Source organism: Paracidovorax oryzae ATCC 19882, assembly GCF_000687165.1.
GTDB lineage: Bacteria > Pseudomonadota > Gammaproteobacteria > Burkholderiales > Burkholderiaceae_C > Paracidovorax > Paracidovorax oryzae.
This window is the reverse complement of sequence record NZ_JMKU01000001.1, coordinates 57,672-114,656: the sequence shown is the minus strand read 5'-3', so window position 1 is coordinate 114,656 and position 56,985 is coordinate 57,672. Positions and strand designations below refer to the sequence as shown.

Genomic DNA, 56,985 nt, shown 5'->3' with positions numbered 1-56,985 from the left:
CGCCGCTGGAAGCGGCGCAGAAGCAGAGCCTGGCGCGCCGCCACGCCATGATCGACGAGGCCGTGGCGCTGGGCGCCGCACCGGCGCTGCGCATCGATGCCGTGAAAGCGCTGCAGCAGCGCTGGCAGGCCGAGGCCCAGTCCGTGCCGCTGGACCGCAAGCAGGAGCAGAAGCTCTGGGATGCGTTCCGCAAGCCCATCGACGAGGCCTTCAACCGCAAGACGGCCGATCGCCAGAAGGCCGCGGGCGAGATGAGCGCCCATGACCGAGCGGTTCTGGATGCGTCCAAGGCGGTGGAGGAGGCCAATGCCTCCGGCGACGCCCAGCAGATCCGCACGGCGCTGGCCGCGCTGGAAGCGGCCATCCGGGGCCAGCAGCAGGCAGCGGCCGATTCCACCGCTGCACAGGCTGCGACTCCCGAGGCTGCCCCTGCCGAAGGCACGGAGGCGGCTGGCGATGCCGGCGCTGCGCCCGCCGCGGCGCCGAAGCCCGCTCGCCCCGTGGTGGCGGTGCGTGGCGATGACCGCCCGGGCGCCAAGCGCGATGTTCCCGCTCCGGCAGGCCGCCCGGGACGACCCGGCGAGCGGGACCGCAGGGACGGCCGCCCTGGACGTGATGGTCGCGACGGCCGGGATGGTGGTGACCGCGGAGGCCGCTTCGGCGACCGTGACCGCATGGCGCAGGCCCGCGGGCCGCGCCTGGGTGACGCCGCGTTCCGCGCCCAGCGCGAGGCACAGGAGCACGCCCAGGCGGCGCTGCGCAGGCTGGCCGCGCAGGCGCATGGCGAAGCGCTGACCCAGCTGCTCTCGGCATGGGAAAAACGCGATGCATCGCAGCTGCCGTCCGCACAGGAACTGGGATCGCAGGTGCCTGCCGGCGTGCGCAGCACCTGGGCGCAGGCAGTGTCGTCGGGACCTGCAGGCGATGCGTCCGAGGCATTGCTGAGGCTGGAGATGGCGGCCGAGGTGCCCACGCCCGCGGAGCAGTTGCCCGCGCGCCGCGCCCTACAGCTGCAACTGCTGACGCGCCGCAACGATCCGCCGCCGGCCCAGACCTGGGCGCAGGACGCCGCGCGCGTGCTTGCCAGCGCGAGCGAGCCCGGCAATGCGCGGCGCTTCCAGCAGGCGCTCAAGGCACTGCTCAAGGGCTGACCATCCCTCTGGCTGCCGGGGGGCGGCTCCGTCCATCCTCCGGCATGCCCTGCGCTCAGTGGTCCGGGCGCATTCTGTTGGCTCTCATAGCCCGCACGGCATGCACCGCACAATGCATGCATCCAGTCCCTTGCCGTGGGAGGCATGGCTGCGCGCGCCTGCCAGCGGCCCGCGCGCTACGTATCTCATTGGAATGGGGAACGGATGCATGGGCAGTGCCCAGGGGCAGCCATGGTCACGCTGCAGCATGGCTGCCCCTGGATATGAAGACGACAGGGCAGGCTGGTGCCGGACAATTCGCACGCTTTGCGGGCACGCCGCCACGCCGGGGACTTGCCGCAAGCGAAAAAGAAAAAAGCCGCTGGTTTAGCAGCGGCTTTTGAATTTTGGTGCCCAGGAGAGGACTCGAACCTCCACGATGTTACTCGCTAGTACCTGAAACTAGTGCGTCTACCAATTCCGCCACCTGGGCATCTCAGGAATCCTTGAATTCTAGCGTCTTTTTTTGCCGTTCCGGACAAGTTGACGATTTTTTTGAAAAAACTTCGGAGCCACTGTTTCGGAGACCACCAGATCCGGAGCGGCAGTCCAGCGGCGCCTCCACCAACAAAAAAGCCGCTTCACAAGGAAGCGGCTCGATTGCCGAAAAACCGGTCTGGTTCTCGTTAAACTTGGTGCCCAGGAGAGGACTCGAACCTCCACGATGTTACTCGCTAGTACCTGAAACTAGTGCGTCTACCAATTCCGCCACCTGGGCATTTCAGGAAAGACTCAGATTGTATATCAAAAAAACGAAAGCCGTTGCAAACATCGCTCACTCCGATGACGAAATCGAAGGCAGCGTGCAGGGCCACCGCGACGGCCATGGATTCGTGCAGCGCGACGACGGCGAAGCCGACATCTACATTCCCGCCAACGAGATGCGGGCGGTGCTCCACAAGGACCGCGTGCGCGTGCGCATCGCGCGCCACGACCGGCGCGGCCGGCCCGAGGGGCGCATCGTCGAGATCATCGAGCGCCCCCAGCACCCGATCATCGGTCGCCTGCTGCAGGAAAGCGGCGTATGGCTGGTGGCGCCGGAAGACAAGCGCTACGGCCAGGATGTGCTGATCCCCAAGGGTGCGACCGGCTCGGCCAAGACCGGGCAGGTCGTGGTGGTGGAGTTGACGGAGCCGCCCGCGCTGTTCGGGCAGCCCGTGGGCCGCGTCACGGAAGTGCTGGGCGAGGTGGACGACCCCGGCATGGAGATCGAGATCGCCGTGCGCAAGTACGGCGTTCCGCACGAGTTCTCGCAGGAGGCGCTGGCGCAGGCCAAGGGCCTGCCCGACAAGGTGCGCGCGCAGGACAAGCGCCACCGCATCGACCTGACCGACGTGCCCCTGGTGACCATCGACGGCGAAGATGCCCGCGACTTCGACGATGCCGTGTATTGCGAGCCGGCGCGCGTCGGGCGCACCAAGGGCTGGCGCCTGCTGGTCGCGATCGCCGACGTGAGCCACTATGTGGAGACGGGTAGCCCCATCGACGTGGACGCCTATGACCGGGCCACCAGCGTCTATTTCCCGCGCCGCGTCATCCCGATGCTGCCCGAGAAGCTGTCCAACGGGCTGTGCTCGCTCAATCCGGAGGTGGAGCGCCTGTGCATGGTGTGCGACATGCTGGTCACTGCCAAGGGCGAGGTGCATGCCTACCAGTTCTATCCGGCCGTGATGTTCAGCCATGCGCGCTTCACCTATACGGAAGTGGCCGCGATCCTCGCGAACACGCGGGGACCGGAGGCGACGAAGCGCCGCGCGCGCGTGCAGGACCTGCTGAACCTGCACGACGTGTACCGCGCGCTGCTGTCGTCGCGGCACGCGCGCGGGGCCGTGGATTTCGAGACCACCGAGACGCAGATCGTCTGCGACGACAACGGCCGCATCGAGAAGATCGTGCCGCGCACGCGCAACGACGCCCACCGCCTGATCGAGGAGGCCATGCTCGCGGCCAACGTGTGCAGCGCGGACTTCATCGCGCAGGGCGGGCAGCCGGGGCTCTACCGCGTGCACGAGGGGCCCACGCCGGAGAAGCAGGAGATCCTGCGCGGCTACCTGAAGGCGATGGGCGTGGGCATGACGATCGGCGACGATCCGAAGCCCGGAGACTTCCAGGCCATCGCGGAGGCCACGAAGGACCGCCCGGATGCGCAGCAGATCCACTCGATGTTGCTGCGGTCCATGCAGCAGGCCATCTACACGCCCGTGAACAGCGGCCATTTCGGGCTGGCGTACGAGGCCTACACGCACTTCACCAGTCCCATCCGCCGGTATCCGGACCTGCTGGTGCACCGCGTGATCAAGGCCATCCTGGGCCAGACCAAGTACCGGCTGCCGGCACTGCCGGTGCCGGGGGAAGCCCATGCCAAGCTGGCCAAGCGCCTTGCCGCGCGTGTGCCGGCGCCGACGCAGCAGCCGCGCAAGCCGCTGTCCGCCGCCGCGGTCCGCGAGGTGCAGGCCTGGGAGGCCGCCGGCCTGCACTGCAGTGCCAACGAGCGCCGCGCCGACGAGGCCAGCCGCGATGTCGAGGCGTGGCTGAAGTGCAAGTACATGCGCGAGCACCTGGGCGAGGAGTTCAGCGGCCTGGTCACCGCCGCGACCAGCTTCGGCATCTTCGTGACGCTGGACGCGATGTACGTCGAGGGGCTGGTGCACATCACGGAGCTGGGCGGCGAGTATTTCAAGTTCGACGAGGCGCGCCAGGAGCTGCGCGGCGAGCGCACGGGCATCCGCTATGCCATCGGCACGCGGGTGCGCGTGCAGGTCAGCCGCGTGGACCTGGATGGGCGCCGCATCGACTTCCGGCTGGTGCGCGAGGGCGAGGAGTCGCCGGCGCCCGCGCGCGCTTCCCGTGGCCGCGGAGGTCGCGAGCCGGCGGAGCCGATGCTTCCGGCATCCGCCGATGGAGCGGGGGCGGAGCGCAGCCGCAACAAGGCCCGCAAGGGCGATTCCAGGCCCGCCCGTTCGCAGGACGCCCCGGCGGCACCGCGCAAGGCGGCGGCCAAGGGCTCCGGACGGCGTTCCGGGGCGGCCAAGCGGGGCAAGTCGCGCCGCTGAGCCCTGGCGGGGCGCCGGGATGGCAGGAGCGTCCCGGCCCCACCCTGGGGTGACCTGCATCCAGCAAGAGGACGAGGACAATGAAGGTTTCGAACGGAACGCCGCGCATCGCGGTGGTGACGGGGGCCGGCTCGGGCATCGGCAAGGCGGCGGCGCTGGCCCTGCTGGGCGCCGGCTGGTCGGTGGTACTGGCCGGGCGCCGCGAAGCGCTGCTGCAAGCCGTGGTGGAAGAGGGCGGTGCGCCCGATCGCGCGTTGGCCGTGCCGACGGACGTGGCGGACCCGCAGGCCGTGGAGCAGCTGTTCGCGCAGGCCGTGGAGCGGTTCGGCCGCGTGGACCTGCTGTTCAACAACGCCGGGGTGGGCGCGCCTGCCGTGCCGCTGGAAGAGCTGCCGATCGATGAATGGAAGCGCGTGGTGGACATCAACCTGAACGGGATGTTCTATTGCCTGCGCGAGGCCTTCCGCGTGATGAAGTCGCAGAGCCCGCGTGGCGGCCGGATCATCAACAACGGTTCTATCTCGGCGCATGCCCCGAGGCCGAACTCCATTGCCTACACGGCCACCAAGCACGCGGTGATGGGGCTGACCAAGACCGCCTCGCTGGATGGGCGCAAGTACGACATTGCGGTGGGGCAGATCGACGTGGGCAATGCGGGCACGGAACTGGCGCAGCGCATGACGCAGGGCGTGCCCCAGGCCAACGGCCAGGTCGCGGCCGAGCCGCTGATGGACGTGGGCATCGTCGCCAAGTCGGTGCTCTACATGGCGGAGCTGCCGCTGGAGGCCAATGTCCTGTTCCACACGGTGATGGCCACCAAGATGCCCTTCGTGGGCAGGGGATGAACTGTCCCGCCTTGCGACGGGTGGCGGAGCCTGGCGCTTGCCCGGAACGGCAGGCTTGGAGCCCCGCCGGAATCGCCGGAACGGCGGGGCTTCAGCCTGCTCAGGCAGACGCCTGCGACGGGCTGCTTTGGGAAACAGGGCTGCCCATCATGGCGGCATGTGCGGGCCGGATGCGGGACCTTGCATCGGCGTAAGCCGCCGGGAGGGTGGACGACGTGTCGGCAGGCTCGGCCGATGCCGGCGCCACGGTGTCGCCGATGTCGTCACGCTCCTGATACGACGACAGGAAAGGCCAGGGTTTGCGGATCATGTCGGGCTCCTAGAGAACGCGGGGAGCGCCGGTGTTTGCCGGCGTGGCATCAGTATTCCGCCGCGGGCCGGGGCTCCCTGTAGGACAAGGCTGAGGCCGTTTGCGGGCGGGTTTCCGCACGGTTACGTGCGGCGCCATAGGCCTGGAGGTACGTCCGGGCCGAGGCGGTCCATCCGAAATCGCGTTGCATGCCGTTGCGCTGCAGGTGGCGCCAGGCGTCGGGGGCGGTTTTCCAGAGGTGCAGGGCGCGTCCGACGGCCTGGTCGAACGCGGCCTGGCTGGACCCGCGCAGGATGAAGCCCGTGCCGTTGCCCGCCGGGTCGTCGGCATCCACGACCGAATCGGCGAGGCCGCCGGTGGGCGTGACCACGGGTGGTGTGCCGTAGGCCTGGCTGTACATCTGGTTCAGGCCGCAGGGTTCGAAGCGGGACGGCATGAGGAAGCTGTCGCTGCCTGCCTCGATGGCGTGGGCGAGGCTTTCGTCGAAGCCCACGGTGACGTGCATGTGGCGGGGATGGCGCTTCGCCAGTGCGCGCAGGGCGCTTTCCAGTGCCGGGTCGCCGCTGCCCAGGATGGCGAGCTGCCCGCCCTGGCGCAACAGGCGTTCGGCGCCGCCGATCACCCAGTCGATGCCTTTTTGTTCGGTCATCCGGCCGACCAGGCCGAACAGCATGCGGTCATCGTCCTGCGCGAGTCCCAGCCTGCGGCGCAGTGCGGCCTTGCAGGCAGCCTTGCCCTCGAGGCGGTCGGCGGAGAAGTGCGCCGGGATCTGCGGATCCTGCGACGGATTCCACAGCGCAGTGTCGATGCCGTTGAGGATGCCCTGCAGCCGGTCCGCACGGGCGCGGAGCACGCCGTCCAGGCCGAAGCCGAGTTCGGACGTCTGGATCTCGCGTGCGTAGGTGGGGCTGACCGTGGTGATGGCGTCCGCGTACTGCAGGCCGGCCTTGAGCATGGAGAGCTGGCCCCAGAATTCGGCGCCCTCGATCCCCAGGTGCCTGTCCTCGATGCCGAGGCGCTGCGCCCAGTCCATGGGGAACACGCCCTGGAAAGCCAGGTTGTGCACCGTGACCATGCTGCGCGCCACGGTATCCCCCCGGGGGCCGGCCGCGTCGCGGAACTGCCGCAGGTAGAGCGGCGCCAGTGCGGTGGGCCAGTCGTTGGCGTGGACGATGTCCGCGGTCCAGCCGCAGGGCGATTGCGGGGTGCCGATGCGCGCGGCGACGTGGGCGAGCAGGCCGAAGCGCAGGGCGTTGTCCGGATGTTCCCCCTGCGCGCCGGCATAGGGCGATCCCGGGCGTGCGTAGAGCTGCGGGCACGAGAGCAGCAGCAGGGGTACCTCGTTTCTGCCGCGGTCCACGCGCAGCAGCTGAGCGGCGGGCCACGGGCCTTCGGCGGGCAGCGAATGCCAGCCCGTGATCTGCCCCTGCAGCGGCATGTCCGCGTAGGCTGGCATGAGCAGCACCACCTCATGGCCGAGGGCCGCGATGGCGGGGGGCAGTGCGGCGCTGACGTCGCCCAGGCCGCCGGTCTTGACCAGCGGGGCGCATTCCGATGTGGCGAAGAGAATCTTCATGCGCCGGATTCTCCGCCCACGAGCACCGCGAACGGCAGGCCGGGACGGTCCGGAAGCACTTCCCCGAGGATTTCCTCCACGCTCCATCCTTTGCCGGTGTCCGGGCCGATGCGCCGGCCCGTCATCCATTCCTGCCAGCCCTCTGCCTTGGCCAGCAAGGGGTGCACGGAGGCGACCGAGATCCGGGTGCCGCGCCACCCCGCAGCCGCCAGGCCGTAGAGCAGGCGCGCGCAGACCACCACGATGGCCCGGCCGTCCCGGATGCGCGCGAAGGCGAACGCGTGCTCGGCACCATGCCCTTCCAGCGTGAGCGGCAGGTAGGTGGACTGGCGGAACAGGTCGGGCAGGGCCTGCCGCAACTGCAGCAGGCGCCAGGTGACCAGCTGCTTGGCATCGGGGCCCGGCACCGGGGCCATGAGGCGCTCCCAGTCCGCAGGCGACGGATAGGCGCCCTGGCCGTAGAGCGCCTGTACCTGCTGCAGTGCCTGTGCCATGGCGCCGAAATCCACGGGGCGGCGGTTGTCCGGGTCCACGAGGCTGAAGTTCCACTGCTCGCAGCCCTGGTAGATGTCCGGCACGCCGGGCACTGTCAGCTTGAGCGCGAGCTGGCAGAGGCTGTTGCGGAAGCCATAGGGCGCGATGGACTGCACGAACCTCTCCAGCTCGCGCACGAAGCGTTCGGTCGAGAGCGCGCCGTCGATGTAGCGCGCCACTGCACCTTCATAGGCCTCGTCCGGGAACAGCCAGTTGGTCTGCTGCTTGGCCTCGCGCATGGCCTTGACCATGTACTGCTGGATGCGTTCGCGCAGTTCCTGGCGCTCCTGCGGCTCGGTGGCGTGGGTGGGCCAGATGCCGACCAGCGCCTGGTAGAGGGCCCAGAGGTCGTGCGGCCGCGGGGCCTGGACGCCGTCCACCTCGGTGGTGAAGCGCTCGCCCAGCTCGCGCATCTGCAGGGCGGTGTCTTCCCACAGCGCGGGGATTTCCGAGAGCACGTTGAGCCGGGCCCGGAGGTCTTCGGAACGCTTGCTGTCGTGCGTGGATGTGGCGAGCAGGTTGTGCGGGCGATGGCGGGCACGCTGCAGGTTGGCCTGGTGGAAGGCCGCGCAGGTGAGGCCGAAGCGCCGCGGCTCGGAGCCGACGTCGTTCAGGGAAACCAGGCGCACGTAGCGGTAGAAGACAGTGTCTTCCACGGACTTGGCCATGACCGGGGCCGTGAACTGCTGCCAGCGGCGGATGAAACGCGCGCGCAGGGGCGGGGCCGCGCCGTCGTCGCCGAGCAGGACGCTTTCGAGATAGGCCAGCACGCCGCCCTCGCTGGTGCCCATGCGCCGCCGCGCGGCTGCGATGGCCCAGGCGACGTGGCGCCGGTCGGTGTCGCTGGGAGGCGTGCCGTCGGGCACGAGGTAGGTGCGGTACACGGGGAAGACCGCCGCCACTTCCGTCAGTGCGATGCGCAACTGGTTGCGCGTGAAATCGACGGTGCGCCGGTCCGCCTGCGCGATGCGGTAGAGCGTGTCGGCCAGCCATCCCAGGTCGCTGTAGAGCGAGGTCTCGATGATGTGCTTCTTGCACTCGTACACCGCTTCCTCGAAATCCTTGGTATCGCCGGTGAAGCTGGTATAGGCGTCGTCGAAGGCGGCCTGCGATGCGGAGTCCACGAAGAGGCCGTTGACCAGGCTGCTGAAACGGTAGCCCGTGGCGCCGTGCACGGGCCAGTCGGCCGGCAGGGGTTCGTGGTCCGCCAGGATCTTTTCCACCACGAGGTAGAGCGCCGTGGGCTCGCGTCCGGCGGCGCGGGCGAGGGCCGCATGGCGCCGCTGCAGGCGGTCGAAGTACTGTGCGGGATCGGCCAGGCCGTCCGGGTGGTCGATGCGCAGGCCGGTGATGCGGCCCTCCGCCAGCCAGCGGAAGATGCAGGCGTGCGCGGCCTCGAACACGGAGGTTTCCTCCATGCGCAGCGCGGCCAGGGAGTTCACGTCGAAGAACCGGCGGTAGTTGATGTCGTCGCCGGCCACGCGCCAGTCCGCCAGGCGGTAGGGCTGCTCGCGCAGCAGGCCGTCCAGCGCGTCGAAGCTGCCGGCCTCTCCCTTGCGGCCGTTCCAGTGGGCCAGGCAGGCGGCAATCCACTGCCGCAGCCACGCATGTGCGCCGGCCAGCTCCGCGAGGCGCCGCTGGTGGAGGGGCGCATCGCGCAGGCGCATGGCGCGCTCGCCTTCATCGTGGGTATCGCGGTCGGGCAGGCGGCCGAAGGCATCGATGAGGGAGTGCGCCTGCAGCGCGCTGTCGCCATCGGCTTCCCCGGGGACCGGTGCAGGCACGGCCCCGAAGATGCGGGCGTAGTGCCGTGGATCGACCGGCAGCCGGTGGTCCCAGTAGCACACGAGGAATCGGCCGCCCTGTGCATCGAAATCCAGGCGCAGTTCGCCGGCCTCCAGCACATGGCCGTACTGGCCGCCGAGCATGGGCAGCAGCACGCGACCCTGCAGGCTCGCGGTGGCGGGTTCCCACTCGATGTCGAAAAAGCCCGCATGGGCGGCGGACCGCCCGTGTTCCATGACGTCGTCCCACCAGGGGTTGGGGGCGTCGATCACGCCCATGTGGTTGGGCACGATGTCCAGCAGCTGGCCGAGGCCGTGCGCCCGCAGGGCATCGCACAGCGCGGCATGGCTGGTTTCGTCGCCGATTTCCGGGTTCAGCTGCGTGGGATCGACCACGTTGTAGCCGTGCGTGCTGCCGGGGGCGGCCTTGAGGTAGGGAGAGCTGTAGAGATGGCTGATGCCCAGCGCGTGCAGGTAGGGCACGGCGGCAGTCATGTCCGCGAAGGTGTTGTCCTTGTGGAACTGCACTCGGTAGGTCGAGAGCGGTACATCCGCGGTGTCGAGCGCGGGCAGTTCCTCCATGGGAGCCTGCATGGCGGGGCGTCCCCGGTGCTCGCGCATGGCCGAGGCCACGGCTGCGAAGCAGGGGTGCGTGGCCAGCCGGTCCAGCGGCACAGCGAGGCGCCGGCGCCAGTTAGGCTGCATGTCCTCGGTGGAGCCGGGCACGTTGACCTGTTCGAGCTGTGCGATCGCATCCTCGATCTGCACCGCCGCGAGCCAGCAGGGGGTGCGCGCGAGGTAGGCATGCACCGCGGCCGTGAACTCCTGCGTGGCTTCGGGCACGGACTGGGCATCCACCGTGGCGCCGGGAGGCAGCAGGCCTTCTTCCTGCAGCGCCATCAGCAGCCGGACACGGTCCTGCGCACGCTCGATCAGGCTGCGCGCGTGGGCTTCCGAATCCGGCAGCCAGCCCAGGCGCTTCTGCACCTCGATGTCTTCGCCAGACCAGTATCCGCGCAGCGTGGGCAGGTCGTGCGTGCTCACCACGGCCAGGGCCTGCGCCGGCCACTGTGCGGGCGGCCGGAAGGCGCCGCCATCCATGCGTTCGAAGATCAGGGGGCGGTAGGACAGGACGGTGCGCTGCGCCATGGCCTCGCGCATCTGCGGCGCCACGTTGCCCAGGTCTTCGCCGATCACCAGGCACTGGTGGCGATGGCTTTCGACGGCCAGGACCGCGAGCAGCGGCTGCAGCGGATAGGCGACGTAGGTGCCTGCGCCGCCGTGGGTCCAGAAAAGGCGCATGAGCGCCATCACATGGTCCATGCGCAGCGCCCCGGCGGGGTGCATGACGGCATGCAGCAGGCGGCGCACGGGCATGAAGCGGGCCGCGGCCAGCGCGACGGGGTTGAGCGGCGGCAGGCCCCAGTCCTGGCCCTGGGTGTTCAGCGGATCGGGCGGCGCCCCGACGTTCATGCCGCGTGCATACAGCTTCTGCAGGGTCCAGGTTTCCGAGCCGCCGTCGCTCGCGCCGACGGCCAGGTCGCAGTACAGGCCGAGCGGCATGAGGGCGCGGGCGCGCTCGCCCGCCTGCCCGAGCTGCAGGTGGGCGGTCCACTGCAGCCACATGTGGTAGGCCACGGCTTCCGCATGGTCCTTGGCGAAGGCCTGCGCGGCCGGGCCCTGGGGATCCTGCAGTTCCTCGGGCCAGGCGGGCCAGCCCCAGGTGCCGGGCGATGTGCGCACGAGGTGGCGCTGGATGGCTTCGAACAGCGCATGGGGCGCCAGCGTGGCGGCATGCTCCTTCACGAAGGACTGGAATGCGATGCCGCGCGGGCTCAACGATTCCCAGTCGCCCTGGCGGAACTCGTCCCACAGCAGGGCGAGCATTTCCTCCTTGGCGGCGGCGACCTCGGCATACTGCACCGTTTCCGCGGCGCGCAGGGCCTGCAGCCGCTGCTGGAACACGCCGTCGGCGTGGAGCGACTGCGCGGCGCTGCTGCGCAGGAACTCCGGCATCGCGGTCACGTCGATGAACAGCGGGTTCAGCGCGAGGCGGCTGGACGGGCTGTAGGGGCTGGCCAGGTCCGGACGGTCCATGCGCAGGGCGTGCAGGGGGCTCAGGCCGACGAAGGCAGCGCCCTGGGCGGCGGCGGTGGCCACCAGGTCGCAGAGATCGGAGAAGTCGCCGATGCCCCAGTTGCGGTCCGAGCGCAGCGAGTACAGCTGGACGCTCAGGCCCCACCAGCGTTCCCCGTGGCGCAGCGGCTCGGGTGACCAGCAGCGCGCGGGTGCGACGATGACGAAGCGCTCTTCCTGCGTTCCGGGCCCGACGAGGCGGTAGTAGCCCGCGCGCAGCGTGGCCGGCAGCCGCGCGACCGGGCCCTGGCCGTCGCAGACGGTTTCCTCGGCTTCGACTTCGCTGGTGACCAGCCGCCAGGAGGCGGCGGCATGCCATTCGATCTCGGCTGGCTGGCCTTCCTCCACCACGATGGGCGCCGGCAGCGCACCGGCGTCGGTATGCGATCCCATGGCCGACAGGGCGCGCTCGAGAACCTCCGGCGGCACGTCGCGGTGTTCACCCCAGAAACTGGCGTACTGGAGCGCGATGCCTGCCCGGCGGGCGCGTTCGTGCAGGCCGTCGTGGCCCTCGTGGTGGTGGCCGTTCATGCCGGCACCTCCTGCAGCATCCACCGCGCGGACCACGGCGCCCAGGCGCCACCGCCTTCCCAGCGGTGCTGGAAGACCGGCGTGCCGGGCGCGCTGGCCGGCTGCCCGAGGCCCTCGACCACGGCTTCCGTGCCCAGGTTCATTTGCATCACGAGGCGTGCTCCATCGTCATAGTCCCATTCCACCTGCAGCCCGGCCGGTCCCACGCGGCGCGCCGTGTGCGTTCCGGAACGCAGCCGGGACAGGCGCGGAGCGATCCATTGCCGGCGCGCGGCGAGGGCATTGCGGACCAGCGCGAGCCGCTCCTGTCCTGCGGGGCCTTCGGCCTGCCGCCATTCGAGGCGGCTGCGTTCGAGGGTGGCGGCGTCGCAGGGATCGGGCAGCTCCCTGCCGGAGCCGGCTTCGAGCCGGAATTCGCGCTGGCGCCCCTGGCGCACCGCCTCGCGGAGCTCGCCCGTCCAGTCGGCGAAGTACAGGAAGGGTGTTTCGGCGCCGAATTCGTCGCCCATGAACACCAGCGGCGTGGCGGGCGTGAGCAGCGCGGACAACAGCGCCAGTTCGGCCGCGGGCTGCGGCACGAGGTGCGAGAGCCGCTCGCCGAAGGCGCGGTTGCCGATCTGGTCGTGGTTGCCGCAGAAGTTCACCATCGTGGCCAGGGGCTGGGGCGCGGCCGGTGTCCGTGCCAGGCGCCGGCCGTCGTCGTCGCGGTGCGACGGCGCGAAGACATAGCCACCCGCGAAGCTGTGCGCGAGTCCGTCGAGCGGCGCATGGGCGTAGTCGGCGTAGTAACCCTGGCGCTCCCCGGTGAGGGCGACATGCAGGGCATGGTGGAAGTCGTCGTTCCACTGCGCGTCGTAGCGCGTGGGTTCGGGCCGGGAGGCCAGGCGCTGGCTTTCGTTCTTCTCGTTCTCGAGGACGAGGTGGACGTGCCGGCCCGCCGTGGCCTGCCGCACGCGCTGCGCGAGGTCTTCGAGCACGTGGGGGGAACCATCGTCCATGATGGCATGGACGGCATCCAGGCGCAGGCCGTCGATGCGGAATTCCCGCACCCAGTAGAGCGCATTCTGGATGAAGAACTCGCGCACCGGACCGCTGTCCTCGCCGTCGAAATTGATGGCTGCGCCCCAGGGGCTGTGGTGGGTTTCCGAGAAGAAGGCCGGGGCGTAGCTGCCCAGGTAATTGCCGTCCGGGCCGAAGTGGTTGTACACGACATCCAGGAACACCATCAGGCCGAGCGCATGGGCCCGGTCGATGAAGCGCTTCATGTCGTCCGGCGTGCCGTAGGCCGGGTGCGGCGCGAACGGCAGCACGCCGTCATAACCCCAGCCGTGGCGCCCGCCGAAGGTGGCCACGGGCATGAGTTCGACGGCGGTGAAGCCCTGCTCCGCCAGCCAGGGCAGCCGCTCCATGGCGGCTGCGAACGTGCCCTCGGGCGTGAAGGTGCCCACGTGCAATTCATAGAGCACGGTTTCGTTCCATGGCCGGCCTGTCCAGTCCTCGGTCTTCCAGTCGAAGGCGGCCGGGTCGGTCACGCGGCTCGGGCCGTGCGGACCGTCGGGATTGCTGCGCGATGCCGGATCGGGCACCAGCGGGCCATCGTCCGCCTGCCATTGGTAGAGCGTGTCCGGGCCGGCTTCGCGCACGGTGGCCTGCCAGAAACCGTCCGCATCCCGGCGGGCCGCCACCTGCGCGGGCTCCGTGCCGGGGGCGATGCGGTGGTGGAGGGTGAGCCGCGAAGCGGCGGGTGCCCAGAGGGTGAAGTGGACGCCGCCTTCAGGCAGGAGGCGGGCGCCGATCGGCATGTCGTGCTGGTGCTTCATGGAGTGGGATCGCCGGAAGCGCCCAGTGCGGTGAGAATCGCCATGGCATGTCCCGGCAGCACGTATTGGTCTCCGGAAGCCACTGGCGCGGCATCGGCGGGTGGCACGTCGGCGGTGCGGGTGTCCACGCGCACGGTCCAGGAGCGGGCCTGCTCCTCCTGCGGGAGGGTGAAGGTCGCGTCTTCGCCGGTCGCGTTGAAGAGGACGAGGGCCGCGCAGCCACCGGCATCCGCCTCCATCAGGGCGGCGACGCAGCGCGATTGCGGGTCGTCCCATTCCTCTGCCGTCATGGGCAGGCCCCAGACGCTGTGCCAGTGCACGCCCACGCAATCGGCCCGGCCGCCGTCGGCGACCGCGGTGCGCAGGGCCGGCAACTCGGTGCGCAGGGCGATCAGGGCCGCGGTGAAGCGGCGCTGGGCGTCGTTGCGGCCGGCGTGCTCCCAGTCGTACCAGGACAGGGGGCCGTCCTGGCAGTAGCCGTTGTTGTTGCCCTGCTGGGTGCGGGCATGCTCGTCGCCGCCCAGGAGCAGCGGCGTGCCGTGCGATACGAACAGCGTGGCGAGGAAGTTGCGCATCTGGCGCTCGCGCAGGGCGAGGATGGCGGGATCCTCGGTCGGGCCTTCGGCGCCGCAGTTCCAGCTGCGGTTGTGGTTTTCGCCGTCACGGCTGTCTTCCTGGTTGGCCTCGTTGTGCTTTTCGTTGTAGCTGACGAGGTCGGCCAGGGTGAAGCCGTCGTGCACGGTGACGATGTTGATGCTGTCGGTCGCGGGGCGGCGGCGGGCCTCCAGGATGTCGGCGCTGCCGCAGAGGCAGGCGGCGAACGCGGGCAGGCTGCCGTCGGTGCCGCGCCAGTAGTCACGCACCACATCGCGGTAGCGGCCGTTCCACTCCATCCAGCCGTCGGGGAAACCGCCCACCTGGTAGCCGTCGGGGCCCAGGTCCCAGGGCTCGGCGATGAGCTTGACGCGCGAGAGCACGGGATCCTGCGCCACCGCCGCGAAGAAGGCCGCGCGGTGGGTGAAGGCGCCAGAAACGTCGCGTCCCAGCGAGCAGGCCAGGTCGAAGCGGAAGCCGTCCACGTGCATCTCCGTGACCCAGTAGCGCAGGCTGTCCATGACGAGGCGCAGGGCAGCGGGGCTGCTCGTGTCCACCGTGTTGCCCGTACCGGTGTAGTCCACGTAGAAGCGCGGATCCTCCGGCGAGAGGCGGTAGTAGGCGGCGTTGTCGATGCCCTTGAGGCTGAGCGTGGGGCCCAGGTGGTTGCCTTCAGCCGTGTGGTTGTACACCACGTCCAGGATCACCTCGATGCCGGCGGCATGCAGGGCCTTGACCATGGCCTTGAATTCGTCCGTGCCGCCGTCGCCGCGGCTGGCGGCGTAGCGGGGTTCGGGCGCGAGGAAGGCGATGGTGTTGTAGCCCCAGTAGTTGGCCAGGCCCGCATCCACGAGCCGCTTGTCGTCCACGAAGGCCTGCACGGGCAGCAGTTCCACGCTGGTCACGCCCAGGTCTTTCAGGTAGGCGACGGCGGCTTCCGATCCCAGACCGGCATACGTGCCGCGCAGGGCTTCCGGAACGCCGGACAGCGTCTGTGTGAAGCCCTTGACGTGCATCTCGTAGAAGACGGTCTTGGAGGGCGGGACGCGGGGCGGGGCGTCGTCGCCCCAGTCGAAGCGCGAGCGCACCACGATGGCCTTGGGGGCGGTGGCGCCGTTGTCCACGCCGCTGATGGCATGGTCCTCGTCCTCGTGGCCGAGTTCGTAGCCGAACTGGTCGTCGGCACCGAGCACGGGTCGGTCGAGCGCGCGGGCGTACGGATCGATGAGCAGCTTGGCGGGATTGAAGCGCTGCCCCTGCGCGGGAGCGTAGGGCCCGTGGACGCGCAGGCCATAGCGCTGGCCCGGCTTGAGTCCCTTGACATGCCCATGCCACGTGCCGGCGGTGAAGGCCGGCAGGGCGATGCGCTGCGTCTCGTTCTCGCCATCCGCGAAGAGGCAGACCTCCACGCGTTCCGCGCCCGGCGCGTGCACGGCAAAGTTCACGCCGTTGCGGTCGGCCGTGGCGCCGAGCGGCAACGGCCGGCCCGCCTCGGCGACATGCCGGGTGGCGCGTGGGCGGCGGGAGGTCATGTGTGGAGCAGCGTCGCCTGCCTTCATGCGGCCACCTTCAGGCCGGATCCCTCGGATGCCGACGCCACGGAGGGGCGCGCCCGCCCGATGCTGGGGGTGGTGGATTGCAGGCCCTGCGGCTTGAAGAACTGGCGGGGCACGACGACGATGCCGCTCTCGGTCACGTGGAAGCGCTTGCGGTCCGCTTCCAGGTCGAAGCCGATGCGTTCGTGCGCAGGGATGTCGTTGTCCTGGTCGATGATGGCACGGCGCACCTGCGCGCCGCGGCCGATGCGCGAGCGCTCCATGACGATGCAGTGTTCCAGGCGGGCATCGCGCTCGACGACGACGGAGCGGCGCAGCATGGCGTTGTCCAGGGAGGCGCCGTCCACGATGCTGCCCGAGCCCACCACGGAGCGGTGGATGACGCCGTTCTCGATCTGGGCCGACTCGGCCTGGTCCGGGCTGGCGTAGATGGGCCAGTGGCGGTTGGTCATGCGAAAGCGGGGCGTTGCGCCCAGCGTGTCGAAATGCGCCTGGTAGTAGGCATCGATGGTGCCCACGTCGCGCCAGTAGCCGTGCTCTTCATAGGGCTCGGTGCCGGGAATGGTGTTGGTGTCGAAGTCGTAGGCCATGAGGCGGTGGGACTTGAGCATGGCCGGCAGGATGTGCTTGCCGAAATCGCTGTGGCCGGTTTCATGTGCTTCGCGCAGGGCATCCAGCAGGATGTCGGCATTGAAGAGGTAGTTGCCCATGGAGGCGAGGGCGTGCGTCGAGCTGCCCGGCATCGGGCGCGGCGGCGTCTGCGGCTTTTCGACGAAATCGACGATGCGGTGGTTGTCGTCCGTCTCGACGATGCCGAACTGGTTGCAGTCGGCCAGTTTCACCGGCAGCGTGGCCACGCTGACGTGGGCGTCGTTCTTCACGTGGAAGTCGATCATCTGGCGCACATCCATGCGGTAGATATGGTCCGCGCCGAAGACGGCGACGATGTCCGGCTTGAACGACTCGATCAGGTGGATGTTCTGGTAGACCGAATCGGCCGTGCCCTGGAACCACTCCGGGCCGTTGCGCATCTGCGGCGGCACCACCGTCACGAAGTGCTGGGGGATGAAGCGCGTCATCGTCCAGGACTGGCGGATGTGCTCGATCAGTGACTGCGACTTGTACTGCACCAGCAGGTAGATCGAGTAGATCTCGGAGTTGACGAGGTTCGAGAGCACGAAATCGACGATGCGGTGCTTGCCGTTGAAGGGCACGGCCGGCTTGCAGCGCTCTGCCGTGAGCGGGTGCAGGCGCGAGCCTTCGCCGCCGGCCATGACGATGGCGAGAACGTTCTTGGTGCTGGACATGGTGGGACTCCCGAAGGATCAAACGTGGAAGGGCGCGGAAACGGGGGATGCTGCTGCCGGACCGCTGCCGTCCACGCACGGCCGCGCGCGCCGGTCGGGGCGTCGCGCAGGCAGGGCTGGGAGGATGGATTGCGTCATGGCAGGAGGGCTCCCCGCCATGTTCTGTTGCGCCGCAACAAAAGGTTGCAGGAAGTTCCTACGACGCGCTGTCAGTGGCCACCTACGTGCAGATGGGCGGGCACGGGCGTGGCATGCCGGCGTGGGTGCGGACGGACGCCGGCGGCCGGAGCGGTGGGCCGGAAAAGCCTGCGGGAAGCGGCGTCAGGTGCCGCCGGGCTGGCGCAGGCTGGCGAGCGAGCGCTCGATGAGTGCGTCGAAGGTGTCGAAATCCAGCGGCTTGCCGAGCACGTGGTCGAAACCGCCCAGGGCTGCGCGCTCGGCTGCGCTCAGGCCGGTGATCCCGATGGCGATGCACGCGGGAAGCCCGGCGGCGGCGGCAATGTCCTTCAGCCGTGGCACCAGTTCCGCACCGAGCATGTCCGGCAGGTGCTGGTCCACCAGCAGCAGGGACGCGGGCTGCGCCTGCGTCAGCGCGATCGCCTGCGCACCGTTGAGCGCCACCCGCACGCGGTGGCCGTTGAGTTCCAGCAGGTCACTCAGCAGCTCGGCCGCTTCGTGGTTGTCGTCAACGATGAGAATGTCTGCGTGCATGAAGTGGCGCGGTTCCTCAGCCGGAACGGCCGTTTTCAGGAACCGGCGATTGTGCCCGAGCCCGCCGGGGGAATCCGTACCGAGAAAACCACATGGCCGTCATCGTAGGTATAGGCGATGGTACCGCCATGGCCCCTGACGATCTCATAGGCAATGTAGAGCCCCAGGCCCATGCCGGAGCGGTTGCGGGCGTTGCCGGCCGAGGAGGCCTTGAACGGGCTGAACAGGTTGCTTGCAACCGCATCGTCGATGGGCGCGGCCACGTTCCGCACGGAGATGGCGGCACCCCCTTCGGGCAGCGGATCGGCGCCGACATGGATCGGATGCCCGGGCCGGCCATGGTGGCGCGCATTGCTCATGAGGTTCACGACCACCTGGGCGATCCGGTCGGCATCCACGCTGGCCTCCAGCCGCGGGGGCAGCTGGATGCGCAGTTCGATGTCGGGGTGGGCCGTGTGGGCTTCGTCGACGAGGTCCGCGAGCAGGGCGGAGAGGTCGGAGCGGGCGATCTGCAGGTCCAGCCCCAGGCCGCTCTGCAGCCGGGACATGTCCATGACCTGGCTCACGAGGCGCTGCATGCGGCTGCTGGACGACTGGATGCGCTGGCCCAGCCGGCCGGTGCGCCCGCTGGCGTCACCGTCCTTCTCCAGCACGCGCGCGGCCATACTGATGGAGTGCAGGGGGTCGCGCAGGTCATGGCCGAGCACCGCCATGAGCTGGGTGCGGGCGCGGTTGAGTTCGGCATGCCGGGCATGCTGCGCGCGCTGCAGTTCGTCCAGCACATGCCCGGCGATGTCGAGTTCCACGCCTTCCCATGGCTCGGCCGTGGCCCGGACGGTCTCCTTCCACAGCTCGAACGAGCCGCGGGGCGTGAGCCGCGGGCCGAGCGGGCCGGGGCGGACTTCCTTCTCCGGCCGTCCGCCCCAGTGGATGGTTTCGATCTGTTCGCGGCGCAGGAAAAGCGCCCAGCCCCCGCGTTCGCGGTCGAAGGGCAGCGCCAGCAGGCCGCACCATGGTGCCGCCCGGTCGGCCAGGGCCGCCATGCGGCGGGGCAGGGAATGGGTGTGGAACAGGCGGTCCGGGGAGACGTCCTCCGGGCCGGTGCCGAGCCATTCCAGGATGGCCTGGGCCGCCTCTTCGTGGATGCCGCCGAACAGCTGCAGCTTGGCGCCCGTGGCCACGACGGCCGCTTCGGCGTGGAGCGTGGTGCAGAGCTCGGCCGCGTGGCGGGCCATCGCGGCGTATTCGTCGTCGGAGTGCAGGATGTCCGCGACGAGGCGCGAGCGCACGGCAGCGGCGGCCTCCGTGCGTTCCGTCTGGGCGCGCAGCAGGGAGTTCTGAATGTTGGACGACAGCACCTGCGCGATCACATCGCAGGCCATGCGCACGCTGTAGGGCACCTGGCGCGGCTGCATGTGGTGGCATGCCAGCAGGCCCCAGAGCTGGCCGTTGATGACGATGGACACGCTCATCGAAGCGGCCACGCCCATGTTGGCGAGGTATTCGATGTGGATGGGCGAGACGCTGCGCAGGATGCTGGCGCTCAGGTCGAGGGGCGCGGCCTCGCGCTGCTGCAGCGGCACCACGGGCGCGCCCACGTCGGCGATGAGGCGCAGCGTGTTGACGACATACAGGCGCCGGGCCTGGGCGGGGATGTCGCTGGCCGGATAGCGCCGCCCCCGGTAGGGATCCAGCGTGGGAATGCAGGACTCCGCGGCCACCTCGCCGCTGCCGTCGGGCCGGAAGCGGTAGGCCATCACGCGGTCGAAGCCGGTCAGCGCACGCAGCTCTTCGGTGGCGAGCTGCAGCAGGTCGTCGATGGCGCGGGGCCGGCGCAGCTTTTCCATGGCCCGGTGCGCCTGCACCGCGAACACGGCCAGTTCGGCGCTGCTGTGCCGGCGCGATTCGAATTCGGCCACGAGCAGCTTGTCGCTGATGTGCAGCACTACGTCGAACTGCCGGCTGCCCACCTGCAACTCCGCGGGCATGGGCACCTCGACTTCGCCGTGCAGCGCCAGCAGGCCTTCGCGCACCTTGTCGGCCACGGCCGAGCAGGGGGCCCGGGGCTGCAGCCCTTCGAGCACGCTGCCCGGCTCCAGGGGGCAGCCCAGGAGATCCTCCGCGTTGGCGCTCGCATAGCGGACGACACCTTCGCCATCGAACGCGACGAGCGCGCCATGGTTCTGGATGCTTCCAGGAATGTGGATCGGCTCGCGGTCGCAATTGTCGAGGGTCGCTGCCGCGGGGGCCGCGGTGTGGAGCGGGAGGGTCATGGGAAGGGCTCCATCGAGCCGCATCGCGCCGGGGCGGCCACGGAGCGGCCGGCGCGAAGGGAAGGGAATGGAGCAGTCATGCGGGTGTTTCCTGGGGATCGTACAGCCGTTGCAAGGCATCGAAAGCCGCGCGCGCCCCGGCGCAGGCGGCTTCGATGTCGGCCGGCGTCTGCACGTTGCGGGCCAGGCGGGCAGTGAAATCCTTCCAGCGCTCCGCCGTGCGGCTGCCGCTGCCCTGCAGATACCGCAGCGGGTGGGGCGCCAGGGGCTGGGCCAGTCGCCGGTAGAGCCATTGTCCTCCGAGCTGAGACCCTTCCACCACGTAGGCCATTCCCCAGGCCACGGCCGCCTGTCGTCCGGGGCACGCCGCGAGCGCCGTGTCGATGGCCGCGCGCGCGAGCGGGGCCGCGCACGGTGGCAGGGCGGCTGCGGCATCCGCCAGATCGTCGTGCAGGGCCTCCCGCCGCGCCGGATCGTCCAGCCGCCAGGCGGATGCTCCGTCGTCGATCAGGCGCAGCAGCGGGGACAGCACCTGGAGCCAGGCCGCCAGGGCGCGTGCATGGTGGACGTACTCCTCCAGCCCGGCGCCCGGGCGTGCGATGGGCAGGTTCGCGTCGAGGTGCTCATGCCGCGTGCGCGTGGCGTCCCGCAGGGCGCCCAGGCAGTCTGCTGCGGCAGGCCTCATGACGGTTGCCGGATGAGGGTTCGCACGCGGTGGGCCAGCGCGTCGAGCGTGAAGGGCTTGGTCAGCACGTGCATGCCGCGCTCCAGGTGGCCATTGCCCACGGCCGCGTTCTCGGCGTAGCCGGTGATGAAGAGGATCTGCAGGTCGGGCCGCGTGAGGCGCCCGCCGTCGGCCAGCTGGCGTCCGTTCATGCCGCCGGGCAGGCCGACGTCGGTGATGAGCAGGTCCAGGTGGGTGCGCGACTGCAGCACCTGCAGGGCGGAAGCGCCGTCGTGCGCCTCGATGGTCTGGTAGCCCATCTCGTGCAGCACTTCCACCACCAGGGCGCGCACGCTCGGCTCGTCGTCCACCACCAGCACGACCCCCGATCCTTCTCCGGCCTCGGGCAGCTGCAGGGTGGGGATGCCGGAGTCCTCGGGCTGTGCTTCGTGGCGAGGCAGGTAGATGCACATCGTCGTGCCCATGCCCGGTTCGGAATACGCGCGCACCTGCCCGCCCGATTGCCGCGCGAATCCATACACCATCGACAGGCCCAGGCCGGTGCCCATGCCGATCGGCTTGGTGGTGAAGAAGGGTTCGAAGATGCGGCGCATCACCTCGGGCGCCATGCCGGTGCCGGTATCGGTGACGCACAGCGACACATATTGGCCCGGCGGCAGGTCGCGTTCGCGGCCGGCCCGCTCGTCCATCCAGGCGTTGGCGGTCTCGATGGTGAGCCGCCCGCCGCCGGGCATCGCGTCGCGCGAATTGATGCAGAGGTTCAGGAGCGCGCTTTCGAGCTGGTGCGGGTCCACGTGGGTGGTCCACAGGCCCACGGCGTTCACGACCTCCAGTTCCGTCTCCGGGCCGATGGTGCGGCGGATGAGTTCCTCCATGCCGCGCACCAGGCGGTTCACGTCGGTGGGCTTGGGGTCGAGCGTCTGCCGGCGCGAGAACGCCAGCATGCGGTGGGTCAGCGAGGCGGCGCGGCGCGCTGCGCCCTGGCCGACCGTCACATAGCGGGCGAGATCGTCGAAGCGCCCCTGCGCCACGCGCCGGTTGAGCAGTTCGAGACTGCCGCTGATGGTGGCCAGCAGGTTGTTGAAATCGTGCGCGAGGCCGCCGGTGAGCTGCCCCACGGCTTCCATCTTCTGCGACTGCCGCAGCGCCTCCTGGATGGCCTCGCGCTCGCGGGATTCGGCGGTGAGGCGTGCCAGGGCATCCTCCAGGTCGCGGGTGCGCTCGGCCACCCGGCTTTCCAGGTGGCTGTTGAGGGTGCGCAGCTCCTGTTCGGCCATGCGCTGGTCGGTCACGTCGTAGCCTTCGGCGAAGATGCCGTTCACCGCCCCCATGCCGTCCAGCGTGGGCTGGTAGATGAAGTTCAGGTAGTGCTCGGTCAGGGGGCCGCCCGGTTCGCGCTGCAGCATGACCTTGAGGTTCTTGCCGATGTAGGGCCTGCCGGTGCGGTACACCTCGTCGAGCAGTTCGTGGATGCCCTGGCCCTGCAGTTCCGGCAGGGCTTCCCGGATGGACTTGCCCTCGAGATCTCTGCGGCCGATGAGCTGCTGGTAGGAGTCGTTGACGAACTCGTACACGTGGTCGGGCCCGCGCAGCACGCACATGAAGCCCGGAGCCTTGCTGAACAGTTCGCGCAGGCGGTCGCGCTCGGCCGTGCGGGATTCCAGCGCCTCGGCCTGCGCGATGGCGGGCGCGACCTGCCCGGCGAGCAACTGCACGAACGACCGGGTCTCGGCGTCGTCCGCGGGGCGCAGCGGGTTGGCGCCGCATACGATGAAGCCCGCAGACCGGGTGTCCCCCTGCGGCGGCAGGGCCACCACGAAGGCGGTGTGCGGCGGAACCTGCCATGCGCCGGTGGGCGTGTCGGCCGCCGGTTCCAGGGGCACGGCGAACGCGGCCTCGCCGGCTGCGAGCCGGTTCAGGCGCCAGGGCCAGGGCGCGCCGGGGGCCATTTCGCGCGGTGCCAGCCGGTGGCCCGAAGGCACGCCGGCATTGCAGGCCAGCCGCGCCGTGCCGTGGGCATCGTAGAGATAGATCAGCGAGAAGGGCAGGTCCTTCTGCGCGTTCGCCAGGGTGAGGCAGGCGCCGTCCACGACCTGCTGGCGGGTGCCGCCCAGCGACATCGCCGCGCCCAGTTCGTGCAGTATGGCCAGGCGTCGCTCGCTGATGACCCGGCGCGTCTCTTCGGATACTGCGCAGAAGAGGCCGTTGACGCGCCCGTCGTCGTCCAGCAGCGGACTGTACGAGAAGGTGTGGTAGGTCTCCTCGAGCGTGCCGGTGCCGGCGCGGTCGATGAGCAGCAGGAGGGACGAATCCCAGGTGGACTCGCCACGCTGGTACACCGCGTGCATGCGGTCCTTCACGTCGTCCCAGATCTCGGCCCAGATCTCCGCGGTAGGGCGCCCGAGCGCGTCGGGGTGCTTCGTGCCCAGGGTGGGGCGGTAGGCGTCGTTGTAGAAAAAGGCGATGTCCGGGCCCCAGCCCACCCACATTTCGAAGCGCGAGGTCAGCAGGATGCGCAGCGCGGCCTTGAGCCCCTGGGGCCAGCGTTCGGGCGGCCCGAGCGGCGTCGCTTCCCAGTCGTGCTGGCGCATGCGGCGTGCCATCTCGCTCTGGCCGATGAAGATGTCGGCATGGCGTTCGGCGGGCGGGTGCGGTGGGGTGGTCATGGCGTCGGGGGACGTCGGGGCCTCAAGCCGGGCGGGCGGCCATCAGGCGCGCGATCGTGGCCATCAGGGCATGGGGCTGGAGGGGCTTGCCCAGGTGCGCGTCGAAACCCGCTTCCAGGGCCTTGTTCGCGTCCTGCGGGCGCGAAAAAGCGGTGAGCGCGATCGCGATGGGCGGCCTGAGTCCCTGCGGCACGGGCATGCCGCGCAGCGCGCGCGCGAGTTCGTAGCCATCGCGCCCGGGCAGGCCGATGTCGCTCACGACCACATCGGGCCAGCGCTCGCGCAGCGCCTGCACCGCGGAGTCGTAATCCACCGCCTGGCGGGGGCGTGCGCCTCCGTCCGAGAGGACGACGGCCAGCATCTCGCTCGCGTCCGGGTGGTCCTCGACGGTGAGGATGTCGAGGCCCCTGAGCGGACGGTCGGCCTCGGCCGGCTCGGGTACCGGCTCGTCGGACGCCAGGACGTCGGGCACGCTGGCGCCGGCGCCGCCTTCGTAGGCCGCGGTGAGGGTGACCGTGATCGTGGTGCCTTCCCCCGGGCCGGCGCTGTAGGCTTCGACACCGCCGCCGTGCAGTTCCGCCAGGTGCTTGACGATGGACAGGCCGAGGCCCAATCCGCCATGGCGGCGGTTGTCCGGTGAATCGCTCTGGGTGAACCGGTCGAAGAGGTGCTCGATGAATTCGGGCGAGATGCCGCGCCCGAAGTCCTGCACGGTCAGCGTGAGCGCATCGCCGTCGCGGGACATCGACACGTCGATGCGCCCGCTGTCGTTCGAGAACTTGATGGCGTTGGTCAGCAGGTTCCAGAAGATCTGCTGGAAGCGCGTCGGGTCGAGCCATGCGGGCCCCGTGTCTTCGCCTGCGCTCAGAACGATCTCCAGGTGCTTCTCCGCGATGGAGGCCTGCAGTGCATCGATCGCGGAGCGAACCACCTCGATGGGTTGCGTCCATTCGCGCTCCAGGTGCAGCTTGCCGCTGTTGATGCGAGAGACGTCGAGGATGTCGGAAATGATGCGGGCCTGGGCCTTGACGTTGCGGTGGATGGAGTCCAGCCCCTTGATGAGTTCCGGCGTGCCGCCTCGCCGCTTGAGGATGTGCACCCAGCCGGCGATCGCGTTCAGCGGCGTGCGCAGCTCGTGCGAGAGCACGGCGATGAAATCGTCCTTGGTGCGGCTCAGGCGTTCGGCCGTGGCGCGGGCCGCCTGCTCGCGCTCCAGCACTTCCTGGCGGCGGCTGTCGAGCTCCACACGCTCGGAGATGTCGGCGGCCAGGGCCATGCGCAGGCCGGGCTCCACGTGCGCGGAAATGCTCCACTCCAGGTACACCCACTGGCCCGAGGGCCGCATGAGCGGGAACTCCCCCTGCCACGTGGCCGACTGGCCGCTGTCCACGGTCTTGTCCCTGACGAAGTCCACCCAGCCGGGCGGGGCGAAGTCGCTGATCGCGCGGCCGAGGACTTCCTGGCGGGTGCGCCCGAGCAGGCGTGCCATCGCCGGGTTGACGTCGGTGAAGCGCCCGTCGCGCTCCAGCAGCCCGATGCCGCTCAGGGCCTGGCTGTAGATGGCGCGGAAGCGCCGGTCGCTGCGCCGCAGGCTGTCCTCCGCGGTGCGCGCGCGGATGAGTGCCTGCAGGGTGCCCACCAGCACCGCCGGCTCCACGGGATGGGTGAGGTAGGCGTCCGCCCCTGCGTTCAGGCCGGTGACGCGGTCTTCGGCATGCACGTGGGCCGCCGAGAGGTGCATCACGGGCAACTGGGCCGTGTCCTCGCGGGCGCGCAGCGCGCGGCAGACGGCGAAACCGTCGATGTCCGGCAGGTGCACGTCCAGCACCACGGCCGAGACGCCTTCGCTTGCCATCTGCAGGGCCTGGGCGCCGCTCTCGGCTTCCACGGTCTGGAAGCCCGCAGCGCGCACGATGCGTGCGGTGGAGTAGCGGGTGACCGGGTTGTCGTCCACCACCAGCACGGTGTGGGCCGAGCGTTCGATGGTCGCATGGATGGCTCCGACGTCCAGCATATGCGTCACTCCGCGATCCCGGTGGCGGGCGCCGGCTCCGGCAGGCGCACGGGCAGCGTCACGGAGAACACCGATCCTTCGCCCGGCGTGCTCTGCAGCTCCACGGCGCCGCCGAGCAGTTCGGCGAGCTGGCGGCACAGCGCCAGGCCCAGGCCGGTGCCGCGCAGGCGCTTCTGCAGCGGCGAGCCCACCTGCGAGAAATCCTCGAACACGCTGGCATGGAACTCGGGGGCGATACCGATGCCGGTATCGGCCACGGAGAAACGCACGCGGTCGCCGTCGCAGGCCTGCGCGGACACGCGGACCTCGCCGCGCGGCGTGAACTTGAGCGCATTGGAGATGAAGTTGCGCAGGATCTGCGACAGCTTGCGGTCGTCGGTGAAGAGCGCAGGAAGATTGCGGGGCTCCTCGAACACCAGGTTGAGCTCCGGGTTGGTGGCGACCGGCTTGAACATGCCGCGCAGGGCCTGGAATAGGTCCACCATATCGAACCAGGCGGGCGAGATATCGACGCGGCCGGCCTCGATCTTGGCGAGGTCGAGCAGGTCGTCCACCATGTCGGAGAACTCTGCCGCCGTCGCCTGGATGAAAGCCACCTGCCGCGACTGCTCGGCATTCAGCGGGCCGTCCACATGGTCGGCCAGCAGCCGTGCAATGCTGCGGATGGAGCTGATCGGCGTGCGGAACTCGTGGCTCATGTATGCCAGGAACCGGCTCTTCATTTCGGTGGCCTTGAGCAGCTGCTCGGCCTGTGTGTCCAGTTCCGAATAGAGCGCCACCACGCCGCGGTTGGTTTCCTCCAGTTCCGCGCGCAGCAGTTCAAGCTCCTGCTGGCTCGCCGCCAGGGCAGCGCGCAGCGCCTCGGGAGCGGCGGCGGCAGTCTGGTCTTCTTGCTCGGATGTCATCGTGCGGGTCCTCGTGTGCGCGGGCTCAGCCAGTGCGCTGGACCACGACGACGGTGGCGTCGTCGCGAGCCCGGTGGTGGTCGCGCAGCAGCACTGCGGCCGCGAGCGCAGGGTCGCGGCCGAGCAGGGGATGGAGGGCGGCGGGAGGCCAGCGCGATTCGATGCCGTCGGTGTGCACGATGATGAGCGCATGCGCAGGGGGCTGCGTGGCGGTCTCGCCGCCCTTGCGGATGTGCAGCCCCACGGTGCCGTGCAGCGCGGGCACCGAGCGGTCGGCCACGCCGGAGACCAGCCTCGCCGCCACGTTGCCGATGCTGGCGCTGTGCACGGGGGCCTGCGGGCCGTCCCAGCGCAGGCTGCACATGGCAGCGCCGCGCGTGCCCTGCAGCGCCAGGTGGGCCCGGTCGGTTACTCCGCCGAGCTCGCCGAACGGCGATTGCAGGAAGACCGACAGCGCCGCCTGCGCGGGCCGCGCCGCCTCGGGGCCGTGTCCCAGGCCGTCGGCCACGCACAGTGCCATGCGCTCCCCGTCGATGGCGGCCGCCCACGCGTCGCCACAGACGGTCTCTCCCCGCAGCGGCAGGCAGATCGCGCCGATGCGGACCGCCGGGAGGGGCGCCGCGCGACGCGCAACGGCATCCGCGGCAGCGAAGCCATCCTCTTCTTCCTGCGGGCGTTCCTGCACCCGTGCGACGCAGACGGTGCCCTGGGGCGTGGAATGGAGGTCGAGGCTGTCGGAAAGGCGCCGCACGGCACCCAGCCCCGTGCCGGGCGACCCGCCGGTGGAATAGCCGTCGCGCATCACCAGCCGCAGGTCTGCGATGCCGGGGCCGTTGTCGATGGCGATCACCTCCACCGTGCGGCGCCCGGGGATGGCCGCGATGAGCAGCCGGCCGCCCCGGGCGTGCCGGTGCAGGTTGGTGGCCAGTTCGGTGACGACCAGCGAGAGCCGGCCGGCGTCGGTGGCGTTCCAGCCCATTTCCGCGCTGGCGTGCGCACCGAAGCGCCGCGCCTCGCCGACGCGGCTGGCATCGTCGATCGGAAAGGCGACATGGGTCCAGCCGTGCAGGACCTCGGCGGGGGCATGGGGCGTCACGTCCATCACTTCCATTTCGTGATGGTCACGCAGGTGCCCTGGCCGGGGGCGGTGCGGATGTCGAAGTCGTTCACCAGCCGGCGGCTGCCCGGCAGGCCCAGGCCCATTCCGCCGCCGGAAGTCCAGCCGTCCGACAGGGCGAGCTGCAGGTCGGCAATGCCCGGGCCTTCGTCCTCGAAATGCATGCGCAGGCCCGCGCGCCCGGCCTGGTCGAGCAGTTCCCAGCGCATGCGGCCTCCGCCGCCGTGGACCAGGGTATTGCGCGACAGCTCGCTGGCTGCGGTGATGACCTTGGTCTGATCCACCAGCGAGAACCTGAGCCTGCCGCACAGCGTGCGGACGGCCTGGCGGCACAGCACGATGTGCTGCTCGGATTCGAGGGGCAGGGTGCCCGAGGTCTCATCGGCCAAGAGGGGCCTCCCCGCGGATGCGGCGCAGCAGTTCCATGCCGCGCTCCACGTTGAGCGCGGTGCGCACGCCGTCCAGCGACAGGCCGAGTTCCACGAGGGTGATGGCCACGGCCGGCTGCATGCCGACCACGACCGTATGTGCAGAGAGAATGCGCGCGATGCCGGAGATGCTGCTGAGCATCCGGCCAACGAACGAATCCACGATTTCCAGTCCGGAGATGTCGATCATCACGCCGGTGGCGCCGGTGTCGGCGATGCGCGTGGCGAGGTCTTCCTGCAGCGCCAGGGCGGTGCGGTCCTGCATGTCCAGCTGGATGGTGACCAGCAGGGTGTCGCCCATGCGGAGGATCGGTATGCGTTCCATGCCGTTCCCCGGTCAGTCGCGCACGCGGTCGATGCGCCAGCCGTTTTTTTGCAGCGCGAGGGCGAGGGCATCCGCGAGCGTGGCACGCGTGTGGATGCCCTGCAGGTCGATGCCCAGGTGCACGATGGTCTGCGCGATCTGCGGCCGGATGCCGCTGACGATGCAGTCGGCGCCCATGAGCCGGATGGCGGCCACCGTCTTGAGCAGGTGCTGCGCGACCAGCGTGTCCACCGTGGGAACGCCGGTGATGTCGATGATGGCGATGTCGGAGCCGGTGTCCACGATGCGCTGCAGCAGCGTTTCCATCACCACCTGGGTGCGGTTGCTGTCGAGCGTTCCGATCATCGGCACGGCCAGCACGCCGTCCCACAGCTTGACCACCGGGGTGGACAGCTCCAGCAGCTCTTCCTGCTGGCGGCGGATGATGTCCTCGCGCGCCAGCTGGAAGGTGTTGACCGTGTGCTGCGCCATGCGGTCCACCAGCGCGGTGGTGCTCCAGAGCGCGGCCTGCAGGGCGGTGGTGTCCTGCGATGTCGCCTGCAGCTGCGTGAACAGGGCCTTCTTGAGCGCGAGCACGAACAGGCTGGTGTCGCCGGCGGTCTCGCCGCGGGCGGCCCGGGAACGCGACAGGGCTTCCAGCACGCCGTTGAGCGTGTGCCATGCGCTGCCCGCCTGGGGATGGCCTGCGGGGGGCGGTGCGCTCTGCAATGCGGTGCGCAGCGCCTGCAGGAGGTCGCGGGCATCGGAGACGGCGCCAGCGGAATGCAGGGCATCGCCCTGGGCAGCTTCGGCCAGCCATTCCTGGATGATGGCCTCTTCCTGGCGATCCAGGATGGCCGCGAGGGCCTCGTACTGCAGAGTCATGGCCGGGGCCGCTTTCGCTCGATGTTGTAGATGCGCCAAATTCTAAAGGCGGGGGCATGTCCGTCCGGGGGGCAGGGGCTGCTTTTACGGAACTCTCCGACATGGCTGGTCCACGGTGGCGCACGCTTGTGGTGTGCAGCGGACAGCCGGCGCACCGGGTCGGGGATTCGCGGGCGGCCTCCGTGCCCGTGGAAGCCGTTCCAGCGAGGGTTTCCCCGGGGCGAGGCCTGGTCTCCTTCTTGCATGGAGGTGCGTGCAGCCGGATGCTTGCGCGTTAACCCTGTATAGACAGCATGGGCAGGGGGCAAGAATGGGCGGGCAGTCGATTTTCCAGGTGCATTCATTCACGAGGAGCAGGACGATGGGCAGAACGGTATGGAGTGGCGTGTCGCGGATCGCCGCGGCGGCGGGCATGGTCGGGCTGGCGATGGCCGCCCAGGCCCAGGAGACGAAGATCGCGCTGGGCATGTCCGGCTGGACCGGCTTCGCGCCGCTGACCCTGGCCGACAAGGCCGGCATCTTCAGGAAGAACGGCCTGGATGTGGAACTGAAGATGATCCCCCAGAAGGACCGCCACCTCGCCCTGGCATCCAAGGCCATCCAGTGCGCCGCCACCACGGTGGAGACGCACGTCGCCTGGAACACCAACGGCGTGCCCATCGTGCAGATCTTCCAGATGGACAAGTCCTACGGCGCCGACGGCATCGCGGTGCGCAATGACGTGAAGAGCTTCGCCGACCTCAAGGGCAAGACCGTGGCCGTGAGCGCTCCGGGCACCGCGCCGTATTTCGGCCTGGCCTGGATGCTGTCGAAGAACGGCATGATGCTCAAGGACGTGAAGACCGTGTCGCTGGAGCCGCAGCCGGCCGCGCAGGCCTTCGTCTCGGGCCAGAACGATGCCGCGATGACCTACGAGCCCTACCTGTCCACCATCCGCGCCAACCCGCAGGCGGGCAGGATCCTCGCCACCACCATCGACTACCCGATGGTCATGGACACCGTGGGCTGCGCGCCCGACTGGCTCAAGGCGAACCCGAAGGCCGCGCAGGCGCTCACGCAGTCGTATTTCGATGCGCTGGAGATGATCAAGGCGGACCCGGCCAAGGCCAACGAGATCATGGGCGCGGCCGTCAAGCAGACGGGCGAGGCGTTCGCCAAGTCGTCGGCCTACCTGCGCTGGCAGGACAAGGCCGCCAACCAGAAGTTCTTCGCGGGCGAACTGCAGCAATTCATGAAGGATGCCGGCGCGATCCTGCTGGAGGCGGGCGTGGTGCGCAAGCAGCCGGACAATTTCGGCGCCATGTTCGATGACAGCTTCATCAAGTGAGGTGACGCCATGGACCGCCGAGCCTTGCCGTGGAGGCCCCGCCGATGAGCCGGGTGATGGGCGCCGTGCCCGCTGACGACCAACCCGCCGCGCCGACGGCGGCCCCGCTGCGCTGCCGGGCCCTGCGCCCGCTGGAGCCCGTGGCTCCGCGCACGCGCTGGATGCTGGGCGCTGCGTTCTTCGTGCTTTTCGTGGCCGCGTGGTCGGTGGCCACGCTGGGCGGCTACGTGTCGCCCACCTTCCTGGCGAGCCCCGTCACGATGGTCCAGGAGGGCTGGCTGCTGTTCACGCAGTTCGGCTTCCTGCACGACATCGGCATGACGGTGTGGCGCGTGCTGGGCGGCTTCGTGCTGGCCGCCATCGTGGCCGTGCCGCTGGGCATCTGCATGGGCGCGCACAAGGGCGTGGAGGCCTTCCTGGAGCCCTTCGTGTCCTTCTGCCGCTACCTGCCGGCATCGGCCTTCATCCCGCTGCTCATCCTCTGGGCGGGCCTGGGCGAGTTGCAGAAGCTGCTGGTGATCTTCATCGGCTCCGTATTCCAGATCATCCTGATGGTGGCCGTGATCGTGGGCAATGCCCGCAAGGACCTGGTCGAGGCTGCGTACACGCTGGGTGCCACGCCCACGGGCATCGTGCGCCGCGTGCTCATTCCGGGCGCCGCGCCGGACATCGCCGAGACGCTGCGCCTGGTGCTGGGCTGGGCCTGGACCTACGTGATCGTCGCCGAGTTGATCGGCTCGTCCTCCGGCATCGGCCACATGATCACCGACAGCCAGGCGCTGCTGAACACCGGGCAGATCATCTTCGGGATCATCGTGATCGGGGTCATCGGCCTGGTGTCGGACTTCCTCTTCAAGGCGCTCAACCGCCGCCTCTTCGCCTGGAGCGCCATCTGATGAGTGAGTTGCATATCCAGGGTGTCTCGCGCACCTTCACCTCGGCTAAGGGCCCGGCCACGCAGGCGCTGCTGCCGGTCGATTTCCATGTGGCCGACAACGACTTCGTTACCATTCTGGGCCCTTCGGGCTGCGGCAAATCGACCATGCTGCGCATCGTGGCGGGGCTGGACCAGCCCACCAGCGGCCGGGTGCTGCTGGACGGCCAGCCCGTGACGGGCCCGGGCGCCGACCGGGGCATGGTGTTCCAGAGCTATACGCTGTTTCCCTGGCTCACCATCGAGCAGAACATCCGCTTCGGCCTGCGCGAGCGGGGCATGCCCGAGTCGCAGCAGAAGGAGCGCGCAGCCTATTTCATCGCCAAGGTGGGGCTGCGCGGCTTCGAGCAACACTACCCCAAGCAGCTCTCGGGCGGCATGCAGCAGCGCACCGCCATCGCCCGCGCGCTGGCCAACGACCCCAAGATCCTGCTGATGGACGAGCCTTTCGGCGCGCTCGACAACCAGACCCGCGTGCTCATGCAGGAATTGTTGCTGGGCATCTGGGAGGCCGAGCGCAAGACCGTGATGTTCGTCACCCACGATATCGACGAGGCCATCTTCATGGCCAGCCGCGTAGCCGTGTTCAGCGCGCGGCCGGGGCGCATCAAGACGGAGATCGCGGTCGATCTGCCGCATCCGCGGCATTACACGCTCAAGACCTCGCCGGAGTTCATGGAACTCAAGGCGCGGCTGACCGAGGAAATCCGGGCCGAATCCATGGCGGCCGAGGCGCACTGATGCGTGGCCGGCCACCGCGCAGCGCGCTGATAGAGTCCCGCGCATGATGATGACCGCCCGCAAGCGCCCCTCCCGACCCGCCGGCCTGCCGGCTGCTGCCGAACCGGCGCTCGCCCTCTACCAGCAGATCAAGGACCACATCGTGCGCAGGATCCAGGACGGATCGTGGCGTGCGGGCGACCGGCTGCCGTCGGAGAGCGAGCTGGTGCAGCAGTTCGGCATGTCGCGCATGACCGTGAACCGCGCGCTGCGCGAACTGGTGGAGCAGGGCCGCATCGTGCGTGTGGCCGGCGTGGGCAGCTTCGTGGCGGAGGACAAGCCGCAGTCCACGCTGCTGCAGATCGCCAACCTCGCCAGCGAGATCCGGCAGCGCGGCCACGATTACCGCTGCGACGTGCTGGCGGTGGAGCGTGTGTCCGCGCCGCTGGACATCGCGGCCGCGCTGGACTTGCGCACGGGGGAGTCGGTCTTCCATGCGGTTTGCGTGCACCGCGAGGATGGCGTGCCGGTGCAACTGGAAGACCGCTACGTGAACCCGCGCGCGGTGCCGCAGTTCGGTGCGCAGGACTTCACGCGGCTGCAGCCATCCGAGTACCTCGTGCGCAATGTGCCGTTCGACCAGATGGAGCACGTCGTGGATGCCGTGCTGCCCACGCCCGAGCAGGCGCGCCTGCTGGAGATGGCGGGGGGAGATCCGTGCCTGCTGCTCACCCGCCGGACCTGGACGCGGGGCATGCCGGTCACGCTGGTGCGCTGCCTGCACCCGGGCTCGCGCTACCGGCTCGGCAGCCGCATCCGGGCCGACGGCCATCCGCTCGTCGGCTGACTCGTATGGTGGTCATCCTGTATATACAAGTTGACGATTCCATGGTTCAATGCGCCCGCCGACGTGGAAAAGACCAGCGGCCTATTTTGCAGATTGACTTGTATATACAGGAAGAGCCATGAGCGCCACGCCCACCCTCGTACTGCACCCCGGCCGGGTCACCCTGGCCGAACTGCGCGTCATCGCCGCCGGCGGCCAGCGGCTGGCGCTCGATGCCTCCGCGCTGGCCGGCATGCAGGCCGCCCAGGCGACGGTGGACCGCATCGTCGATGAAGACCAGGTGGTCTATGGCATCAACACCGGCTTCGGCAAGCTCGCCAGCACGAAGATCGCGGCGGGCCGCCTGGCCGAGCTGCAACGCAACCTGGTGCTCTCGCACAGCGTGGGCACGGGCGATCCGCTGCCGGACGATGTCGTGCGCATGGTGCTGGCCACCAAGGCCGTGAGCCTGGCGCGCGGCCATTCCGGCGTGCGCCCGGCGCTGGTGGATGCGCTGCTGGCGCTGGCCAATGCCGATGTGCTGCCGGTGATTCCCGCCAAGGGCTCGGTGGGCGCGTCGGGCGACCTGGCGCCGCTGGCACACCTGGCCTGCGTGCTGATCGGGGAGGGCGCTGCCCGGGTGGGCGGCCAGGTCGTTTCCGGCCGCGAGGCCATGGCCGCCGTCGGGCTGGAGCCCTTCGTGCTGGGCCCCAAGGAAGGCCTGGCGCTGCTCAACGGCACGCAGGTGTCCACCGCCCTGGCGCTGGCAGGATTGTTCGCAGCCGAAAGCGTGTTCGCCGCCGGCCTGGTGTCGGGCTGCCTGACGCTCGAAGCCATCAAGGGCTCGGTCAAGCCCTTCGACGCGCGCATCCATGAAGCACGCGGGCAGGCCGGCCAGATCGCCGTGGCAGCGGCGGTGCGCGCGCTGCTGGAGGGCAGCGCCATCGACCCCTCCCACCCGGACTGCGGGCGCGTGCAGGACCCGTACTCGATCCGCTGCGTGCCCCAGGTGATGGGGGCCTGCCTGGAAAACCTCTCGCATGCCGCCCGCGTGCTGCAGATCGAAGCCAATGCCGCATCGGACAATCCGCTCGTTTTTACCGACACGGGGGAGGTGATCTCCGGCGGCAACTTCCACGCCGAGCCGGTGGCCTTCGCGGCAGACATCATCGCGCTGGCCATTTCCGAGATCGGCGCCATTTCCGAGCGCCGGCTCGCGCTGCTGCTGGACACGGGCCTGTCGGGCCTGCCAGCCTTCCTGATCCGGGACAGCGGCGTCAACTCCGGCTTCATGATCGCCCAGGTCACGGCCGCCGCCCTGGCCACGGAGAACCAGTGCCTGGCCCATCCCAGCAGCGTGACCAGCCTGCCCACCTCTGCCAACCAGGAAGACCATGTCTCCATGGCCACCTACGCCGCGCGGCGCCTGCTGGACATGGCGCGCAACACGGCAGTGATCGTCGGCATCGAGGCCATGGCCGCCGCGCAGGGCATGGAGTTCGACCGCAGCCTGCAATCGTCCCCGCTGATCGAGGCGCAGTTCGCCGCCATCCGCGGGCGCGTGGCCTTCCTGGAGCAGGACCGCTACCTCGCGCCCGACATCGAGGCCATGCGCCTGTGGGCCGGCACGTCGGCGTGGCCCGCGCCGCTCGCGGCCATCCTGCCCAGCTTCCAGTAACCCCGGTCCGTACCCGAACGCCCAAGGAGCGATGCCATGAACGCCAACGACGCCATCCTGTCCGCTGCCACCGCGGCCCCCCACGCAGACCCCCGCCACGATCCCACGCGCGTGGTCCGCGCCCCGCGCGGCAGCCAGCTGCACTGCAAGAACTGGCTGGCCGAGGCCGCCTACCGCATGCTCCAGAACAACCTGGACCCGGACGTGGCCGAGAACCCGCAGTCGCTGGTGGTCTATGGCGGCATCGGCCGCGCGGCCCGCAACTGGGAATGCTTCGACCAGATCCTGGCTTCGCTCAAGACCCTGGAAGCGGATGAGTCGCTGCTGATCCAGTCCGGCAAGCCCGTGGGCGTGTTCAAGACGCACGAGAACGCGCCGCGCGTGCTGCTGGCCAACTCCAACCTGGTGCCGAAGTGGGGCAACTGGGAGCACTTCAACGAGCTGGACCGCAAGGGCCTATTCATGTACGGCCAGATGACGGCAGGCAGCTGGATCTACATCGGTGCCCAGGGTATCGTGCAGGGCACGTTCGAGACCTTCGTCGAGGCCGGTCGCCAGCACTACGGCAACGACCTCTCGGGCAAATGGATCCTGACGGCGGGCCTGGGCGGCATGGGTGGCGCGCAGCCCCTGGCGGGCGTGCTGGCCGGCGCCTGCGTGCTGGCCGTCGAGTGCCAGCAAAGCAGCATCGACTTCCGCCTGCGCACGCGCTACGTGGACAAGCAGGCGAAGGACATCGACGATGCGCTCGCACTGATCGCGCACCACACGGCGCGCAAGGAGGCGGTCTCCATCGCCCTGCTGGGCAATGCGGCCGAGGTGCTGCCCGAGCTGGTCCGGCGTGCGCAGGCCGGCGGCCCGAAGCCCGACATCGTGACCGACCAGACCTCCGCGCACGATCTCGTCAACGGCTACCTGCCCGTGGGCTGGACGGTCGCCGAGTGGCGCGCCGCCGCGGCCGATCCGGCGCAGCACGCCCGCCTGAGGGACGCCGCGGCCCGGGGCTGCGCGGTCCACGTGCAAGCCATGCTCGACTTCCAGGCCATGGGCATTCCCACGGTGGACTACGGCAACAACATCCGCCAGGTGGCGTTCGATCAGGGCGTGAAGAACGCCTTCGATTTCCCCGGCTTCGTGCCCGCGTACATCCGGCCGCTGTTCTGCGAAGGCAAGGGCCCGTTCCGCTGGGTGGCGCTCTCGGGCGACCCGGACGATATCTACAAGACCGACGCCAAGATCAAGGAGCTGTTCCCCGAGAACCCGCACACCCACCGCTGGCTCGACATGGCCCGCGAGCGCATTGCCTTCCAGGGCCTGCCCGCGCGCATCTGCTGGCTGGGCCTGGGCGAGCGCCACAGGGCGGCGCTGGCCTTCAACGAGATGGTGAAGAACGGCGAACTCAAGGCGCCCATCGTCATCGGCCGCGACCACCTGGACACCGGCTCCGTCGCCAGCCCCAACCGCGAGACCGAGGCGATGAAGGACGGCACCGACGCGGTGAGCGACTGGCCGCTGCTGAACGCGCTGCTCAATACGGCCGGTGGCGCCACCTGGGTCAGCCTGCACCATGGCGGCGGCGTGGGCATGGGCTATTCGCAGCACGCAGGCGTTGTCATCGTGGCCGACGGCACCGACGAAGCCGCTGCGCGCCTGGGCCGGGTGCTCTGGAACGACCCGGCCAGCGGCGTGATGCGCCATGCGGACGCGGGCTACGAGACTGCCGTGGCCTGCGCCCGGCGCAATGGCCTGCACCTGCCCATGGTGCGATGAAGAGAGGAGGGGGACGGGGGATGCCCTGGAAAATGGAATACGGACGGAAATCCCCCGGAAGGGAAAAAAAGGGACGTGCGTTCCCAGTTTCTGGGAATCAGGGTCTGTGAAGCGCGACAGCTTCCTTTGATACTGCCGGCATGTCGAAGAGCGCCCTGCCTGCCGCCGTCCCCACCGCCGACCGTGTTCTGCAGGTGTTGGCCGCGCTGGCCCAGCAGGGCAAGGCCTCGTCGGCCGCGGAGCTCATGGAGCACACGGGCCTGGCGCGCAGCACGCTGTACCGGCAGCTCGCGCGGCTCAAGCGCTGGGGCTTCGTGCTCGAAAGCGACGGCTGCTATGCGCCCGGGCCACTGAGCCTGCAGCTCGCGCTGGGGTTCGATCTGGCCTCGCACCTCGTGCGGCAGGCGCGCCCCGGCATGGTGGAGCTGTCGCAGCAGTCGCACGAAAGCGTCGGCCTGATCCTCGCCGTCAATGACCAGGCGATCTGCCTCGACATGGTGGAGAGCCACCATTCGCTGCGCTGCTCGTTCGAGAAGGGGCGCAGCGTACCCCTGCGCGCGGGCGCGTCGGCCAAATGCGTGCTGGCCCACCTGCCCGAGGCCGCGCGCGAGGCCGTGCTCGATGCCCAGTGGGGCCACGGCACGCCTGCACGGCAGTCAGCGCGGGACGAACTGGATGCCATCCGCACGGCGGGCTTCGCCGTGAGCGAAGGCGAGGTGGACCCGGGCGTATGGGGCTGCAGCGTGCCGCTGTTCGGCGCCTCTCGCCAGGCCGCCGGCGCCATCACGCTCATGGCGCCCATCCTGCGGGCCCAGGGGCACGAGCAGGCGCTGGTCCGCATGGCGGTCGTGGCCGCCGCACGCATCTCCCGCCAGTTGGTACTGCACTGACTTCGTTCTACCTGTTCCCTTCCGTCTCCCGATTCCCCAGACCCTTGACCCGAGAACTTCCCATGATGACCCTCCGCCGCCACCTTCTTCTCGCCAGCATGGCCGCACTGGCTCTCGGCAGCGCCAGCGCGCACGCCCAGGGCAACGTGCTGCGCGTGGGCACCGATGCCACGTTCCCTCCCATGGAGTTCGTCGAGAACGGCAAGCGCACGGGCTTCGACGTCGAACTGGTCGAGGCCATCGGCAAGGCGATGGGCAAGCAGGTCGAATGGGTGGACATCGACTTCAAGGGCCTGATCCCGGGCCTGATCTCCAGGCGCTTCGACATGGCCGTGTCGGCCATCTACATCACCGACGAGCGCAAGAAGGTGGTGGACTTCACCGAGCCGTACTACGCGGGCGGCCTGGTCGCCATGGTGAAGGACGGCAACACGTCGATCCAGAAGATCGCCGACCTGGACGGCAAGAAAGTCACCGTGCAGGTGGGCACCAAGTCGGTGGGCTTCCTCACGCAGAACCATCCCAAGGTGCAGCGCGTCGAGGTGGAGAAGAACCAGGAGATGTTCAACCTCGTGGACATCGGCCGCGCCGACGCCGCCGTCACCGGCAAGCCCGCGGCCTACCAGTACATCCGCACACGGCCCGGCCTGCGCGTGCTCCAGGAACAGCTCACCACCGAGGAGTACGGCATGGCCTTGCGCAAGGACACGCCCGAGCTTACCCGCGCGGTGAACGGCGCCATCGCCAAGCTCAAGGCCGACGGCACGTATGCCGCCATCGAGAAGAAGTGGTTCGGCGCCCCGGCGGCCAAGTGACCACGGCCCGCTGACGACCTGAAGCGATGGAACTCGATTTTTCCCCCGTATGGGCCGGCTGGCCCCAACTGCTGCAGGGCGCGGCGGTGACCGTGGAGATCACGGCCGCTTCGCTGCTGCTCGGATGCGTCATGGGCCTGCTGGTGGGCATCGGCCGCCTCAACCCCCGCAACCGCATCGTGTACGGCCTGTGCACGGCCTACGTGGCGGTCATCCGCGGCACGCCACTGCTGGTGCAGCTGTTCATCCTGTTCTTCGGCCTGCCGCAGTTCGGCATCCTGCTGCCGGCTTTCGTGTGCGGCGTGATCGGCCTGGGCATCTACTCGGGCGCCTATGTGTCCGAGATCGTGCGCGGCGCGATCCAGTCGATCGACAAGGGGCAGATGGAGGCCGCGCGCTCCATCGGCATGTCCTCGGGCCAGGCGATGCGCAGCGTGGTGCTGCCGCAGGCGGTGGTGCGCATGATTCCGCCGCTGGGCAACGAGTTCATCGCGCTGATCAAGAACTCGGCGCTGGTGTCGCTGCTCACCATCCACGATCTCATGCACGAGGGGCAGAAGATCATCAGCGTGTCGTATCGCTCGCTGGAGGTGTACCTGGCCATCGCGGTCGTGTACTTCGTGCTCACGGGGGCCACCACGCTGGTGCTGCGCCACATCGAATTGCGCCTGCGCGCCGGAGGGATGGTGCAATGACGATGCAAAACGGTTCCCCGAATGCCGAGCCCATGGTGCGCATCCGCGGCCTGCGCAAGGCCTATGGCGACCACGTCGTGCTCGATGGCATCGATTTCGACGTCCAGCCCTCGCAGGTGGTGGTGGTGATCGGCCCCAGCGGCTCGGGCAAGAGCACCTTCCTGCGCTGCTGCAACGGACTGGAGCAGCCGCAGGGCGGGCGCATCGACATCTGCGGCCGCACGCTGGTGGACGGAGGCCGCATGCTGCCGGACCGCGACCTCAACGCGCTGCGCGAAGAGGTGGGCATGGTGTTCCAGTCGTTCAACCTGTTTCCCCACCTGTCGGTGATCGACAACGTGACGCTGGGCCCGCGCAAGCTGCACGGCGTGCCGCGCACCGAGGCCGAGGCGCAGGCCCGGGTGCTGCTCGAGAAGGTGGGCCTGGCCCACAAGGCCGAGGCCATGCCAGCCAGCCTCTCGGGCGGCCAGAAGCAGCGCGTGGCCATCGCCCGGGCACTGGCCATGAAGCCGCGCGTGATGTTGTTCGACGAGCCCACCTCGGCCCTTGATCCCGAACTGGTGGGCGAGGTGCTGCAGGTCATGAAAGTGCTGGCGCGCGAGGGCATGACCATGATGGTGGTGACCCACGAGATGGATTTCGCGCGCGAGGTCGGGGACGTCGTCGTCGTCATGGACGGTGGCGGCATCATCGAATCGGGTGCGCCCGCCACCATCTTCACCAACCCGCGCCAGGAACGCACGCGTTCGTTCCTGCAGGCCGTGCTCACGCGCGCCTGACCGAGTTCCCGAGGAGACCTCCGCCATGGCATCCGCATCCCATGCCCTTCGCGACGACCCGCGCCAGCGCGTGCAGGAGCGCGTCACGCCCGGCCTGGTGGCCGACTTCGCGCGCGACGGTGCCGTGTGCATCCGCCAGTTGCTCACCCCGGGCGAGGTGGCGCTGCTGCGGGAGGGCATCGACGCCAACCTGGCCACGCCCAGCCCGCGAGCCAAGGTCGCCAGTCGCCCCGACGACCCAGGCCGGTTCTTCGAGGACTTCTGCAACTGGCAGGACATCCCCGCGTTCGGCCGCTTCATCGGCGAGGCGCCCGTGGCCCTGGCGGCGCAGCGGCTCATGCAATCGCGCGGGGTGCGCCTCTACCACGACCACGTGCTGGTCAAGGAGCCGGGCACGCGCCAGCGCACGCCCTGGCACCAGGACCAGCCCTACTACAACATCGACGGCATGCAGAACATCAGCTGCTGGATCCCGGTGGACCCGGTGCCCCGCGCCAGCACGCTGGAGTTCGTTGCCGGCTCGCACCGCGGCCCCTGGCTCATGCCGCGCAGCTTCATGGACCACCAGGCGAAGTGGTTCCCCGAAGGCAGCCTGCACGACCTGCCCGACGTGGAGGCCGATCGCAGCGCCTTCGACATCCTGGGCTGGGATACCGAGCCCGGCGACGTGGTGTGCTTCCACATGCTCACGCTGCATGCGGCCGGCGGCTTCGAGGGACCGGGCCGGAGGCGGGTGTTCTCCGTGCGCTTCCTGGGCGACGACGTGCGGCATGCCCCGCGCGCCTGGACCACCTCGCCGGAGTTCCCCGGCCTGGCTGATGAACTGCCTGCCGGCGCGCCCATGGTGCATCCGCTCTTCCCGCTGCTGGCGGGCGAGGGCGCCTGACACCATGGCGATGCAGCGTTTCGACCTGGGCTCGATCGAGCCCACCCCCTGGAAGAACGGCGGCGGCGCCACGCGCGAGATCGCCTGCTGGCCACCCGGCGCCGGCATGGACGGTTTCGGCTGGCGCGTGAGCGCGGCCACCATCGACCGGGCCGGACCGTTCTCCGCCTTTCCGGGCATCGAGCGGCAGATCATGCTGCTCGACGGCGATGGGGTGCATCTGCGCGCGCAGGGCATCGATCACCGGCTCGACGAGCCCTGGCGCCCCTGGGCCTTCGACGGAGCGGCTGCGCTCGACTGCACCCCCCTCGGCGGCACCTCCACCGATTTCAATCTCATGCTGCGCCGCGGTGCGTGGCAGGGCACCATAGAAGTGGTATCGGGCAGCGTGCAGCCGGGCTCCACGCCGGCCGGTGTGTGCCTGGTGCTCGCCGGCACGTGGCGCGATGGCGCGGGCGAGGGCTATCGGCCCGGCCATGGCCTATGGTGGGGTGAGCGCGCGGAAGAGCCCCTGCCGCTTGCTCCCGAAGATGCCCACGGTGCCGTTCTGGCCTGGATCGGCCTGGCGCCGGACGCCGTCCGGACCGGCGTTCCGGCCCTGCAGGACACTTGATGGAACAGGGGCGCAGCGCGCTCCAGAGGGAATCTCATGCAGTCCACACTTTTTTCTTCCCTGCCCAGCGCCGACGGCTGCTGGACCGGCCTGCGGCTGGTGGAAGGCCTTTTCATCCCTGACGTGGCCGTGCCCGCCGGTGCCCTGTCCTGCGTGGTGGTGCAGGGCGGCTCCGTGCGCTGGGTCGGGCCGGAGGCCGCCGTGCCGCCGGCCTTCGCCGGGCTCCCCCGCCATGCGGGCGAGGGAGCCCTGGCCACCCCCGGCCTCGTGGATTGCCACACCCACCTCGTCTATGGCGGCCACCGCGCCAACGAATTCGCCATGCGGCTGGCCGGGGCCAGCTACGAGGAAGTGGCCCGCGCGGGCGGAGGCATCGTCTCCTCGGTGAAAGCCACGCGCGCCGCGTCGGAAGACGAGCTGTTCGCGCAGGCCCTGCCGCGGCTGCAGGCCCTGCTGGACGAGGGCGTGTGCGCCATCGAGATCAAGTCCGGCTACGGGCTGGCGCTGGAGCACGAGCGCAAGCAACTGCGCGCCGCGCGGCGGCTGGGCGAGGCCTGTAGTGTCACCGTGCGCACCACCTTCCTGGGCGCGCATGCGCTGCCGCCGGAGTACGCGGGCCGCAGTCAGGACTACATCGATCTCGTCTGCCGCGAGATACTTCCCGCTCTGGCCGAAGAGGGCCTGGTGGACGCGGTGGACGTGTTCTGCGAGCGCATCGCCTTCAGCCTGGCCGAAACCGAGCAGGTCTTCCAGGCCGCGCAGGCGCTGGGCCTGCCCGTCAAGCTGCATGCCGAACAACTGTCGGACATGGACGGCGCCCGGCTCGCCGCGCGCTACGGCGCGCTGTCGTGCGACCACGTCGAGCACCTGTCCGCCGACGGCATCGCCGCGATGAAGGCAGCCGGCACGGTGGCCGTGCTGTTGCCTGGCGCCTACTACACGCTGCGCGACACCCACCTGCCGCCCATCCAGGCGCTGCGCGACGCGGGCGTACCCATGGCGGTCTCCACGGACCACAACCCGGGCACCTCGCCCGCGCTCAGCCTGCGGCTGATGGCCAACATGGCCTGCACGCTGTTCCGGCTCACGGTGCCCGAAGCCCTGGCCGGCATCACCACCCATGCCGCGCGTGCGCTGGGCCTGCAGGACACGCAGGGGCTCATCGCCGCCGGCCGGCCTGCCAATTTCGTGCTCTGGCCGTTCATCGAGGCCGCCGAGCTGGCCTACTGGTTCGGCCACCAGCCGCCGCGGGCGATCGTGCGGCAGGGCAGGGTGGTGCAGCGATGACCGGCCAGACTTCCCACTTTGACGGCGGCGCGCTCTTCGCCGCCCAGGCCCTTCTGCCCGGCGGCTGGGCGAAGGACGTACTGCTGCGCTGGAACGAAGAGGGGCGCATCACCCACGTGCAGCCGGACAGTGCCCCGCCGCCTGCCGTGGTGCGCGCGCGCGGTCCACTGCTGCCCGGCCTGCCCAACCTGCATTCCCATGCCTTCCAGCGCGCCTTCGCCGGCCTGACCGAATTCCGCGCGGCCAGCGACGACTCGTTCTGGAGCTGGCGTGACCTCATGTACCGCTTCGCCGCGCGCATGTCGCCCGAGGCCCTGGAGGCGATCGCCACCTGGCTCTACGTGGAGATGCTGGAGGCAGGCTACACGGCGGTGTGCGAGTTCCATTACCTTCACCACGCCGAGGACGGCCGCCCCTATGCCGACGACGCCGAGATGTCGCTCGCGCTGCTGCGCGCAGCACGGCGTGCCGGCATCGGCATCACGCTGCTGCCGGTGCTCTACCAGTCCAGCGGCTTCGGCGGCCAGCCGCCGCGCGAGGGCCAGCGGCGCTTCCTGCACCGCACCGACGGCATGCTCGCGCTGCTCGAACGCCTCGCGCCCGTGGTGCGCGCGCAGGGCGACGTGCTGGGCCTGGCTCCGCATTCCCTGCGCGCCGTGCCGCCCGACAGCCTGAACGCGGCACTGCAGGGCCTGGACGCCATCGCTCCCGGCGCGCCGGTGCACATCCACATCGCCGAACAGATCCAGGAGGTTGATGACTGCATCGCCTGGAGCGGCCAGCGGCCGGTGGAGTGGCTGCTGGACCACGTGCCCGTGGATGCGCGCTGGTGCCTCGTCCACGCCACGCACCTGGGCGATGCGGAGGCCGCGCGCGCGGCCCGGTCCGGCGCCGTGGCGGGCCTGTGCCCGACGACCGAGGCCAACCTGGGCGACGGACTCTTCGACCTGCCGCGCTGGCGGGCGGCTGGCGGGACCTGGGGCCTGGGCTCCGACAGCCATGCCTGCGTGAACGCGGCCGAGGAGCTGTTGCTGCTCGAATACGGCCAGCGGCTGGACCTGCGCCGCCGCAACGTGCTGGGCACCGATGCGCAGCCGCAGGTCGCCACCGCCATGCTGCTGCAGGCCGTGCAGGGCGGTGCCCAGGCCGCCGGCCACCTCCCGTCCCCAGGTGCGCAGGCGGGCCTGGTGCCGGGCGTTCCGGCCGACTTCGTCGCGCTGGACCCGGAGCACATCGCGCTGCGCGGCCTGCCGCCCGAAAGCCAGCTCTCCGCCCATGTCTTCGCCAGCCACCGTACGTCGGCCATCGATGCCGTCTGGACGTCCGGCGTGCAGCGTGTCGCCTCTGGCCGCCACGCCCTGCACGGAGAGAGTGCCGCCGCCTTCGCCGCGGTACGCTCCGGCCTGCTGCAAGCCTGAACCCGCCTTTTCACGAGAATGCCCATGAACGACGCACCGGCCACGCCGCTCTTCCAATTCCACGCCGGCACCGCGCCGCTGCTGCTGTCCATGCCGCATGCCGGCACCCACGTGCCGCCGGATATCGCCGGCCGGCTGACGGAAGAGGCCCGGCAGGTGCCGGACACCGACTGGCACCTGGAGCGCCTCTATGCTTTCGCGCGCGGCCTGGGCGCCTCCGTGCTCGTGGCCACGCATTCGCGCTACGTGGTGGACCTGAACCGACCGCCCGACGGCAGCAGCCTGTATCCCGGCCAGAGCGTGACCGGGCTGTGCCCCGTGGACACCTTCGACGACACGCCGCTCTATGCCGACCCGGCCCAGGTGCCCGTCGCCGCTGAGATCGAGGAGCGCCGCCGCCGCTATTGGGATCCCTACCACGCGCAGCTGCGCGCCGAGATCGACCGCATCCGCGCGCAGCACGGCGTGGCGGTGCTCTGGGACGCGCATTCCATCCGTTCCGTGCTGCCGCGCTTCTTCGATGGACGGCTGCCCGACCTCAACCTCGGCACGGCCGATGGCGCCAGTTGCGATCCGGCGCTCGCCCGCGAACTGCTCGCCATCGGCATGGCCGCGCCCGGATACAGTGCCGTGCTCAACGGCCGCTTCAAGGGCGGCTACATCACGCGGCATTACGGCGACCCGGGACGCAACGTGCATGCCGTGCAGCTCGAGATGACGCAGGCCAGCTACATGCAGGAGGCCCTGCCGTTCGACTACCTGCCCGACACCGCCATGGGCGTGCAGCCCCACCTGCGCCGCATGCTGCAGGCCTGCCTGGACTTCGCCGCGGAGCGCGCGGCAGCCTGAGCGATGTCCGCATCGCATGACTCACCGCTGATACCGGCCCTCGCCATCCTGGGATCCGTGACCTTCCTCGGGATCGGCACGTCCTGGGCCAAGCACTCCCTGTTCCCGCTGGTCGGCGCCCAGGGCACGACGGCCCTGCGGGTGGGCTTCTCGGCCCTGTTGCTGCTGCTCCTGTGGCGTCCCTGGCGGCGGCCGCTCGCCCGCGCGGATGCTGCGCGCATCGCCGCCTACGGCGCCGCCCTGGGCGCGATGAACCTCTGCTTCTACCTGTCGCTGCAGACCATTCCCTTCGGCGTGGCCGTGGCGATCGAGTTCTCCGGCCCGCTGGCGGTGGCGCTGCTGTCGTCCCGCCGTCCGCTGGATTTCCTCTGGGTGGTCCTGGCGGTCGCGGGGCTGGGCCTGCTGCTGCCCTGGCAGCAGGGTGCCGGAATGCTGGACCTCCGGGGCGTGCGCTTCGCGCTGGCCGCCGCCGTGTTCTGGGCGGGCTACATCCTGTTCGGCAAGCGCCTGGGGCACCTGCACACCGGGCATTCCGTATCCCTCGGTCTGGCCGCGGCATCGCTGGTCGTGGTACCCGTGGGCATCGGGCACGCCGGGGCCGGCCTGCTGGCGCCGGGCGTGCTGCTCACCGGCATCGGCGTGGCCGCGTTGTCCAGCGCCGTGCCGATCATGCTGGAAATGGTGGCGCTCAAGCGCCTGCCCCAGCAGGCCTTCGGCATCATGATCAGCATGGAGCCCGCCGTCGCCGCGCTGCTGGCACTGGTACTGCTCGGCGAGTACCTGAGCCCGGCCCAGTGGCTGGCCATCGCCATGATCGTCGCTGCCTCCATGGGATGTGCTTTCTCCGCACCGCGGAAGTCCCGGCAGCCGCAGCCCGCGCTGCCTGCGGATGCGGGCGCGGCCTCGCGCGGCTGACCCGTCCGCCCCAGCCATCCGGAGGACGTTCGCCAGGAAAAAGGGCGGCCCGCAGGCCGCCCTTCGCATGCACCGGGTCGATCCTTCAGGCTGCAGCGTCGATGCGCAGTTGCACGGCGTTGTTCAGGTACACCGGCGTCACGCGGTAGCCCGGCACGGACACCGCATCGAAAGCCCCGCTGAGGCCGCCATGGCGCAGCACGGTGATCGTCGAACCCACGGCGGGGCGCACGCCTTGGGCGAATTTCACCTCGAGCGTGCCGGCCAGTGCCGCCGGGCCGTTCACGGTCAGCGTGCCTGCCGTGCCGCTGGCGTTCGCCATCTGCAGCGACAGCGTGCTGCCCGGGCGCTGGGTGTAGGAGCCGTTTACCGCCACGTCGCCGGAGGCCGCGGTGCGCAGCGTGCCGCCACCCACGTACACCGCGCCATTGCCCAGCGCCGAGCCGCTGCCCGCCTGCAGGGTGCCTGCGGCCAGTTCGATGCCGCCCGTGAAGCTGTTGTTACCGGCCAGCACCAGCGTGCCGCTGCCGAGCTTCGTCAGCTTGCCGGCCCCGGCGATGTCGTTGCGCCACGTGTCCAAAGCGCTGAAGCCGCCCTGGGTCGCGTCCATGGTCACCGCCACGTCACCGTCGAAGCGGCCATAGCCGTCGGCGGCCGCGAACAGGTTCAGGCGGCCCCAGCCTTCCGCGTCGTCCATGACGGGGTAGCCCGACGGCACGGCCGTGGTCTTGAGCACCACCCGGCGCTGTGTGGCGTCCAGGTAGGGCAGGCGGGTCTCCAGCAGCACTTCCGCGCCCTTGGGCACCACGGCCGGGCGCGAAGCATCGCCGATCTGCGGGAAGCCGAAAGTCATGCGCCGCAGGTATTCGGAACGGTTCGTCGCATAGTCAGCGAACCGGTCCGTGCTGGCAGGCTGCGAATGGGCGAACTGCCACAGGTCGGCGGGCGTTTTGGCGCCTGCAGCGGCCATCAGCGCGCTGCGCGCCTGCTGGAAGGCCGCCGCCTTGCGGGCCGCGTTCGCACCGGTCGCGATGCTCGCGGTGGCCACGGCCTGGCCGTGGATGCGGCCGCTGATCACATCCAGGGGAGAGTGCATGCCGGCCAGGATGCGGCTCTCGCCCAGTTCCAGTCCGCGCGCGACCATTTCCTGGAATCGTTCCGGCACGAGGTAGGCCATGGCGATGGAACTGCGCACCGCCTCGGCCGTGTGGCCGCTGGTGAAGCCGCCGTCGGTGGTCGGCGTGGTGCTGCGCGCCGGGAGCAGGGCGGGCACCACCTGCACGGCACTGCTCCAGCGCCACGGCCGCGCATACTTGTAGAAGCGCTTGGCGGGCTCCGTGGAGCCGTTCTCGCCGATCCCGCCGACGAAATCCACCGCCATGCCGAAAGCGGTGTTGGCGCTGCCGCCCACGCCCGTGTTGTTGCCGGCATCGTTGTAGACCACGGTGGTCGCATCGGCCGGAATCGCGGTGATGGTGGTCGTCTGCTGCGCGGCGGCGCGCCACGCGGCCGTCAGCGGCCCCATGCCGTCGCTCACGCTGTAGGCCTTGCCGCGGCGGTCGTCCAGGTAGGCCAGGAGTTCCTGCGCGGGCGTGCGGCGGCCCGTGGCATCCACCACATACTGGATATTGCGAGCATGCACCTGGGCATTGAGCACCGTCCCGTCGGTCGCGTCGCCGGGAATGCCGCTCCAGGTGGAGGGCGTGACGGCCGGGAAGGCCCCGTTCGCCGCGGCGCTCACGCCCGCGTCCACCAGCAGCGTGGACGGCTTCCAGATCGAGAGGAAGCCTGACAGCACCCGCACGCCGGCATTGGTCTCGAGCGTGGCGTAGCGCGCATCCCCGCGCTGGTTCGTCGCGGCGTTGTCGACGAAAGGCGGCACCGTCGTTTCGTTGGGGACGGGGGCGGTGTCCGCCTTGCCGAGTCCTTGCGGGGGCGTGGGAACGGCGCTGATGCCGGAACCGCCGCCACCGCAGGCGGAGAGCGCGAAGGCTGCGGCAAGCGCCAGGATCAGGGGACGGCGGGGGAGGGAGATCGTCATGGTGTGGGAGGAAAGCAGGCCAACGGAGCCCTCGGCAGGCTCCAGACAGAACGGGCTCCCCAGGGAGCCCGCAGCGGCGCACTGTAGAGCGCGCGCATGACTGTTCCGTGACCTCGGCGCGTCCGGGCCTGCAGCGGCCCTTCTGGCGCTGCAAAAGCCCGACAGCTCCGCGAAATTTGTTGCAACTTGTGTGCGGGGGCCTCCGGGGCGCGATAGCATCCGGGCCATGGATGTCGCGCCGACTGCTTCCCTGGCTCCCCCCGTCCTTCCTGCGGAACGACCGCAGGGATGGGGCGAGTTCTTCCATATGCCGGTTTTCCATCCGGGAACCCGGGTCCGGTTCGGCGAACGCCTGGAAACCGTCAGCCACATCACCATCCGCCGCCACGACCTGTGCGTCCATCTCGTGGGGCACGACTCGCCCGTGGCCCCTGAAAAGCTGGTGCTGCAGCCCAGCGTGTTCGCCACCTGCCGCATGCCCTGACGGCGTGCAGCGGCGGCATGCCGTCGTCAGGCCCCGGGCGGAAGGCCCATGGGTTCGCCCAGCCGCACGGCACGGGCGGGCTCCCAGGTGTCGGCAAACCGAAGTTTCCCCGGCTCGAAGAGCAGGACCACCGTCGAGCCGAGCATGAACCGGCCCATTTCCTCTCCCTTGCGCAGCAGCACTTCCGGGCCATCGTCATAGGTCCACTGGCGCAGGCCCGCGGTGCGCGGCGGGTTGACCGTGCCATGCCAGGCCGTGGCCATGCTGCCCACGATGGTGGCCCCCACCAGCACCAGGGCCATGGAGCCGAGCGGCGTGTCGAACAGGCAGACCACCCGCTCGTTGCGCGCGAACAATCCCGGAACCCCGCGGGCGGTCAGCGGATTCACCGAGAACAGGGAGCCCGGCACGTAGATCATGCGGCGCAGACGGCCGTCGCAGGGCATGTGGATGCGGTGGTAGTCGCGCGGGCTCAGGTAGATGGTGGCGAAGCTGCCGTCCGTGAAACGGGCGGCCTCCTGCGCATCGCCGCCCAGCAGTGCCGTGGTCGAGTAGCGGTGGCCCTTGGCCTGGAAGATCTGGTCCCTGTCGATGTGGCCGAACTGGCTCACCGCGCCGTCCACCGGACAGACGGCGGGAGCGTCCGCGATGGGCCGCGCGCCCGGACGCAGTGCGCGCGTGAAGAAATCGTTGAAGGTGGCGTAGCTGGCGATGTCCGGGTTCTCGGCCTCGGACATGTCCACCTTGTAGCGGGCGACGAAACGGCGGATGGCGGCCGTGGTGCGGGTGCCTGCGCGCGCGGAGGCGAAGCGGCCGGCCAGCGAGGTCAGGGCCCGCTTGGGCAGCAGGTATTGCGGAAGAACGGCGAGGCGGTCTGGCACGGAGGCTCCTGCGGCGAAAGGGCCGGCCATTCTAGGGCCTGTCCACCGGCCGGGAATGCGAGGGCCCTCCAGGAGAGCGCTCCGCACGCGGCATGCGCCTTGCACCATGCGGCCTTGCTGCCCGGCCGTGCGGCGGGGACGGGTGAAGCGGGCCTGGGTCTTTTATTTCCTGCCAGCGACACCATTTACTGACCATGGCCGGATACGGCGGGTTTCCGGCCCGGCCGCAGGTCTGTCGTGTCCCCCTGCCGGCGCGTTTTGGCAACGCCGCGCGAGAGACCCCGCGCTGCACGGTACAATTGACAGGCTTTGCACTGGCCCGCCCAGGCCCTGCGCGCCCAAGATTGGCAATAAAAGAGCAAAAAGAGAAAAGAGAACCGGCGGCACTGGCCGCTTCCCATGCTCTGCAGCGCGGCGTTCATTCTGGCATCGCATGCCAGGCCTGTACGTAACGAAGCGCTTGCATTTGCATCGCCGGCCCCGGCAGCCCGCGCCTGATTTCCCGTCTGTTATGCATGCCCGGAGCCTGCTGTCGTACCGGTCCGGATTTTTAATTTCTAGTTGAACCATGGCTAAAGAAGAACTCATCGAAATGCAGGGCTCCGTGACGGAAGTGCTGCCGGATTCCCGATTTCGTGTCACGCTGGACAATGGGCATCAATTGATCGCCTACACCGGCGGCAAGATGCGCAAGCACCACATCCGCATCCTGGCGGGTGACAAGGTGTCCCTCGAAATGTCGCCCTACGACCTCACCAAGGGCCGCATCACCTTCCGCCACCTGCCTGGCCGCGGCCCCGGCCCGTCGTCCGGCTCCCGCTGAGCGCATGCGCGGGCCGCGATATGCCGCGCGCCTTGCAAATAATGTGCTGGAATCGGCCCGGAACGTGCTCCGCGGCGGGTTAGAATGCCAGCTGTCGGAGCGTAGCGCAGCCTGGTAGCGCATCTGCTTTGGGAGCAGAGGGTCGCGAGTTCGAATCCCGCCGCTCCGACCATTGATATCAAGGGGTCAGGTCCGCAAGGCCTGGCCCCTTTTGTATTTCTGCCATTCCATCCATCCGGCGCCCGGCCTCGATGGGTTCGCTCCCTGGAGTCACTGGCAGTGGCGAGCTACGTCGTGATACAGGCGCGTGAAACATCCGGGCCATGATGTCGCGATCAAGCTTTTCTCCGCCTGCTCCGTGCACGAGCGATGCCGCCGAGCCCTTCGTCGCAAGGCATCCTGGCGGGCCTCACCATTCACCATGTCCATTGAAATTTTTGGCGACAGCCTCATGCGCGGCCCTGGCATCAGCATGGCCGTTCCCCGAACCATGATGTCCCTGCGGCCCGGCTGGGTCGTGGAAGACCGCTCCGCCATCGGCCTGCTGATGCAGGATCTCGTCCTCGGCTACAAGGAACCTTACCCGGGCGCGCCAGCGGACGCCTATCCACTCGGGCCGCAGCCCGCATTCAACGCCATCCGGCGCAGGGGGCAGATCATCGTGATCGGCCTCGGGCTCAACGATGCCCTTGAAATGCGCAGCGTCGAGCAATACGAGACCGACCTGCGCGATGTCCTGCGGGTCGTCCATTCGGAATGGCGCACGCCCATACTGACGGGCATCGTGGACGTGCCGGTGGCCGATCTTTTCACGCCCGAGCGCGTGCAGCGCCGCAACGAGCTGAACCAGGTGACCCATCGGGTGGCCGAGCAACTGGGGGTTTCGCACGCGGGCTGGGGGGAGGACTACCGCGGCGTGGGCGACGTGATCGACAACATCCACCGCACGCAGGCCGCCAGCGACCGCCTGGCGGCTCTCCTGGTCAATGCCATCGAGCGGACCTTCTGAAAGCGGACCACGCCAACGCGACGCATGTCGGGGTAGCAGGCCCACGGCCACCTTAACATCGCGGGACCGCCGTCCCGGGACGGCGGTGTGTTGATCCATTCGCAGTTCCTGGCATGGCACGTTCCTCCCGCACCCGTACCCCACCATTGCCGCAGACCCCCGAAAGCCACGCACGCGCCGATGCCGTCGATGCGCTGCGTGGCATCGCCATGGTCTGGATGACCGTCTTCCACTTCTGCTTCGATCTCAGCCACTTCGGCTACTGGCCGCAGGATTTCCGGGGCGACCCGGCCTGGACGATGCAGCGGACGGCCATCGTCAGCCTGTTCCTCTTCTGCGCAGGACTGGGGCAGGCGCTTGCCTGGCAGCAGGGCGTGGGCTGGCACCGGTTCGGCCGGCGCTGGGTGCGGATCGCCGGCTGCGCATTGCTGGTGAGCGCCGGGTCCTACCTCATGTTCCCGCGCAGCTACATCCATTTCGGCGTGCTGCACGGCATGGCCGTGATGCTGGTGGTGGCCCGCTGTACGGCAGGATGGGGCGGCTGGCTGTGGCCGGCCGGCGCCCTGGCGCTGGCTGCACCGTGGGCGGCCGGGTGGCTGCTGACCGGGCCGGCGGCCGACTGGGCGCCCTGGTTCAACAGCAATGCGCTGAACTGGCTGGGCCTGGTGTCCCGCAAGCCGTTCACCGAGGACTACGTGCCCGTGCTGCCGTGGCTGGGCGTGATGTGGTGGGGGCTGGCTGCAGGGCAGTGGGTGCTGCGCCGTCGTCCGGGCTGGCTGGCGATTCCGGTGCACCGGAATGTGCGCCCCCTGGCGGTGCTGGGGCGCTGGAGCCTGAGCTATTACATGCTGCACCAGCCGGTGCTCATCGGCGCGCTGCTGGCCACGGGGTGGCTGCTGGGCCGCCCATGAAAAAACGCGGCCATGGCCGCGTTTTTCTGCAAGGGTCACCAGGCCGCCATACGCCGCGGTGCGGCTTCGGCGGCCTGCGGCCGATCACTCGACCTTGGCCTTGGCGCGCAGTTCTTCCTGGAACTTGGCCAGCTTCTGCTGTTGCAGCTGCTGTGCGATCTGCGGCTTGACTTCGTCCAGCTTGGGCAGCTTGGCTTCACGCACGTCGTCCAGGCGGATGACGTGCCAGCCGAATTGCGTCTTGACCGGGGTCTGCGTCATCTTGCCCTTGTCGAGCTTCACGAGGGCCTGGGTGAATTCAGCCACGTAGCTGCTGGGGGTGGCCCAGTCGAGGTCGCCGCCGCGTGCGCCGGATCCGGGATCCTTGGACTGCTTCTTGGCGATGTCCTCGAACTTCGCGCCCTTCTTGATGGAGGCGATGATGGCCTTGGCCTGGTCTTCGGTTTCCACCAGGATGTGGCTGGCCTTGTATTCCTTGCCGGTGTTGGCGGCGACGAACTTGTCGTACTCGGCCTGGATCTCGGCGTCGGTGACGGGGTTGGCCTTCTGGTAGTCGGCGAACAGCTCGCGGATCAGGATGGTCTGGCGGGCCAGTTCCATCTGGTCCTTCACGTTCTGCGAGCCTTCCAGGCCCCGCTTCTGCGCTTCCTGCAGGAAGATCTCGCGGGCGATCACTTCTTCCTTGATCTGGCCTTCGATCTCGGGGGTGATGGGCCGGCCGGAGCGTTCGACCTGCTGCTTCAGGACTTCGATGCGTTCCTTGGGCACGGCCTTGCCATTCACGACGGCAACGTTCTGCGCGATGGCGGGCAGGGCGGATGTGCCCAGCACGGCAGCGGCCACAAGGCCGGACAAGAGCTTTTTCTTCATTGGGAAATCCACAAAAAGGAAAGGGCAGGCTGCACGGTGTGCGCCATGGTGGCCCTGGACGTGGGAATCAAGACGATCAGAGAACTTCAATCGCGATGGCGTGCGCACCCTGGTCAATGAACTCCTGCAGCGCATCATACACAAGGCGGTGCCGTGCAACGCGGCTGCGTTCCGTAAACAAAGGTGACGAGATGCGTACCCGGAAATGTGTCCCGGCGCCAGTGCCGTTGGACCCGGCGTGGCCCGCGTGGGCCGCGCTTTCGTCGAGCACCTCGAGCAGGCTGGGCACCAGGGTTTCGCGCAGCCTGCGCTCCATGGCCTGTGCGGTGATGGCGCTGCCGCTCATGGCTTCGCATCCTCCGGCGCCGTGCCGGCGTCTTCCTGCGGCTCCTTCATGTAGCGGCTCAGGTAGAGCGCCTGGCCGACCACGAAGACGGCCATCAGGCCGATCCCGCCGAAGAGCTTGAAGTTCACCCAGGTGTCGGTGCTGAAAGCATGTGCCACCCACAGATTGATGGCGCCCATTGCGGCGAAGAAGGCCGTCCAGCTCCAGTTCATGGTGCGCCATGCGGCTTCGGGCAGTTCCATCTGGCCGCCCATGAGCGTGCGGATGAGGTTCTTGCGGAAGAACAGCTGGCCGACCAGCAGTGCGCTTCCCATCAGCCAGTAGAGGACGGTAGGCTTCCACTTGATGAAGGTGTCGCTGTGGGAGAGCAGCGTCGCGCCGCCGAACACCACGATCACGCCGAGGCTGACCCACTGCATCGGTTCGATCCGGCCGTGCCTTATGCGGAGATAGGCGATCTGGAGCACGGTGGCGGCGATCGCCACGGCCGTGGCCGTGTAGATGCCCCAGACCTTGAAGGCCACGAAGAACAGGATGATGGGAAAGAAGTCGATCAGCAGTTTCATAGATGGGGCAGGGCGGTTGCCGGGCTCGTCATGCGTGTGCCGCGCGCCGTCGCTGGGTCAGGCGTCCGGCTCGAAGTCCAGCGACGCGGAATTCATGCAGTAGCGCAGCCCGGTGGGCGCGGGGCCGTCCTCGAACACATGGCCGAGGTGGGCCCCGCATTGTGCACACACCGTCTCGGTGCGGACCATGCCGTGGCTGCGGTCCACGATTTCGCGGATGGCTCCGGGCACCGCCTGGGAGAAGCTGGGCCAGCCGCAGCCGGCGTCGAACTTGGTGACCGAATCGAACAGCTTGGCGCCGCAGCAGACGCAGTGGTAGCTGCCGTCGTCCCAGTGGGCTTCGTACTTGCCGGTGAAGGGGCGCTCGGTGGCCGCGTGCCGCGTGACCTGCCAGGCCACGGGTTCGGCCCCCTTGTCCTTCAGCAGCGCCTGCCATTCGGCGTCGGTCTTCTGGATGGGGTAGGTCATGATGAACAGCTGATTTCGATGGAGGAGGCCCAGTCGGGCGGGAACCCCGCCCACTCGGCATGCGCGGGGTGTTCGTCGAAAGGCCGTGCCAGCACGGCCTGCAGCGCATGCAGGGGCGTGAAATCCCCCGTCTTCGCCGCCCGGATGGCCTGCTCGCCCAGGTGGTTGCGCAGCACGAAGCGGGGATTGGTGCGCTGCATGAGGCTGGCCGCGTCCTGTGCGGCCTCGTTGCCGAGCCGCTGCCGGTAGCGCGCTGCCCAGGCGTCCCATCCGGCCCGGCCGACGAACAGGTCGCGCACCGGCACGAAATCGCCGCTGGCCACGGCCTGCGAGAGCCGGTGCCAGAAGATGGTGTAGTCCACGGCGTCCGCCGCCAGCAGCCCGAGCAGGTCGTCCACCAGCGCGGCGTCTCCTTCGGCGGCCGATGCCAGGCCGAGCTTGGCGCGCATGCGGGCCAGGTACTCCGCAGGAAAGGCCGTGCGGTAGGGCTCCAGCGCAGCCTGGGCGAGTTCGGTGTCTTCGATCAGCGGCATCAGCGCCTGGCCGAGGCAGAAGAGGTTCCAGTAGGCGACCTGGGGCTGGCGGTTGAAGGCGTAGCGGCCCTGGCTGTCGCTGTGGTTGCAGATGTGCCCCGGCACGAAGGCATCGAGGAACTGGAAGGGCCCGTAGTCGATGGTGAGCCCCAGGATGCTCATGTTGTCGGTGTTCATCACCCCGTGGCAGAAACCCACGGCCTGCCACTGCGCGAGCAGCTCGGCGGTGCGGGCGACCACGGCCTGCAGCAGCGCGGCGTAGGGGTTGCCGCCGGGCGCATCGCCGGCACTGCGGCAGCCGGGATAGTAGCGGTCGATCACGTAGTCCGCCAGCGCGCGCAGCTCGCGCACCTGGTCGCGCGCCGCGAAGTGCTCGAAGTGGCCGAACCGCACGAAGCTCGGTGCCACGCGCGTCACGACGGCGGCCGTCTCGATTTCCTCGCGCGCCACGGGCGCGGGCGAAGCCGTCAGCGCCAGCGCGCGCGTGGTCGGGATGCCCAGCGCATGCATGGCCTCGCTGCAGAGGAACTCCCGGATGGACGAGCGCAGCACGGCGCGGCCGTCGCCCATGCGCGAATAGGGCGTGCGGCCACTGCCCTTGAGCTGCACTTCGTAGCCGGTTTCAGTCTCGCCGAGAAGGATCGCACGGCCGTCGCCCAGCTGTCCGGCCCAGACGCCGAACTGGTGGCCACTGTAGACGCTGGCCAGGGGGCGCATGCCGTGCAGCAGCGCATTGCCCGACAGCACCTGGACCGCCGCATCGCTGCCCAGCCAGTCCGGGGCCAGCCCGATGAGCCGGGCGGTGGCGTCGCTGCCCGCCACCCACCGGGGATCGGGCAGCGGCGTCGGGACCAGTTCGGTGAAGAAGCCGGGTCCGAGGGCGGCGAAGCCGTCCCGCCAGGCCAGGCCGGAGCGGGCCTCGGCCGTCGGGGCGGAGGGGGCGGTGATCGTCATTGCCGCCATTGTCTCCCACCGCCTTTGCCTGGGCGGCCCACAGGGGCTTGCACGGGGGGCGCAGGCCTGCGCATCGCCTGTCAACCTGGCGACAGGGGCCGCCGGGCGCGGGGTTGCCCTGGGGGCGCGGCACCGAACCGCAGGGTTAGGATTCGACGATCACCTTATCCACAGGAATAGAAGGAGACACCATGCTGGGCCTGATGCAGAGCCAACCCCTGCTGATTTCGACGCTCGTCGAGTTCGCGGAACGCCACCACGGCGATGCGCAGATCGTCTCGCGGCGCGTGGAAGGCGACATCCACCGCTACACCTACCGGGACATGGCCGCCCGTGCACGCCAGCTCGCGAACACGCTGGACGCGGAGGGCTTTGCCGCCAGCGCCCGCGTCGCCAGCCTGGCATGGAACGGCTACCGCCATCTGGAGATGTATTACGGGGTGAGCGGTTCGGGCCGCGTGCTGCACACCATCAATCCGCGGCTGCATCCCGACCAGGTCGCCTGGATCGTGAACCACGCGGAGGACGAGGTGCTGTGCTTCGACCTCACGTTCCTGCCCATCGTGCAGGCGGTGCATGCGAAGTGCCCCACCGTCCGGCGCTGGGTGGCGCTCTGCGATGCCGACCGGCTGCCGCAGGACACGGGCATCCCGCAGCTCACGAGCTACGAGAGCTGGATCGGCGCAGCCTCCAGCGAGTACGCCTGGCCCGTGTTCGACGAGAACTCCGCCTCCAGCCTCTGCTATACCAGCGGCACCACGGGCCACCCCAAGGGCGTGCTCTACAGCCACCGCTCCTCGGTCCTGCACGCGTATGCCGCGGCCCTGCCCGATGTCATGGGCCTGTCGGCCAGCGATTCGGTGCTGCCCGTGGTGCCCATGTTCCACGTCAATGCCTGGGGCATTCCGTACTCGGCGCCGCTCACCGGATGCAAGCTCGTCTTCCCCGGCCCGGCGCTGGACGGCAAGTCCGTCTATGAGCTCATGGACGCCGAGGGCGTGACCTTCGCGGCCGGTGTGCCGACCGTCTGGCAGATGCTGCTGCAGCACGTGAAATCGATCGGCGGCCGGTTCGGCAAGCTCCGGCGCACGGTGATCGGCGGTTCCGCCTGCCCGCCGGCGATGATCGAGGCCTTCCAGAACGACTACGGCGTGCGCGTGCTGCATGCCTGGGGCATGACCGAGATGAGCCCCCTGGGCACGCTCTGCTCGCTCAAGAACAAGCACATGGACCTGCCGGAGCCGGAGCGCATGAAGATCCTGCTCAAGCAGGGCCGAGCCATCTACGGCGTCGATATGAAGATCGTCGATGGCGACGGGCGCGAGCTGCCCTGGGACGGCAGGACCTACGGCGACCTGCTGGTGAAGGGCCCCTGGATCGTGGACCGCTACTACCGCTCGGACGAGAGCCCGCTGGTGCCCGACGCGCAGGGCCGCGGCTGGTTCCCCACGGGCGACGTGGCCACCATCGACC

At 69.4% G+C, this 56,985-nt stretch carries 47 protein-coding genes and 3 tRNA genes (2 of these 50 running past the window's edge); 25 read left to right on the top strand and 25 right to left on the bottom strand.

Annotated features, from left to right (window positions below):
* Window positions 1-1,151, top strand: the 3' portion of a protein-coding gene (locus tag T336_RS0100495) for a DUF349 domain-containing protein (protein WP_026431103.1). 1,546 nt of this gene lie to the left of the window's left edge; the window shows 1,151 of its 2,697 coding nt (coding positions 1,547-2,697); its start codon lies off the left edge, out of view; the stop codon is at window positions 1,149-1,151.
* A gap of 387 nt (window positions 1,152-1,538) precedes the next feature.
* Here the strand turns inward: T336_RS0100495 and T336_RS0100490 are convergent.
* Both T336_RS0100490 and T336_RS0100485 read right to left on the bottom strand, forming a co-directional pair.
* Window positions 1,539-1,623, bottom strand: a tRNA-Leu gene (locus tag T336_RS0100490).
* Between the two features lie 200 nt (window positions 1,624-1,823).
* A tRNA-Leu gene (locus tag T336_RS0100485) sits at window positions 1,824-1,908 on the bottom strand.
* A gap of 19 nt (window positions 1,909-1,927) precedes the next feature.
* On the opposite strand from T336_RS0100485, the gene rnr reads away from it, so the two are divergent.
* Both rnr and T336_RS0100475 read left to right on the top strand, forming a co-directional pair.
* Entirely contained in the window at window positions 1,928-4,243 is a 2,316-nt protein-coding gene (rnr, locus tag T336_RS0100480; protein WP_026431102.1) for a ribonuclease R, read from the top strand.
* Window positions 4,244-4,323: 80 nt separating this feature from the next.
* Entirely contained in the window at window positions 4,324-5,088 is a 765-nt protein-coding gene (locus T336_RS0100475; RefSeq protein WP_026431101.1) for an SDR family oxidoreductase, read from the top strand.
* A 100-nt stretch (window positions 5,089-5,188) separates the two neighbouring features.
* Here the strand turns inward: T336_RS0100475 and T336_RS25810 are convergent, their stop codons facing one another.
* From T336_RS25810 to T336_RS0100400, 16 genes are all read right to left on the bottom strand, one after another.
* Complete coding sequence (locus T336_RS25810; protein ID WP_084151337.1) at window positions 5,189-5,398, bottom strand: hypothetical protein; 210 nt, start codon at window positions 5,396-5,398, stop codon at window positions 5,189-5,191.
* Window positions 5,399-5,447: 49 nt separating this feature from the next.
* Window positions 5,448-6,974 (bottom strand): glycogen synthase GlgA, encoded by a 1,527-nt coding sequence (gene glgA / locus T336_RS0100470; protein ID WP_026431100.1) that lies wholly within the window; start codon window positions 6,972-6,974, stop codon window positions 5,448-5,450.
* Window positions 6,971-11,959, bottom strand: a complete 4,989-nt coding sequence (locus T336_RS0100465; RefSeq protein WP_026431099.1) for a malto-oligosyltrehalose synthase — start codon at window positions 11,957-11,959, stop codon at window positions 6,971-6,973. The genes glgA and T336_RS0100465 overlap by 4 nt, the downstream gene beginning before the upstream one ends.
* A complete protein-coding gene (treZ, locus tag T336_RS0100460) occupies window positions 11,956-13,779 on the bottom strand; it encodes a malto-oligosyltrehalose trehalohydrolase (protein WP_026431098.1) in 1,824 nt (607 codons plus the stop codon). The genes T336_RS0100465 and treZ overlap by 4 nt, the downstream gene beginning before the upstream one ends.
* On the bottom strand, window positions 13,776-15,905 hold the full coding sequence (gene glgX / locus T336_RS0100455; RefSeq protein WP_244883841.1) for a glycogen debranching protein GlgX: 2,130 nt from the start codon (window positions 15,903-15,905) through the stop codon (window positions 13,776-13,778). The genes treZ and glgX overlap by 4 nt, the downstream gene beginning before the upstream one ends.
* 23 nt (window positions 15,906-15,928) lie before the next feature.
* Window positions 15,929-17,236, bottom strand: a complete 1,308-nt coding sequence (locus T336_RS0100450) for a glucose-1-phosphate adenylyltransferase (RefSeq protein ID WP_026431096.1) — start codon at window positions 17,234-17,236, stop codon at window positions 15,929-15,931.
* A 321-nt stretch (window positions 17,237-17,557) separates the two neighbouring features.
* Complete coding sequence (locus T336_RS0100445; RefSeq protein ID WP_026431095.1) at window positions 17,558-17,947, bottom strand: response regulator; 390 nt, start codon at window positions 17,945-17,947, stop codon at window positions 17,558-17,560.
* 35 nt (window positions 17,948-17,982) lie between these two features.
* Complete coding sequence (locus T336_RS0100440) at window positions 17,983-20,220, bottom strand: GAF domain-containing protein (RefSeq protein ID WP_026431094.1); 2,238 nt, start codon at window positions 20,218-20,220, stop codon at window positions 17,983-17,985.
* Window positions 20,221-20,296: 76 nt separating this feature from the next.
* Window positions 20,297-20,905 carry a biliverdin-producing heme oxygenase gene (locus tag T336_RS0100435; RefSeq protein WP_019701092.1) on the bottom strand — a complete coding sequence of 203 codons (609 nt, stop codon included), beginning with the start codon at window positions 20,903-20,905 and terminating at the stop codon, window positions 20,297-20,299.
* Entirely contained in the window at window positions 20,902-23,571 is a 2,670-nt protein-coding gene (locus T336_RS0100430; protein ID WP_026431093.1) for an ATP-binding protein, read from the bottom strand. Before T336_RS0100430 ends, T336_RS0100435 begins: the two co-directional genes overlap by 4 nt.
* A 22-nt stretch (window positions 23,572-23,593) precedes the next feature.
* Entirely contained in the window at window positions 23,594-25,585 is a 1,992-nt protein-coding gene (locus T336_RS0100425; protein ID WP_026431092.1) for a hybrid sensor histidine kinase/response regulator, read from the bottom strand.
* Window positions 25,586-25,590: 5 nt separating this feature from the next.
* Window positions 25,591-26,490: a sensor histidine kinase gene (locus T336_RS0100420; protein WP_026431091.1), complete on the bottom strand. Its 900-nt coding sequence runs from the start codon at window positions 26,488-26,490 to the stop codon at window positions 25,591-25,593.
* Between the two features lie 25 nt (window positions 26,491-26,515).
* Window positions 26,516-27,592, bottom strand: coding sequence for an ATP-binding SpoIIE family protein phosphatase (locus T336_RS0100415; RefSeq protein WP_026431090.1), 1,077 nt, complete (start codon window positions 27,590-27,592; stop codon window positions 26,516-26,518).
* A complete protein-coding gene (locus T336_RS0100410) occupies window positions 27,592-27,996 on the bottom strand; it encodes an anti-sigma regulatory factor (protein WP_013594744.1) in 405 nt (134 codons plus the stop codon). Before T336_RS0100410 ends, T336_RS0100415 begins: the two co-directional genes overlap by 1 nt.
* A complete protein-coding gene (locus tag T336_RS0100405; protein WP_026431089.1) occupies window positions 27,986-28,360 on the bottom strand; it encodes an STAS domain-containing protein in 375 nt (124 codons plus the stop codon). Before T336_RS0100405 ends, T336_RS0100410 begins: the two co-directional genes overlap by 11 nt.
* Window positions 28,361-28,372: 12 nt before the next feature.
* Entirely contained in the window at window positions 28,373-29,224 is an 852-nt protein-coding gene (locus T336_RS0100400) for an STAS domain-containing protein (protein WP_026431088.1), read from the bottom strand.
* Window positions 29,225-29,585: 361 nt separating this feature from the next.
* On the opposite strand from T336_RS0100400, the gene T336_RS0100395 reads away from it, so the two are divergent.
* The 16 genes from T336_RS0100395 (at window position 29,586) to T336_RS0100320 (ending at window position 45,626) form a co-directional block, all read left to right on the top strand.
* A complete protein-coding gene (locus T336_RS0100395) occupies window positions 29,586-30,551 on the top strand; it encodes an ABC transporter substrate-binding protein (protein WP_026431087.1) in 966 nt (321 codons plus the stop codon).
* 44 nt (window positions 30,552-30,595) lie between these two features.
* A complete protein-coding gene (locus T336_RS0100390; protein WP_026431086.1) occupies window positions 30,596-31,447 on the top strand; it encodes an ABC transporter permease in 852 nt (283 codons plus the stop codon).
* A complete protein-coding gene (locus tag T336_RS0100385) occupies window positions 31,447-32,226 on the top strand; it encodes an ABC transporter ATP-binding protein (protein WP_026431085.1) in 780 nt (259 codons plus the stop codon). The genes T336_RS0100390 and T336_RS0100385 overlap by 1 nt, the downstream gene beginning before the upstream one ends.
* A 43-nt stretch (window positions 32,227-32,269) precedes the next feature.
* Entirely contained in the window at window positions 32,270-33,052 is a 783-nt protein-coding gene (hutC, locus tag T336_RS0100380) for a histidine utilization transcriptional repressor HutC (RefSeq protein ID WP_026431084.1), read from the top strand.
* A gap of 118 nt (window positions 33,053-33,170) precedes the next feature.
* Window positions 33,171-34,709 carry a histidine ammonia-lyase gene (gene hutH / locus T336_RS0100375; protein ID WP_026431083.1) on the top strand — a complete coding sequence of 513 codons (1,539 nt, stop codon included), beginning with the start codon at window positions 33,171-33,173 and terminating at the stop codon, window positions 34,707-34,709.
* Window positions 34,710-34,745: 36 nt separating this feature from the next.
* Window positions 34,746-36,479 (top strand): urocanate hydratase, encoded by a 1,734-nt coding sequence (gene hutU, locus T336_RS0100370; RefSeq protein ID WP_026431082.1) that lies wholly within the window; start codon window positions 34,746-34,748, stop codon window positions 36,477-36,479.
* Window positions 36,480-36,619: 140 nt separating this feature from the next.
* Entirely contained in the window at window positions 36,620-37,369 is a 750-nt protein-coding gene (locus tag T336_RS0100365; RefSeq protein ID WP_019701106.1) for an IclR family transcriptional regulator, read from the top strand.
* A gap of 65 nt (window positions 37,370-37,434) precedes the next feature.
* Window positions 37,435-38,184, top strand: coding sequence for a glutamine ABC transporter substrate-binding protein (locus T336_RS0100360; protein ID WP_026431081.1), 750 nt, complete (start codon window positions 37,435-37,437; stop codon window positions 38,182-38,184).
* A gap of 26 nt (window positions 38,185-38,210) precedes the next feature.
* Window positions 38,211-38,879, top strand: coding sequence for an amino acid ABC transporter permease (locus T336_RS0100355; protein WP_019701108.1), 669 nt, complete (start codon window positions 38,211-38,213; stop codon window positions 38,877-38,879).
* Window positions 38,876-39,658 carry an amino acid ABC transporter ATP-binding protein gene (locus tag T336_RS0100350; RefSeq protein WP_026431080.1) on the top strand — a complete coding sequence of 261 codons (783 nt, stop codon included), beginning with the start codon at window positions 38,876-38,878 and terminating at the stop codon, window positions 39,656-39,658. Before T336_RS0100355 ends, T336_RS0100350 begins: the two co-directional genes overlap by 4 nt.
* 25 nt (window positions 39,659-39,683) lie before the next feature.
* Complete coding sequence (locus T336_RS0100345; protein WP_026431079.1) at window positions 39,684-40,544, top strand: phytanoyl-CoA dioxygenase family protein; 861 nt, start codon at window positions 39,684-39,686, stop codon at window positions 40,542-40,544.
* Between the two features lie 10 nt (window positions 40,545-40,554).
* Window positions 40,555-41,157 (top strand): HutD/Ves family protein, encoded by a 603-nt coding sequence (locus tag T336_RS0100340; protein WP_050858853.1) that lies wholly within the window; start codon window positions 40,555-40,557, stop codon window positions 41,155-41,157.
* Window positions 41,158-41,193: 36 nt separating this feature from the next.
* The gene (hutI, locus tag T336_RS0100335) at window positions 41,194-42,444 is read left to right on the top strand and encodes an imidazolonepropionase (RefSeq protein WP_026431078.1); all 1,251 of its coding nucleotides are present in this window, start codon (window positions 41,194-41,196) and stop codon (window positions 42,442-42,444) included.
* On the top strand, window positions 42,441-43,862 hold the full coding sequence (locus T336_RS0100330; RefSeq protein WP_026431077.1) for a formimidoylglutamate deiminase: 1,422 nt from the start codon (window positions 42,441-42,443) through the stop codon (window positions 43,860-43,862). Before hutI ends, T336_RS0100330 begins: the two co-directional genes overlap by 4 nt.
* Window positions 43,863-43,886: 24 nt before the next feature.
* Window positions 43,887-44,711: an N-formylglutamate deformylase gene (gene hutG / locus T336_RS0100325; protein ID WP_026431076.1), complete on the top strand. Its 825-nt coding sequence runs from the start codon at window positions 43,887-43,889 to the stop codon at window positions 44,709-44,711.
* Window positions 44,712-44,714: 3 nt separating this feature from the next.
* Window positions 44,715-45,626: an EamA family transporter gene (locus tag T336_RS0100320; RefSeq protein WP_026431075.1), complete on the top strand. Its 912-nt coding sequence runs from the start codon at window positions 44,715-44,717 to the stop codon at window positions 45,624-45,626.
* A gap of 85 nt (window positions 45,627-45,711) precedes the next feature.
* Here the strand turns inward: T336_RS0100320 and T336_RS0100315 are convergent, their stop codons facing one another.
* On the bottom strand, window positions 45,712-47,667 hold the full coding sequence (locus T336_RS0100315) for a phosphatase PAP2 family protein (protein ID WP_026431074.1): 1,956 nt from the start codon (window positions 47,665-47,667) through the stop codon (window positions 45,712-45,714).
* 307 nt (window positions 47,668-47,974) lie between these two features.
* On the opposite strand from T336_RS0100315, the gene T336_RS0100310 reads away from it, so the two are divergent.
* Window positions 47,975-48,151 (top strand): hypothetical protein, encoded by a 177-nt coding sequence (locus T336_RS0100310; protein WP_225976145.1) that lies wholly within the window; start codon window positions 47,975-47,977, stop codon window positions 48,149-48,151.
* A gap of 26 nt (window positions 48,152-48,177) precedes the next feature.
* Here the strand turns inward: T336_RS0100310 and asd are convergent, their stop codons facing one another.
* Window positions 48,178-49,032: an archaetidylserine decarboxylase gene (gene asd / locus T336_RS0100305; protein WP_026431073.1), complete on the bottom strand. Its 855-nt coding sequence runs from the start codon at window positions 49,030-49,032 to the stop codon at window positions 48,178-48,180.
* Window positions 49,033-49,600: 568 nt separating this feature from the next.
* Here asd and infA point away from each other — a divergent pair.
* The 4 genes from infA to T336_RS0100285 all read left to right on the top strand — a co-directional run bounded on the left by infA (window position 49,601) and on the right by T336_RS0100285 (window position 51,775).
* Entirely contained in the window at window positions 49,601-49,855 is a 255-nt protein-coding gene (gene infA / locus T336_RS0100300) for a translation initiation factor IF-1 (protein ID WP_013594762.1), read from the top strand.
* A 95-nt stretch (window positions 49,856-49,950) separates the two neighbouring features.
* Window positions 49,951-50,027: transfer RNA gene (locus T336_RS0100295), tRNA-Pro, on the top strand.
* A 249-nt stretch (window positions 50,028-50,276) separates the two neighbouring features.
* Window positions 50,277-50,864, top strand: a complete 588-nt coding sequence (locus T336_RS0100290; RefSeq protein ID WP_026431072.1) for a GDSL-type esterase/lipase family protein — start codon at window positions 50,277-50,279, stop codon at window positions 50,862-50,864.
* 113 nt (window positions 50,865-50,977) lie between these two features.
* On the top strand, window positions 50,978-51,775 hold the full coding sequence (locus T336_RS0100285; RefSeq protein ID WP_051647009.1) for a heparan-alpha-glucosaminide N-acetyltransferase: 798 nt from the start codon (window positions 50,978-50,980) through the stop codon (window positions 51,773-51,775).
* A gap of 84 nt (window positions 51,776-51,859) precedes the next feature.
* Here T336_RS0100285 and T336_RS0100280 read toward each other — a convergent pair whose 3' ends face one another.
* From T336_RS0100280 to T336_RS0100260, 5 genes are all read right to left on the bottom strand, one after another.
* Complete coding sequence (locus T336_RS0100280) at window positions 51,860-52,645, bottom strand: peptidylprolyl isomerase (RefSeq protein ID WP_019703483.1); 786 nt, start codon at window positions 52,643-52,645, stop codon at window positions 51,860-51,862.
* Window positions 52,646-52,721: 76 nt separating this feature from the next.
* On the bottom strand, window positions 52,722-52,991 hold the full coding sequence (locus T336_RS0100275; RefSeq protein WP_026431070.1) for a BolA family protein: 270 nt from the start codon (window positions 52,989-52,991) through the stop codon (window positions 52,722-52,724).
* On the bottom strand, window positions 52,988-53,557 hold the full coding sequence (locus T336_RS0100270; RefSeq protein ID WP_026431069.1) for a septation protein A: 570 nt from the start codon (window positions 53,555-53,557) through the stop codon (window positions 52,988-52,990). Before T336_RS0100270 ends, T336_RS0100275 begins: the two co-directional genes overlap by 4 nt.
* Before the next feature lie 57 nt (window positions 53,558-53,614).
* A complete protein-coding gene (gene msrB, locus T336_RS0100265; protein WP_019703486.1) occupies window positions 53,615-54,025 on the bottom strand; it encodes a peptide-methionine (R)-S-oxide reductase MsrB in 411 nt (136 codons plus the stop codon).
* A complete protein-coding gene (locus T336_RS0100260; RefSeq protein WP_026431068.1) occupies window positions 54,022-55,512 on the bottom strand; it encodes a protein adenylyltransferase SelO in 1,491 nt (496 codons plus the stop codon). The genes msrB and T336_RS0100260 overlap by 4 nt, the downstream gene beginning before the upstream one ends.
* Window positions 55,513-55,703: 191 nt before the next feature.
* Here T336_RS0100260 and T336_RS0100255 point away from each other — a divergent pair, with 191 nt between their 5' ends.
* Window positions 55,704-56,985, top strand: the 5' portion of a protein-coding gene (locus tag T336_RS0100255) for a 3-(methylthio)propionyl-CoA ligase (protein ID WP_026431067.1). 359 nt of this gene lie beyond the right edge of the window; only the first 1,282 of its 1,641 coding nucleotides appear in the window; its start codon is at window positions 55,704-55,706; its stop codon lies off the right edge, out of view.

Excerpts from the sequence above, each read along its gene's own strand:
- T336_RS0100475 (WP_026431101.1), top strand. The coding sequence starts at position 4,324 with ATGAAGGTTTCGAACGGAACGCCGCGCATCGCGGTGGTGACGGGGGCC.
- T336_RS25810 (WP_084151337.1), bottom strand. The coding sequence starts at position 5,398 with ATGATCCGCAAACCCTGGCCTTTCCTGTCGTCGTATCAGGAGCGTGAC.
- glgA (WP_026431100.1), bottom strand. The coding sequence starts at position 6,974 with ATGAAGATTCTCTTCGCCACATCGGAATGCGCCCCGCTGGTCAAGACC.
- T336_RS0100465 (WP_026431099.1), bottom strand. The coding sequence starts at position 11,959 with ATGAACGGCCACCACCACGAGGGCCACGACGGCCTGCACGAACGCGCC.
- treZ (WP_026431098.1), bottom strand. The coding sequence starts at position 13,779 with ATGAAGCACCAGCACGACATGCCGATCGGCGCCCGCCTCCTGCCTGAA.
- glgX (WP_244883841.1), bottom strand. The coding sequence starts at position 15,905 with ATGACCTCCCGCCGCCCACGCGCCACCCGGCATGTCGCCGAGGCGGGC.
- T336_RS0100450 (WP_026431096.1), bottom strand. The coding sequence starts at position 17,236 with ATGTCCAGCACCAAGAACGTTCTCGCCATCGTCATGGCCGGCGGCGAA.
- T336_RS0100445 (WP_026431095.1), bottom strand. The coding sequence starts at position 17,947 with ATGCACGCAGACATTCTCATCGTTGACGACAACCACGAAGCGGCCGAG.
- T336_RS0100440 (WP_026431094.1), bottom strand. The coding sequence starts at position 20,220 with ATGACCCTCCCGCTCCACACCGCGGCCCCCGCGGCAGCGACCCTCGAC.
- T336_RS0100435 (WP_019701092.1), bottom strand. The coding sequence starts at position 20,905 with ATGAGGCCTGCCGCAGCAGACTGCCTGGGCGCCCTGCGGGACGCCACG.
- T336_RS0100430 (WP_026431093.1), bottom strand. The coding sequence starts at position 23,571 with ATGACCACCCCACCGCACCCGCCCGCCGAACGCCATGCCGACATCTTC.
- T336_RS0100425 (WP_026431092.1), bottom strand. The coding sequence starts at position 25,585 with ATGCTGGACGTCGGAGCCATCCATGCGACCATCGAACGCTCGGCCCAC.
- T336_RS0100420 (WP_026431091.1), bottom strand. The coding sequence starts at position 26,490 with ATGACATCCGAGCAAGAAGACCAGACTGCCGCCGCCGCTCCCGAGGCG.
- T336_RS0100415 (WP_026431090.1), bottom strand. The coding sequence starts at position 27,592 with ATGGACGTGACGCCCCATGCCCCCGCCGAGGTCCTGCACGGCTGGACC.
- T336_RS0100405 (WP_026431089.1), bottom strand. The coding sequence starts at position 28,360 with ATGGAACGCATACCGATCCTCCGCATGGGCGACACCCTGCTGGTCACC.
- T336_RS0100400 (WP_026431088.1), bottom strand. The coding sequence starts at position 29,224 with ATGACTCTGCAGTACGAGGCCCTCGCGGCCATCCTGGATCGCCAGGAA.
- T336_RS0100395 (WP_026431087.1), top strand. The coding sequence starts at position 29,586 with ATGGGCAGAACGGTATGGAGTGGCGTGTCGCGGATCGCCGCGGCGGCG.
- T336_RS0100390 (WP_026431086.1), top strand. The coding sequence starts at position 30,596 with ATGAGCCGGGTGATGGGCGCCGTGCCCGCTGACGACCAACCCGCCGCG.
- T336_RS0100385 (WP_026431085.1), top strand. The coding sequence starts at position 31,447 with ATGAGTGAGTTGCATATCCAGGGTGTCTCGCGCACCTTCACCTCGGCT.
- hutC (WP_026431084.1), top strand. The coding sequence starts at position 32,270 with ATGATGATGACCGCCCGCAAGCGCCCCTCCCGACCCGCCGGCCTGCCG.
- hutH (WP_026431083.1), top strand. The coding sequence starts at position 33,171 with ATGAGCGCCACGCCCACCCTCGTACTGCACCCCGGCCGGGTCACCCTG.
- hutU (WP_026431082.1), top strand. The coding sequence starts at position 34,746 with ATGAACGCCAACGACGCCATCCTGTCCGCTGCCACCGCGGCCCCCCAC.
- T336_RS0100365 (WP_019701106.1), top strand. The coding sequence starts at position 36,620 with ATGTCGAAGAGCGCCCTGCCTGCCGCCGTCCCCACCGCCGACCGTGTT.
- T336_RS0100360 (WP_026431081.1), top strand. The coding sequence starts at position 37,435 with ATGACCCTCCGCCGCCACCTTCTTCTCGCCAGCATGGCCGCACTGGCT.
- T336_RS0100355 (WP_019701108.1), top strand. The coding sequence starts at position 38,211 with ATGGAACTCGATTTTTCCCCCGTATGGGCCGGCTGGCCCCAACTGCTG.
- T336_RS0100350 (WP_026431080.1), top strand. The coding sequence starts at position 38,876 with ATGACGATGCAAAACGGTTCCCCGAATGCCGAGCCCATGGTGCGCATC.
- T336_RS0100345 (WP_026431079.1), top strand. The coding sequence starts at position 39,684 with ATGGCATCCGCATCCCATGCCCTTCGCGACGACCCGCGCCAGCGCGTG.
- T336_RS0100340 (WP_050858853.1), top strand. The coding sequence starts at position 40,555 with ATGCAGCGTTTCGACCTGGGCTCGATCGAGCCCACCCCCTGGAAGAAC.
- hutI (WP_026431078.1), top strand. The coding sequence starts at position 41,194 with ATGCAGTCCACACTTTTTTCTTCCCTGCCCAGCGCCGACGGCTGCTGG.
- T336_RS0100330 (WP_026431077.1), top strand. The coding sequence starts at position 42,441 with ATGACCGGCCAGACTTCCCACTTTGACGGCGGCGCGCTCTTCGCCGCC.
- hutG (WP_026431076.1), top strand. The coding sequence starts at position 43,887 with ATGAACGACGCACCGGCCACGCCGCTCTTCCAATTCCACGCCGGCACC.
- T336_RS0100320 (WP_026431075.1), top strand. The coding sequence starts at position 44,715 with ATGTCCGCATCGCATGACTCACCGCTGATACCGGCCCTCGCCATCCTG.
- T336_RS0100315 (WP_026431074.1), bottom strand. The coding sequence starts at position 47,667 with ATGACGATCTCCCTCCCCCGCCGTCCCCTGATCCTGGCGCTTGCCGCA.
- T336_RS0100310 (WP_225976145.1), top strand. The coding sequence starts at position 47,975 with ATGCCGGTTTTCCATCCGGGAACCCGGGTCCGGTTCGGCGAACGCCTG.
- infA (WP_013594762.1), top strand. The coding sequence starts at position 49,601 with ATGGCTAAAGAAGAACTCATCGAAATGCAGGGCTCCGTGACGGAAGTG.
- T336_RS0100290 (WP_026431072.1), top strand. The coding sequence starts at position 50,277 with ATGTCCATTGAAATTTTTGGCGACAGCCTCATGCGCGGCCCTGGCATC.
- T336_RS0100285 (WP_051647009.1), top strand. The coding sequence starts at position 50,978 with ATGGCACGTTCCTCCCGCACCCGTACCCCACCATTGCCGCAGACCCCC.
- T336_RS0100280 (WP_019703483.1), bottom strand. The coding sequence starts at position 52,645 with ATGAAGAAAAAGCTCTTGTCCGGCCTTGTGGCCGCTGCCGTGCTGGGC.
- T336_RS0100275 (WP_026431070.1), bottom strand. The coding sequence starts at position 52,991 with ATGAGCGGCAGCGCCATCACCGCACAGGCCATGGAGCGCAGGCTGCGC.
- T336_RS0100270 (WP_026431069.1), bottom strand. The coding sequence starts at position 53,557 with ATGAAACTGCTGATCGACTTCTTTCCCATCATCCTGTTCTTCGTGGCC.
- msrB (WP_019703486.1), bottom strand. The coding sequence starts at position 54,025 with ATGACCTACCCCATCCAGAAGACCGACGCCGAATGGCAGGCGCTGCTG.
- T336_RS0100260 (WP_026431068.1), bottom strand. The coding sequence starts at position 55,512 with ATGACGATCACCGCCCCCTCCGCCCCGACGGCCGAGGCCCGCTCCGGC.